Below are 57,671 nucleotides of genomic sequence, written 5' to 3'. Positions count from 1 at the left end.
CATCGCGTCGTCGATATCGGCATCTGTTGGCACAGGGTTTGTGGCCAGCAGAGCGGCAGCCTGCATGATCTGTCCAGACTGGCAGTAGCCGCATTGCGCGACCTGATGTTCGACCCACGCCGCTTGAACCGCATGCATCGCATCTGGTGTGCCAAGTCCTTCAATCGTCGTCACATCGCCCCAGACATCGGCGACAGCCGTCTGGCAAGAGCGCACCGCTTCGCCGTCGATATGCACGGTGCAGGCACCGCATTGCGCGACACCGCAGCCATATTTGACGCCCTTGATGTTCAGCTCATCCCGCAGAACCCACAGCAGGGGCATGTCGTCCTCGACATCCACCTCATGCTCTGTCCCGTTGACCGTGAGTTTCATCGTGCGCTCCTGAACAACCTTGGTTTGAACATAAAGCTAGGCGACGGGAGGCGATTGGAAAACCTGCAGATCGCGCCAATGCGGTCACAGATCGCGACGTCACTTGCATTTAGATCGCTTATGTCAGGGACGTTTGCGCACATATCCCAAAGCATTCGGCGATGGCCCGAGGCACTGAAACACCAACAGGGCAAACGCAATAAAGCTGCTGGACACTTGCCCCGCCACTGTGCAGCAGCCGCCTATTAAGGCAGCGGGCTACCACAAAGCGAACCGGCCATACCCACGAGAGTTGCCCACCAAACGTGTGGCGCGGCGTCCGGTCTAAAATTCAACGACGGCGCGGATCGACTTGCCCTCGTGCATCAGGTCAAAACCGTGGTTGATCTCGTCCAATGTCAGCTTGTGGGTGATCATCGGATCAATCTCAATCTTGCCGTCCATGTACCAGTCCACGATTTTCGGCACGTCAGTGCGCCCCTTGGCGCCGCCGAAGGCTGTGCCGCGCCAGACGCGGCCTGTCACGAGTTGGAAAGGGCGGGTCGAGATCTCCGCACCGGCAGGTGCCACGCCGATGATGATGCTTTCGCCCCAACCCTTGTGCGCGGCTTCCAACGCGGTGCGCATCACGTCCACGTTGCCGGTGGCGTCGAAGGTATAGTCGGCGCCGCCCTTAGTCAGTTCCACCAGGTGGGCCACCATGTCGCCCTCAACCTTTGACGGGTTCACGAAATCGGTCATGCCGAAATGCTCACCCATCTCAACCTTGTCGTCGTTCAGATCGACGCCCACGATCTGATCCGCGCCCGCCATCTTGAGGCCCTGGATCACGTTCAGACCGATGCCGCCCAGACCGAAGACGATGCAGCGGCTGCCAATCTCGACCTTGGCTGTATTGATCACGGCACCGATGCCGGTCGTGACCCCGCAGCCGATGTAGCAAATCTTGTCAAAGGGTGCGTCCTTGCGGACCTTGGCGAGCGCGATCTCAGGTACGACAGTATGGTTGGCGAAGGTCGAGCAGCCCATGTAGTGGTGGATCGGCGTGCCATCGAGCATCGAGAACCGGGTGGACCCATCGGGCAGCAGCCCCTGACCCTGCGTGGCCCGAACCTTCTGGCAGAGGTTGGTTTTCGGGTTCAGGCAGTATTCGCATTCGCGACATTCGGGCGTGTAAAGCGGGATGACATGGTCGCCCACTTCGAGGGTCGTCACCCCCTCGCCCACTTCGATGACAACGCCAGCGCCTTCGTGACCAAGAATTGCAGGGAAAATCCCTTCCGGGTCTGCACCCGAACGAGTGAATTCGTCTGTGTGGCATAGGCCGGTTGCCTTGATCTCTACCAGCACCTCGCCCTTGCGGGGGCCTTCGAGGTTCACCTCCATGATTTCGAGTGGTTTGCCAGCTTCAACGGCCACAGCAGCGCGGGTTTTCATCATGGTGTGTCCTCCCAATTCATATTTCTGTCATGTGAGCCAGCGGACGCGCCGTCTGTCAATGCAGAGAATACAGCACACAGCGCTGGAAGGGACAGACAAGAGCGTGCGATGCGATGACGTGTTTACGATACGCTCCATCCCGAGACGTGCATATGGCGGCATCAAGGCAGAACCACCCAGACCATGATCAGATAGGTCCATTGGTGCAGCGCCTGATCCAGGCCGAAGGCGCGCCAGAACCCGCCTTGGCTCGGGTCGTGGCCGGTGTGTTCGGACCACCGCCCCTTGCCCCAGTCGATGTGGAAATGCGCGACCCATTCTGCGATCGCGACGACGAAGCCAAGCCAGACCGGCACCCCCACCAGCACCATGGCGACAAGCGATCCGACGGCATGGAGCCCGGCGTGTTGCAGCCGTCCGAAATGCATGTAGACACCCCGGTTCGCCAGCATCCGCGGTGTCTGAAGGTAGAAGTCGGCGAACAGATGCTTGGCCTGCAGCAGAAACAGCAGGGCCAGGGCAAATGTAACGGGGTCGGTCAAAATGTACCTCTCGCAAGCCTTCCACCCTCACCCTAGGACGGGCCGGGCTGTGTCGCAATCGTCCTGTCGCGCGCCTGACGCACCATTGATTTCAGGCTCGGGCCGTTGATAGGCTACGGTTGGGCGCCTTGCCCGCCCTTTTCAGTACGTGGACCGGCACCATAGAACGCTCCCTCTTTCGATTTATCTGGATCTATTCAAAGCGCGACCAGCTGATCCTGCTGGCGGTGACGCTGATGCTGTTTCCGCTGCTCTATCTGACGCTGGAGCTGCCCAAGCGGATCATCAACGATGCCATCGGCTCCGGTTCCGCGACTGTATCGGCCCATGGTTTCGAGTTCGACCAGATCACCTACCTGATGATCCTGTGCGGCGGGTTCCTGCTGGCGGTGCTGTGTCATGGTCTTCTGAAGATGCGGATCAATACGATGAAAGGCGTGCTGGCCGAGCGACTGCTGCGCCGGTTCCGCTACACCCTGATCGCCCGCATCCTGCGCTTTCCGCAACCCTATTTCGAACGCACGAGCCAAGGTGAATTGGTCAGCATGGTCACTGCTGAAAGTGAGCCTATGGGTGGGTTAATGGGCGATGCGATTGCCCAGCCGGTGCTGCAGGCCGGTCAGATGCTGACGATCCTCGGCTTTCTCTTTTTCCAGTCGGTGGCGTTTGGTCTTGCCGCCATCGCGCTGATCCCGCTGCAAGCGTGGTTGATCCCCAAGCTGCAACGCCAGATCAACCTGCTGAACAAGAGCCGCGTAATCCAGGTCCGCGCGCTGGCGGCGGAGATTGGCGAAGGGGCCGCAGGTGCAGGCACCCTGCGCGTCAATGGCGGTTGGCGCTACCGTATGGCGATGATCGGCAATCGGTTAGGCAACCTCTTTGCCATCCGGTTCGAGATCTACCAGAAGAAATTCTTCATGAAGTTTCTCAACAACTTCATCACACAGCTGACCCCGTTCTTCTTCTTTTCCATCGGTGGTTACCTGGTCATCCAAGGCGAGGTGACGATCGGCGCGCTCGTCGCCGCACTTGCGGCTTACAAGGACCTGTCGAGCCCGTGGAAAGAATTGCTGGCCTACTACAACCAGGTCGCCGACATGTCCCTGCGGTGGGAGACCATCACTGAACGCTTCGCGCCAGCGGGCATGATCGACGACGACCTGTTCTACGGCCCCGCCCCCGAAACGCCGCGCCTGACCGGGGACATCGTGCTGGATCAGGTCACGGTGCGCGATGGCGACGGGAATGCCGTGCTTGAGGACATCTCGCTCACTGTACCTGCAGGGACAAGCATCGGGATCACCGCCCCAAATGACGAGGACCGCCGCGCATTGGCCGAGGTGCTGACGCGCGAGACACTGCCCACCAGCGGCTCCGTCACCCTTGCAGGCCACGATATCCGCACCCTCCACCAGACCGCGATTGCCAAGCGGATCGGTCATGCGACCTCGCGGCCGATCATGTTTCAGGGCAGCTATGGGCAAAACGTGATGATGCCCATGCGGCTTGCCCCGACCGAAGCAGCCGCCGAAAGCGATTTCAGCCGCGAGGCTCTGCGCGCAGGCAACAGTGCCGACATGCTCGACGCTCAATGGCTCGACCCTAGCATCGCGGGCGTGCCGGACAAGGACGCGCTGCGGGCCTGGTGGTATACGCTGATTGCGGGCAGTGGCAGCGGCGACGCCCTGACCCGGCGCACCATGGACCAGACCTTTGATGCGGAGCGCAACGCCGAGCTGGCCGAAACTCTGGTCGCGCTGCGCCCCAAGGTCGCGGCCGCCGTGGCAAAGGCCGGGCTGGACCGCCATGTGCACAGCTTCCATCCCGACAGCTACAACCCGGCGCTGCCGATTGCGCAGAACCTGCTATACGCCACGCCAAAGATCACGATCACGCCCGAGGTGGTCGAAGAGAAGCTGGACTTCCTACGCCTGCTGCACGACCTGTCGCTGGCGTCAAATCTGGAAATGCTCGCGCGGAACATTCTGGAAATGCTGCGCCAGACCTTTGGCCCGAACGGCACCGATCACCCGCTGTTCCAGCGCGTGGGATTGCAGGCCGAAGTCTACAACGCAGCGCTGGAACTGGTGGAGCGCAAGCCGGAAGGCTCCGACATCTCGGACAAGGAACTGGCATTGCTGCTGAGCGTGCCTGCCAACGTCACCGCGGAACAGGTGGCCGCCGCCTTCCCCGAAGAGGTCCGCCAGCGAGTGCTGGATATGCGGGTCGCACATGGGGCGACACTGCGGGCGCAAATGGAGGACATCTTTGTCCCCATCGAAGCTGACAAACACGTGCATGGCCTGTCCGTTCTCGAAAACGCCCTGTTCGGCAAAGTGGCCGACAGTGCAGGCGCACGTGCGGACGATTTGCGCGGCATTGTCGTGGATGTGCTGACCGAGGCAGGCATGAGCCATCTTGTGCTTGAGCTGGTCTTTGACGTGCCAATCGCGCTGGGTGGCGCCAACCTGCCCGCACTTTTTGCGGAACCGCTTGCCATCAGCCGCGCCAGCATCAAGCGCCCCGACATCCTGATCCTTGATGAGCCTATGGCGAGCTATGGGGACGAGATACGCACCTCCCTGATCGAAAAACTGCGTGAGCTTCTGCCGGATGCGACGCTGGTTTTCCTTGGTACATCCTTCGAAGACGACCAGGTCTTTGATACACATGTCGAGGTGGTACAGGGCCGTCTACAAGGCGCAGAAGGAGAACGCGCCGACATCGGCAGCGACGCCAGCGCCGATCTGGCACGCAAGGTCGAGGCGCTGCGGCAAGCACCCATGTTCGCGGGGCTCAAGCGCCGCCAGCTGCGTCTGCTGGCCTTTGGTGCGCGGTGGTACAGCGCACAGCCGGGCGAATACGTCTTTCACAAGAACGACGATCCGACCGATGGCGCGTACATGATCACCGAAGGCGAAGCAGACCTCCTGCTGCCGCAGGACGGGTCAGAACACACCTTGATCGCGACAGTAGGGTCCGGTGCCTTGGTCGGTGAATTAGGCCTGATCCGCAGCGAGCCCCGCGCGCTCGACATGCGTGCCAAATCTGACCTCACGTGCCTGCGCATCGGGGAAGAGGAATTCATGGCCGTGGTCGAGAACGACGCAGCTACAGCCTTCCGCCTGCTGCAAGTGGTGGCGGGTTACGTCACAACCTGATCACGATCCCGCCCAGCACGGTATCTTCACTGGAACCTTCCGCACAAGTTTGGCATTGACTGCGTAAGGGATACCCGCGCGCTGCGCGCGGTGGAGTGCTGCGATGTATCGGACTGTCTGCCAGGTTTTGGCAGTGATCGGCGCCACGTTTGGCGCGGCGGGGGCCGCATTGGCCCTCACAGTTGAGGTACGCGCACCCGATGATCTCGCTGGGGAATTGCGCGCGGCCTCATTGACCGCAGCTTTGCCGGAAGAAGACACAGCCCCCCGCGCCATCGACGTCATCAGCGCAGCACAGGCGGACTATGCCCGGCTGATAGGGTTGCTTTACGACAAAGGCTATTTCGGCCCCACCATTTCGATCACCGTGGATGGGCGCGAGGCTGCCAGCCTGTCGCCGGTTTCGCCACCCGGCGCGGTCCGCTCCGTGGTCGTGACCGTAGATCCGGGCAAGGTTTTTACCTTCGGCACTGTGACTGTCAGCCCCACAGCAAAGGGCACAGAGCCCGTTTTTCAGGCGGCCCGTGGCGAAACTGCCAACGTCTCTGCACTTCGCACCGCGACAGAGGCAGGGATCGAAGGATGGCGGCAGCAGGGCCATGCCAAGGCCGCCGTGTCAGATCAGCAGATCGTTGCAAACCACCCGGCTGGCCAGTTGAACGCCGACATTCGCCTGGACCCGGGCCCGCGCCTGCGCCTCGGGCGTCTTAACATAGAGGGCGAAAGCAACGTCCGCGAGAAGCGCCTGCGCGAGATTGCGGGCTGGCCCAGCGGAGAAGTGTTTGATCCCGACACGCTGGACCAGGTCGAGGGGCGGTTTCGGCGGACCGGTACCTTTGCCAGCGCCAGCCTGACCGAGGCCGATGTGCCCAACCCCGATGGCACGCTCGACATCACCGCCCAAATCACCGACCAACTGCCGCGCCGCTACCGCTTTGGCGCAGAATACGGGACCACTGATGGCGTCAGCGTCAGCGCGCTCTGGCTGCATCGCAACATCTTTGGCGGCGCTGAGCGTTTGCAGATCGACGGTCAGATCTCCGGCGTCGGTGGCGATACGGATGGCGTCGATTTTCGGCTTGGCGCACAACTGTCCCGCCCTGCCACCTGGCGCACGGACCTTGAGGCCGTCTTGCTGGCCGAGATCGAGCAGCGCGATGATCCAAACCTGTTCTCCCGCACCGGTCGGCTTGAGTTCAGTACAGTCTACTTTGCCAGCGAAGACCGCGAATACAGCTACGGCGTGGGCCTGCAACGCGCACGCACGCGCGACGACCTGGGCGAACGGGACTACACCATCCTGACCTTCCCCATCAAAGCCACCTTTGATCGCCGCGACAATGAGCTAAACGCCACCGCCGGATACTATGCCGAGGCCTCGTTGCGCCCGTTCATCAACATCGACGGCACCAGCGACGGCGTTGTGACAACGCTTGACCTACGCACATATCGCAAGTTTGGCGACCGCGTGGTGCTGGCCGTACGCGGGCTGCTTGGATCGGTTGCCGGTCCGTCCATCGAAGAGGCCCCCGCAGACTTTCTGTTCTTCTCCGGCGGCAGCGGGACGGTGCGCGGGCAGGACTATCAATCGCTTGGCGTCGAGCTGAGCCCGGGTGTGACCATCGGCGGGCGGTCATTCTTGGGGCTTTCGGGCGAGATGCGGGTCAAGACCGGCGAGCGGTTCTCGGTCGTAGGGTTCTATGACGCGGGCTATATCGGATCAGAAAGCTTCTTTGACGGCTCGGGCGAATGGCACACCGGATTTGGCGCCGGGGTGCGCTACGACACAGGGATTGGCCCGATCCGATTTGATGTGGCGCTGCCCGGCTCCGGCCCCGGTGACAGTTCCGGGGTCGAGATTTACATCGGCATCGGGCAGGCGTTCTGATGCGGCGACTGTTCTGCATATGGCTGGTCCTGCTTTGGCCGATCGCAGCATCGGCGCAAGAGGGTGAGGATCGCGGGTTTATCGTCGGGCTTCTGGAAAGCAGCCTGGGCGGTGAAGGGCGCACGGTCCGCATCGACGGCTTCGCAGGCGCGCTCAGCAGCCGTGCCACCATCGAACGGATCACCATCGCCGACAGCGAAGGCATCTGGCTGACCCTCGAAGACATTGCGATGCAGTGGAACCGTGCGGCCCTGTTCCGCGCGACAATCGACATTCAGGAACTGCGCGCCGCGCGCATCGACCTGCCGCGCCTGCCGGTCGCGCAGGGCACTGATCTGCCCGCACCCGAGGCGACACCTTTTGCCCTGCCGGACCTGCCGGCAGCCATCCGCATCGCGCAGCTTGATCTCGGTGCCGTATCGCTTGGCGCACCTCTGCTTGGCGAAGCGGCGGTACTGTCGGTGTCCGGCGCGGCGGAGCTGGCCGACGGTGCGGGCAGCACAACGATCAACGCAACACGCACGGACGGCGCGCGCGCCAGCTTCGATGTCACCGCGGCCTATGCCAATGACACCCGCGATCTGACACTGGATCTGGGGCTGAGCGAGGCCGAGAATGGACTGATCTCCGGCCTTCTGAACCTACCGGACCGCCCAAGTGTTGATCTGACGGTCAACGGATCAGGTGCGCTGAGCGACTTCAACGCGACGCTGGACCTCCGCACAGACGACACACCCCGGCTGGCGGGTACGCTTGCACTGCAAAACCAAGCGGACGGGCCAATGGCGTTTGACGCCGCGCTGGATGGCGACATCTCCGCCCTTGTCTTGCAGGAATACCGAGACTTTTTCGGCACTGATGTTGGCCTTGCGGCGCAAGGCAGCACCGATGCAAACGGTGCGCTCACGCTCGAAAGCTTCGCGCTCACAGCCCGCTCGGTCGCGTTGGCGGGCCAGGCCAGCCTGAACAGTGACGGCTGGCCCACGCTGCTCGACATCGAAGGGGCGCTGCGCGACCCCGACGGCACGCCGGTCACCCTGCCCGGCACCGGTGGCACCACCATTGCCGAAGCGGCCCTCGACATCGCCTTTGACGCGGCGCGCAGCGATGCCTTGCAAGCCCGGATCACAGCAACGGATCTCGATCAAAACGACGACGCGGTGAATGAGGTCGCGCTGACCTTTGACGGCACGCTCAGCAGGGATGTGGACGCCATAGGTGCGCTGGAGGGGCGGCTGGATCTGCGCGCCAATGGCATCGCGCTCTCGGACACGGGCCTTGCCCGTGCGGTGGGTGACACGGTCAGCGGTGGGCTCAACATCGCATATGCCGACGACGCGCCGCTGCGTTTGGCGAACCTGGCTCTCACCGGCGCGGCGTGGGCCCTAGGCGGCACAGTCGAGGTCAGCGGGTTCGATGACGGGTTCGAAACCAGCTTTGACACCAACCTGTCCGCGCAGGATTTGTCGGCATTTGCAGACCTTGCCGGGGTGGCGCTGTCGGGCGCGGGCGACCTGTCGGCCTCGGGCACCGCCGCACTGGGTGGGTTTTTCGATGTGACCGTGACCGGCCAGACGCGCGATCTGGCGGTTGGTATCCCGCAGGCTGACCCTGTGCTGGCTGGGCAAACGGACGTGGTGCTTGCGGCGCGGCGCGACACGACCGGGACCGTCCTCGACCGCCTGACGCTGGAAAACGAGGCGCTGGACCTCACGGCATCGGCTGATCTGCGCACCGGCGCGTCGGTCGCGCGGTTCAACGCCTCGCTGGCGGATGCGGGGCTTGTCACCGAAGCGGTCGCGGGTCCGATCACCATGGATGGTACGGCGACGCAGACGGGTGAGGTCTGGGACATCTCCGGCGCCTTGACCGGCCCTCTTGAGACGACTGCGACAGCGACGGCACGCGTTGCGGGCGACCAAACCGACATCTCGCTTGATGCGCGCGTGGCCGACCTGCAAGCGCTCGTCCCACAGATCAACGCGCCAGTGCGCCTGACGGCAACTGCCGCGCAACGGGACGGCGCGTGGCAGTTTGACACCACTATCGACGGTCCGGCCGAGGCACGGGCTGCAGTTACGGGCCTCTTCGACGGAACACGACTGTCGGCCCGCTATGACGTATCCGCCCCGAACCTGTCGGCCTTTGCCCCCGGTGTGCCAGGCGGTGCCGCGCTGAACGGCGATGTGCGCCAGACGGCAGAGGGCTGGGCGTTCGACACCGCGCTGAGCGGTCCCTATGACAGCAGTGGCACGCTTTCGGGCACGTTCGAAGACACGCTTGTCACGGATTTCGACCTGTCTGTGCCCAATGTGGCCGCTGTTGCACCCGGCGTGCGCGGTCCGCTGAACCTGGACGGCACGTTGACGCAAACGGCGACCGGTTGGGACGTGGTGACAGATGTGGCAGGCCCTTACAACAGCACGGGCCGCGTCTCGGCCTCGCTCACTGACGGGGTCGCAGCGGCGCGCTACGCGCTGAGCCTGCCGAATGTTGCACCGCTCGTGCCCGGTTTGAGCGGCGGTGCGTCGGTCAACGGCACGCTGCAACAGGTCGGAGACGCCTTTGACATCGACACGCAGATCGCTGGCCCCTCCGGAACGACGGCTACGGCAACAGGGCGTGTCCAAACCGACGGTACCTTGAACCTGAGCACCCAAGGCCAGCTTCAACTGGGCCTTATCAATCCATTCATCACACCCCGCAGCATCCTTGGCACAGCACGCTTTGACCTGGCCATGAACGGCCCGCCCGCGCTCGGTTCGGTGTCCGGTCAAATCACAACACAAGGTGCGCGGGTGGCCACACCGAACCTGCCGGTGACGATTTCGGATCTGTCCGGCGTCGTGCAGCTTTCAGGTGGACAGGCCGCGCTCGACTTCAACGCAGCCATTGCAGAGGGCGGGTCGGTCGCCATCTCCGGTCCCATCACACTGAACGGTGGGTATTCTGCGCAACTGGCTGTGGCGTTGAACGCTGTCCTGCTGAAAGACCCGACACTCTACTCCACAACTGTAGACGGACGGGTCGATCTGCGCGGGCCGTTGACCGGGGGGGCCGCCATTTCAGGCGCGCTCAACCTTGGTGAAACAAACGTACAAGTTCCCTCGACCGGGATCGCGAGCTTTGGCGCAATCCCCGACATCACCCATATCGGGGCCACGCGCCCCGTCATGCGCACGCAAGCCCGCGCCGGGCTGATCCGGGAAGAAAGCGCAGGGGGCACCGGGGCAGCCTATCCGCTCGACCTGACGATCAACGCCCCCAACCGCATCTTCATCCGCGGTCGGGGCCTTGACGCGGAACTGGGGGGCAGGCTGCGCCTGTCCGGCACCACGGCGGACATCATCTCGACAGGACAATTCGACCTGATCCGGGGGCGGCTCAGCATCCTCGCGCAGCGCTTCACCCTGGACGAGGGGCGTGTCACCCTGCAAGGCCGGTTCGAACCGATCCTGTTGTTCGTCGTTGAGACCGACACCTCGACCGGCACGGCACGCATCATCGTGGACGGACCAGCAGACGATCCCGATGTCCGCTTCGAAGCCACCCCCGAAGCGCCCGAGGATCAGGTCCTGGCCCAGATCATCTTTGGCCGCGACATCAGCCAATTGTCTGCGTTCCAGGCGTTACAACTGGCCAGTGCGGTGGCCAGCCTCGCCGGTGCAGGTGGCGAAGGAGTGGTGTCACAACTGCGGGGCTCGTTCGGCCTCGACGACCTGGATGTGGCGTCGGATGAAGAGGGCAACACGGCCGTGCGCGCAGGGCGCTACCTGTCGGAAAACGTCTATACCGACGTGACGGTGGGCGGCGCGGACGGACCGGAAGTGTCGCTGAACATCGACCTGACCCCCAACATCACCGCGCGTGGATCGGTGGGTGGCGATGGCAATACGGGCATCGGCATCTTTATCGAACGGGACTACTAGGCCCGGGCTGTTCATCCTGACGCCGGTACTGTATCCCTCCGGATACAATTGAAAGGCACAGCATGACAGATCGGGACATGTCGCAGGGCGAAGCCGCCTATGCCCAGCTTCTTCAGGCGATACGCACAGGCGAATTCGCCCCCGGTGATCGTTTGCGCGAAACCGATGTGGCCGACAGGCTGAACCTGTCCCGCACGCCCGTCCGCGAAGCGCTGCGCAGGCTCGAAGCGGACGGCATCGTGGAACACCGACCCCGGCTTGGCGCTGTCATCCGCCAGCTCAGCCACGCGGAACTGGTCGAGCTTTACGAGATGCGGATCGTACTCGAGCGCACAGCCGCCGAGATGGCCGCTAAGCACGCGGCGGCTGCCGAAGTGGACGCCTTGCGTGACCTGAATGCCGCCATCGCCAAGAGCGCCCCCACCGAAGCGCCCGCGCTGAACCAGGACTTCCACCGCGGCATCTACCTTGCGACCCGCAACCGGTTCCTTCTGGACGCCGCGCGGGCCCTGAACAACGCGCTGATGTTGATGGGGCCAACCACTCTGGCCGATCAGGAACGGATCGACGTGGTCACGGCGCAACATGACGACATCCTCAAAGCCATCGCCGCAGGCGACGCCGCCACCGCCGGAGAGGCGGCGGAAGCGCACCTGCAAACCTCGCTGCGCTACAGGCTCAGGGCACTGGCCCGGTGATCCGGATTGCCCTGACTTTTGGCATTGCAGGAACGGGTGTTGCGCTCTTTCATTGGGCGGACCTCCCACTGCCCTGGCTGCTGGGGCCGATCTTTGCCTGCCTGATCAGCGCGTTGCTGGGCGTGCGGATGAAAAGCATCCGGCTGCTCAACGAAGGGATGCGCACAGTTCTGGGTGTCGCGGTGGGCGCGACCTTCACCCCGGTCCTTCTGGCGTCAATGCTGGGCATGTGGCCGACACTGATGCTGATCCCCGTGATGACGGTAGTCATCGGCCTGATCGGTGTGCCCTATTTCCGCAGGCTTTGGGGCTTTGACTTTGCCACCAGCTACTACAGCGCCATGCCGGGCGGTCTACAGGACATGCTGGTCTTCGGAGAGGAAGCCGGGGGCAACCCGCGCAGCCTGTCGCTGATCCACGCGACGCGGGTGATGGTGATCGTTGTCGCCCTGCCCTTTATCCTCCAAGGGGTGTGGGACGCAGACCTCAGCAACCCGCCCGGCGCGCCCGCCGCGTCCCTGGGCCTCGATCAATTGGCACTGATGGTTGCGGCAGCACTCATCGGCTGGCGCGGGGCAAAAGCGATTGGCATGTTCGGTGCCTCGATCCTCGGACCCCTCATCGTCGCCGCCGCCATGGCGCTGACCGGACTGCTGCAACACCGCCCCCCGGCAGAGGCCATCTGGGCGGCGCAGTTTTTCATCGGGATGACCGTTGGCGTGAAATACACCGGCATCACCATGGCAGAGATCCGGCGCGATCTGGCTGCGGGGCTGGGGTTCTGCGTCATCCTGATCGTATTGACTGTGATCTTTGTCGAAGGGGTCTATACGGCCGGTCTCGCCCCGGGGATGGAAACACTCCTCGCCTTTGCCCCCGGCGGGCAGGCGGAACTCACGGTGCTCGCACTGATTGTCGGAGCGGACGTCGCCTTTGTCATTGCACACCACGTCTTGCGCATCTTCGTGGTGATCCTCGGCGCGCCGCTCTTTGCGCGACTGTTCCGCTAGTCGCGCAAGATCCGGCGCGAGATGTCGGCCATCAGCGCCTTCTCCTGTTCGGCGGTCAGCTCCAGCTCGTGCTTGCCGTCGATTTCCAGAAAGGCGTGGCCATGCACGAACATGTGCAGCATAAGGCTGCGCCGCTCAATCTCGGTTTCGGGCGTGTCCTCGGGCATGGCAGTCCGGATCTCGCGTTTGACGATGGCAAGACAGCCATCGCCCCGCGCCTGCATCTCGGCGTCGCGCTCGTGCCCCTCGGCGAGACCAAATATAAGCCGAAACACGCCGGGTTCGGTGCGGGCGAAATCAGCATAGCACAGCCCCAGTGCAGTGACCGGCGCCAGAGGGTCACCTGACGCCGCTTGGGCCACCTGATCCATCCGGTCCCGCATCCGGTCGATTCCCGCAAGCGCAACCTCGCGTACGATCTCGGCCCGGTCACTGAAGTGCTTGTAGGGGGCGGCAGAACTCACTCCGGCGCGCCGCGCGGCCTCGGAAATCGAAAAACCATCAGCGCCCTTCTCTTCGACCAAAACCCTCACAGTTTCAATAAGATGCGCGCGCAAATCACCGTGGTGATACTGCGTGCGAGGGGTGTTTTTCCGGCTCTGCTCCAATTTTTATTGCCTTCTTCCCTTGCCAAAGTAAGTGGCTATTACATATGTCTCGAAACACAAGTAAGCACCCCTTACTTCCTGTCAAGGACGGATACAATGCCCAACGACCGCGTCAAGGATACACCGAAACTACCGCTTTGGAAGCGCACCTTGCGCCGGGTCGTGACCCTCACCGGCACCGCGTCGGTGGTCGCCATCGCAGCTGGCGCAGTCTGGATCGGTAGCGCCACCTTAGCCACTCGTGCTGCCGCCGTAGACGCCCCGCCACCGGCCCCCATTGCCACGGTTGCCGCCATGCGGGTTAGCCCATCCAACGCCTTGACCGTCACCCGCGCCTTTCACGGACAGGTCGAGGCGGCACAGACCGTGTCGCTCGGGTTCGAGCAGAACGGGCGCCTGAACGTTCTCGACGTGAACGAAGGCGACCGCGTCCAGGCTGGCCAGGTGCTCGCCCGGCTCGACACCCGCATCCTGATGGCCGAACGTGCGCGACTGGTTGCCGCGCGCGACGCACTGGAAGCGCAGGCCGAACTCTCCCGCCGCACCACAGACCGGCAAAGAGAACTGCGCAACCGCGGGTTCGCCTCGGATCAGGCCGTGGACAACACGGCCCTAAACCTTGCCGCCCTGCAAGCCCAGATCGCCGAAGTGGACGCAGCCATAACACAGGTCGAGGTACAGCTTAGCCAAACCGAATTGCTCGCCCCATTCGACGGCGTCGTTGGCGCGCGCCACGTGGACCCCGGCGCGATCCTGTCCGTCGGCGCGCCGGTACTCGACATCCGCGAAGACACCGCGCCCCTGTTCCGCGTCGGCATCGACCCAAAGTTGGCAGCGACCGTACGCGAGAAAACCGCCACCATCACCTTGGACGGCGCGGACTACGACGCCACATTTGTTGGCTTCCGCGCGGACCTTGATGCACAGACCCGCACCCGCACCGCCCTATTCGAGATCGACACGACCGATCCCGTCTACCTCTCCTCCGGCACATTGACGCTGCAAGGGCAGTTGGATCAAACCGGTTATGCCGTCCCACTGCGCGCCCTGCGCAATGGCGTCCGCGGCTTGTGGACCGTCATAGTCCTGTCGCCCGAGGAGGGCGCGACTTACACTGCCCAGGCCGCCGCCGTCGAAGTGCTGCAGATTGAGGGCGACACAGCCTTTGTCCGCGGCACGCTACAGGGCGACGCGATGGTCGTGCCCGACGGCACCCACCGTCTGGTCCCGGGTGATCAGGTCCGCGTGACCGGAGCGGAGTGATGGAAACCCTCACCTTCCGCCAGCCCCGCCTCGTCGCCCTTGCCCTGCTGGTCATCATTGCGGCGGGCCTGTCCTCACTGCTGGCCATCGGACGGCAGGAAGACCCGACAATCACCAACCTCTTCGGCACTGTGACAACCATTGTGCCCGGCGCCGACCCCGCGCGAGTCGAGGCGCTGGTGACGCAACCCATCGAAGACATCCTGCGCGAGGTCTCCGAAGTCGATGTGATCGAAAGCACGTCATCGACGGGCATTTCCATCGTGTCAGTCGAGTTGGGCGTGATGGTGCCGGACAATCGTATCGAAGAGGTCTGGGCCCAAATCCGCGATGATCTGGTCGAGCTGTCGCCGACCCTGCCCGCCGACGCGCAAGAGCCAGAGTTCGATACTGAAGGCGGCAGTGCCTTTGCCGCCATCGCGGCCTTTTCCGCCGATCCCGGCGCCCCCACAACGATCCTGGGGCGCTACGCGCGCGATCTGGCCCAGGAACTCCGCAACATCCCCGGCACCGAACTTGTCGAGTTGTTCGGCGCGCCCGAGGATGAGGTGCTGGTCACGCTTGACCCCGTGGCCACCGCCGCCCTCGGCCTGACGGCAAGCGATATCTCCCAAGCCATTGCCCAGGCCGATGCCAAGGGCCCTGCCGGACGGGTACGCCCGGCAGGGTCGGACCTGCTGATCTCCGTCGCGGGCGAGGTACAGGCGCTTGACCGGCTGGGCGAGATCGTCGTGCGCCGGTCTGATGCAGGCGCTGTCACCTACCTGTCTCAAGTGGCCGAGATCACGCGCGGCCCAAGGATGCCCGAAGCAGACCTCGCCATCTACAACGGCAAACCGGCCGTGCTGTTGGGCGCAAAGTTGGAAAGCGGCCTACAGGTCGACAAATGGGCCGCCTTCGTGCGCGAGGAAATCGAGAGCTATCAGGCCAACGTCCCCCTCGGCGTCTCGCTGGATCTCACCTTTGACCAGTCGGGCTACACCGCCGAGCGCTTGCAAGAGGTCGGCCTGAACATGGCCATCGGCGTGGGCCTTGTGGTCGGCGTTCTGCTTCTGACCCTTGGCCTGCGGTCAGCCATGATCGTGGCGCTGATCCTGCCAGTGGTCACGCTGGCCACGCTCTTCACCATGAATTTCATCGGCCTCGCCATCCACCAGATGAGCGTCACGGGCCTGATCGTGGCGCTCGGCCTGCTGGTTGATGCGGGTATCGTGATGACGGACGAGGTGGGGCAAAGGCTGGAAAAAGGCATGAGCCGCCTCAAGGCCGCGGGTCAGTCCGTCAAACGGCTCTTCGCGCCGCTCCTCGCTTCGACAATCACCACGGCGCTGTCCTTCACCCCGCTGATCCTACTGCCCGGTCCGGCTGGGGACTTTGTCGGCTCCATCGCCATTGCCGTGGTGATCATGCTTGGCTGGTCTTTCGTCGTCGCCATCACCCTGACCCCCGCCATCGCCGGGCACCTTCTGCCCGCAAACGGCACACGCGGCGGGATCAAGGGCTGCGCAATCAGCCGCGCCTTTGCCGCCTCCCTACGCTGGTCTGTCAACAACCCGGTCCGCTCCATCGCGCTGGCGCTGATCCTGCCCATCACCGGTTTTCTGTCCATGCCAACACTCACGGCACAATTCTTCCCCGGCGTGGACCGCGACCAGTTCTATATCGAGGTCGATCTCGCCCCCGGCGCAGGCATCGCAGACACGCAGGATGTCGTAGCGCGACTGAACGACCGGCTTTTGGCAGATGACCGAATCCAGCAGGTGATGTGGACAGTTGGCCGCTCGGCACCGGCCTTCTACTACAACATCGTCGGTGCACGCGAAAACGCACCGGGCCACGCGCAGGCCCTGCTGACAACCCAATCGCCCGAAGCGACCGAAGAGGTGCTGCGCGACCTGCAAGCCACCCTATCGCTCACCGCGCCCGAGGCGGAGATCCTTGTCCGTGGCCTCGTCCAAGGCCCCCCGGTCAACGCACCTGTCGAAATACGGCTGGTTGGCAAAGACCTCGCCGACCTGCGCGAAACAGGGGACGAGGTGCGGCGCATCATGTCAGGCGTCGACAGCGTCCTTATCACACGCGGCACCATCGGCAGCGGCGCGCCCAAGGCGGTCGTGACCGTGAACGAAGCCCAGGCACAACTGCTCGGCCTCGACCTGCGCCAGATCGCGGGCCAATTGCAGGCCGGGCTCGAAGGCGTCACCGGCGGCTCCATGGTCGAAGGGGACGAGGAACTGCCCATCCGTGTCCGCCTGGGCGACGACACACGTGGGTCCATGCAGGCCATCCGCGACCTGCCCATCCTGCGGCCTGACGCGGCGCAACTCTCGGCACAAGGGCGCTGGCCTGCCCTGCCCCTCTCCGCCGTGTCCACAATCGAGTTGGAACCTGCCGCCAGCAGCATCACCCGCCGCAACGGCGAACGGGTGAATACGGTCCAAGCCTTCATCTTGCGCGATGTGCTGCCGGAGGAAGCGCTGGTTGAGGTGCAAGCCGCCCTCGACACCAACGGTTTCGCAGTACCGGCAGACATGCGCCTCGAGCTTGGCGGCGACAGCGACGCGCGCGCCGACACGCTCAGCGATCTGCTCGCCTCAATGGGCCTGATCGTGACGCTGTCGATTGCCGCCATCGCACTCACCTTCAACAGCTTCCGGCTCACAGCCGTCGTGCTGGTGGTCTCCGGCCTCTCCGCTGGGCTCAGCCTCCTCGCCCTCGCGGTGTTCCAGTACCCCTTCGGCATCAACGCCATCATCGGCGTCATCGGCTCCATCGGCGTGTCGATCAACGCAGCCATCATCATCCTGACGGGCTTGCAAGAGGACGACCTCGCCGCCAGCGGCGACAAAGACGCCATGGTCGATGTGGTCATGGGCTCCAGCCGCCACATCGTCTCAACCACGATCACCACCTTCGGCGGCTTTCTCCCCCTGATCCTCGCCGGTGGCGGCTTCTGGCCCCCCTTCGCAATGTCGGTGGCGGGCGGTGTGCTGCTGTCCACAGTGGTCAGCTTCTACTTCACGCCCCCCGTCTTTGCCCTGATCCACCGGGTCCGCCGCACGCCCGAGGTCGAAGACCAACCGGCGCACGACAAGGATACCCCCTTCGTCCTGCACCCGCCCTACAGCCAAGCCGCCGAATAGCGGGCGCACAAAAAATCAGTCGGCCCCGCTTCGGCAGGGCCACACCCTCCCCTACCTGCTTGCCAATCTGGCGCGAGTAACGAAAACTCGCGCCAGAACACAAACACGGGGAGATTTCCATGAAACTCACATCCATCCTGTCCACAGCCCTGCTGCTATCAAGCACGGCCATGGTCAGCGCAGAGACGCTGAAATGGGCACGCGCAGGCGATGCCCTCACCCTCGACCCCCACGCCCAGAACGAGGGGCCGACACACACGATTCGGCACCAGATGTACGAACCGCTCATCATCCGCGACGTCACCGGCGCGTTTGAACCGGCACTTGCGACCGAGTGGGCACCCAAAACCGATGACCCGACTGTTTGGGTCTTCAAACTGCGCGAAGGCGTGACCTTCCACGGCGGCGAAGAGTTCACCGCCGAAGATGTTGTCTTCAGCTTCCAACGTGCAAAACAGCCCAACTCGGACATGAAAGAACTGATTGGCTCCATCACCGAAGTACGCGCCGTAGATGACTTCACCATCGAAATGGTCACAGACGGCCCGAACCCCATCCTGCCCTCGAACCTCACCAACCTGTTCATCATGGACAAGGGCTGGACCGAAGCGAACAACACCGTGAACGTGCAGGACTTTGAAGGCGGCGAGATCACCTACGCCACGACCAATGCGAACGGTACGGGCCCGTACATCCTGCAAAGCCGCGAGCCTGACGTCAAAACGGTGATGACAAAGAACGAAAGCTACTGGGGCATCGACCAGTTCCCGCTTGAAATCACCGAAATCGTCTACACCCCGATCCAGAACGCCGCGACGCGAGTGGCTGCGCTCTTGTCGGGTGAGGTGAACTTCCTCCAGGACATGCCCGTACAGGACCTCCAGCGTGTTGAATCCGCCGACGGCCTGACGGTCAAGCAGGCCCCTCAAAACCGCGTGATCTTCTTCGGCATGAACCAGGGTGCGGATGACATCGAGGCCGACAACGTGGACGGCGCCAACCCGCTCGCGGACGTGCGCGTGCGTCAGGCGATGTCCAAGGCCATCAACCGCGACGCCATCCGCCAGGTGGTGATGCGTGGCCAGTCCGAACCGGCAGGCATGATCGCCCCGCCCTTCGTCAACGGCTGGACGGCTGAAATGGACGCCGAAAGCTCCACCGATGTGGACGCGGCCAAGGCGCTGCTGGCCGAGGCCGGGTACGAAGACGGCTTCTCCATCCGTCTCGACTGCCCAAATGATCGCTACATCAACGACGAAGCGATCTGTCAGGCCGCCGTCGGCATGCTGGGCCAGATCGGCATCACCGTGAACCTTGATGCCAAGCCCAAGGCGCAGCACTTCCCGCTGATCACCGATAGCAAGACGGACTTCTACATGCTGGGCTGGGGTGTTCCGACCTACGATTCCGAATACGTCTTCAACTTCCTCGTCCACGGGCGGGAGTCGGACATCGGCACATGGAACGGCACAGGCTTCGACAACGATGATCTGGACGCCAAGATCAAATCACTGGCCTCCAACACCGATCTGGAAGCGCGCAACGCCGACATCGCCGCCATCTGGCGCGTGGTGCAGGACGAACAGCTTTACATCCCCATCCACCACCAGGTGCTGAACTGGGGCATGGCCGATGGCATGGGGATCGAGGTTGATCCCGAAGACCAGCCCAAGGTGAAATACTTCTCCGTCAACTAAGCGTTGGCTTGAAAGACCAAAGGCGCCACCACCGGTGCCGCCTTTTTCTGTCCGGTTAACTGCGCGGGATTGGGGGTATGGCGAACTGCCCCCGACACGCACGACCAGACCGGTCTCTCTCTATTGCAGGTTCAACGAGGTCTATGGCACCCGTTGCGTTGACCGAGACATAGCCCCATCCCGCGCCGCAACCGCCATCAAAGAGCCGCAGGCAGTCGGTCCGGCGCGCCCACTCTGTTTGAAGTTTCGATGGTGGCCTGCAAGCCTCGCCATCCAAACCCCATCCGCGACAGGCGCGAGTGGCTGGCATGTCCGCAGTTTTGTCGCGTCACGGATCGCGCAGACGTCACAAAAAGCGCCCCGGCCCAAAGCCTACCCAGCGCCCAATTTGCCGAATTCCAACAATTCAGGCATCGAGCCCACATGCCAATTCAGGCAAGACATGCGACGCTTGTTGCGGCCACATAGTCAACTTCTGCCTCTGTCATCTCCGGAAAAATTGGCAGCGAAACACAACGCGCAGCGATCCGTTCAGCAACTGGTAGAGACCCGGCGCGACAAGACTGCGCGAAATGCGCATGCCGGTGCAACGGTTTAGGGTAGTAAATCGCAGTGGCGATGCCACGATCGGCCATCTCAACTCTGAACCGATCCCGATCATCCACCAGAATTGTATAGTAACCAAAAACGCTCCGGGCCGCGCCCAAGTCTTCGGCTGGCACCGTCGCGGAACTTCCCGCGAGTACGGCTGAATACCGTGCCGCAATCTCTCGGCGTCGGGTATTCATCTTGTCGATGTGCCCGAGTTTCATGTGAATGACCGCAGCTTGAACTTCGTCCAGACGGCTGTTGAACCCCAAAACCCTGTGTTCGCCGTCTGCACTTGCCCCATGGTTGCGAAGCTCCCGGATGCGGCCCGCGGCAGCAGGATCGTTCGTCGCGATCATGCCGCCGTCGCCAAGCCCCCCCAGTGTCTTCGTCGGATAAAAGCTAAAGGCCCCTGCGTGACCTATACTCCCCACCCTCTGATCCTTGACTGTTGCGCCAAAGGCCTGTGCACAGTCTTCAATGACCACCAGGTTGTGACGCCTTGCAATCTCCAGCAACGAAGACATATCCGCCGGTCGCCCGAACAGGTGAACGGCGATTATCGCGCGTGTCCGCTCTGTGATCGCAGCTTCAAGATGTGCGGGGTCCATGTTGTAAGTCTCTTGATCGATGTCGATCAGAACAGCCGTCGCACCCACATACTCAATCGCTTCAACGGTCGCAGCAAAGGTGAACGGTGTCGTGATGACCTCATCACCCGGAGAGATCCCCATCGCCAAAAGTGCGAGATGCAGCGCATCGGTCCCCGAACCGACCGCAACGGTGTGTTGAACACCAAGGTAATCCGCGACCGCCGCTTCAAGTGCGCGCACGTTCTCGCCCAGAATGTACTGCCCGCTTCTGGCTATGTCAGTGAACGCAGCGGCGGCTTGCGTGCTGACCCCGTCATAGGCCCTGCCAAGATCCACGAAGGGCACCTTCATGTCCCGCACTCCCGCTCGACGAGGGCCGATATCTGTTCCGCGGTCCCAAGGGATTCCATGGCGGTCCGGCCACTCACCAACGGCGGTGGCCCACCCGCAACGGACGCGATAAAGGCGCGTGATTGCGCCAGCATGGAGTCGCTTTCTTCGAAAGTCAGGGACTTCATCTCGACGTCGTCGGGGCTCTTGCATGGCCGACCAGCGACCTTATCGAAGGTCCGCACGGACCTGTTCAGCAGATCCAGCGACGCATAGGACTGCTCTTGGAACACACGAATGGACCGCTCAGTCTTAAGGCTGATCCGCGAACTCGTGACGTTTGCAACGCACCCGTTTTCGAACTGAATACGCGCGTTCGCAACGTCAATACTGTTGGAAAACACCTTTCGCCCAACGGCATCAACACGCACCGTCGGTGACCGAACGAAGCTGTGGATCAGATCAATGTCATGGATCATCAGATCGAAAACGACGCTGTCGTCCAATGATCTGGGGCGATACGGCGCAATACGATTGGATTCGATAAAAAGTGGTTTCTCAATACAGTCGGCAAGCGCAAGGACAGCCGGATTGAACCGTTCCTGGTGCCCGACCTGCAGTATCCTTGATCGACCTTCTGCCAAGGCAACAAGCTGCGATGCCTCATCCATCATCGCAGTAAATGGCTTCTCGATCAGGACATCTATGTCGTTTTCAAGCAGGGTGTGCGCGATTTCGAAATGGCTCGCCGTCGGTGTCGCGATTGCGACGGCATCGACTTCACCATTCAGATCCCGATAATCCGCGACTGCATCGATCCCGTGACCTAATGCAACCTCTGCCGCGCGTTCGGAAACCGGGTCGACGACCGCGACCAACCGGCACTCGTCGAGCGCCGCAAATTTCTGTGCGTGCCGCTTTCCTTGCTCGCCCAACCCAATAACCGCAGTCCTACAGAGTGTCATTCTTCAACCACCTCCGCATCCAAACGCTTTCGACGGGGTCCGCTGTCCAAGACTGTGCTCAGACACCCAACGTCATGGCCGATGTAAGGTCGCATTGGGCGTCAAACTACCCGCATAGATTGTCACACCATGTCCCACCCAGACTTGCGGGCCACAGCACGTCATCTGGAAGGTCAGCCAGTATTTCAAAACCTGTTGGCCAAGCTCGGGATCAATGGTCGGCATCGGCACGATTTTACGGCTTGCGAAAGTTCACGATCCTTGGACGATCGCCACAGCCTGGCTTTGCTCGCCCGTTGTTTTGATCGAATGCGGCTTGTCCACTGCCTGTGGTGTGGCATCACCCTTATCCACTGTCTCCGATTGCACATCGATTGTGACGTCCGACACATTGATTTCCGGAGGCCTCAGTATGTCGCAACAAACAGCGCGCGTCGCCTTACCGCCAGCCGCGTCAGAAAGTCAGATCGTGACCTCATCTTGGGAGGGTTTGGCTATTCTGGACAACACAGCTGCAGAAACGCCGCTTCTTTCATCACTAAGCGAAATTATAATTTTAATTCAGCCATTTAGGATTCGGCGAGCGATCCTTAATCTGGATCTCATTCTGTAAATGGTCTGGACGCAATGCTGCCCGTCAGCAAGGCGGCGCCCACCAAATGTAATAGAAGGGAACGAACGTAACGGGCCTCAACAGCTTATATTCGTTTGCCGCGCAGCATGGATTGTATTGCGCCCAAACGGAGCCGTCCCACATCGACAAAAGAAGACACCCTTCTATTTTGCATCCCGCTCGGGTCTACTCGTCCACACAGGCCCGTCTCGCGCCCCAAGAAAGGATGCCCATGTTTCGCTACACTCTCCCCCTTGCCCTCGCGCTCGCAGCGCCCCCGGTTCTCGCCGAAGAGTTCAACTGGGCCGAAACCACCGACCCGCAAACCATGGACCCGCACGCTGTCAATTCGGCCGCCGTCCTGGGCTTCCTGAACAACGTCTACGAAGGGCTCGTCCGCCGCGGCAAGGACATGACCATCGAACCCGCCCTCGCAACCGCATGGGAACCCATCGGCGCGGGCGAAGGCTGGCGGTTCACCCTCCGGCAGGGCGTCACCTTCCACGACGGGGCTGAGTTCAACGCCGACGACGTGATCTTCTCCTACCAGCGCGCCAGCGATGAAGCGTCTGACACGCGCAGCTGGTTCGCCCCCGTATCCGAGGTCATCAAGGTCGACGACTACACCGTCGACATCATGACCACCGCCCCGAACCCGATCTTCCCCGACAGCATCGCCAACTGGATGATGATGGACAGCGGCTGGGCCGAAGCGAACAACACCGCCCTGCCCGACAAGGAAAGCGGCAACTACGCCACGCTCAACACCAACGGCACCGGCGCGTTCAAAGTCACAGCGCGCGAACCCGGCCTGCGCACGGTGCTGGAACCCAATACCGACTGGTGGGACGAGGCGGAACACAACATCACCCGCGCCGAACTGACCCCCATCCAGAACCCGGCCACCGCCGTCGCGGCGCTCCTGTCCGGTGACGTGGACATGATCAACCCTGTGCCCATCCAGGACGCCCAGCGCCTCGCCGCTGCAGGCAACGTGCAGGTGATCCAAGGGATCGAAGCGCGCGTCATCATGCTCGGCTTCCCGCACGAAGCCGACGCGCTGAAGTTTTCCAACGAAACGACGGATACCAACCCGTTCGCGGACCCAAGGGTCCGCCAAGCGGTGGCCCACGCCATCAACGTGCCCGCCATCCTGCAAACCATCATGCGCGGCAACGCCGAACCCGCCAGCCAACTGGTCAGCCCCGCCATGCGCGGCTACTCGGCGGCCCTCGCCGACCGCCCTGCCTACGACCCGGACCAGGCCAAGGCCCTGCTGGCTGAAGCAGGCTATGAAAACGGCTTCTCCTTCGGCCTCAAATGCCCCAACGACCGCTACCTGAACGATGAAGCCGTCTGCCAGGCCGTCACGGGGATGCTGGCGCAGGTCGGCATCACCGCCGTACTCGACGCCATGCCGGTTCAGAACTACTGGCCCGAACTGCGCGCCGACAATTACGACATGTACCTGCTGGGCTGGTCCCCGGGTACATTCGATGCCGAACACCCCATCCGCTTCCTCGCCTCGACCCCGAACGAGGAAAAGAAGCTGGGCAGCTGGAACTTCGGTGGCTACTCGAACGCCCGCGTGGACGAACTCCTGCCCATGATCCAGTCGGAAATCGACGACACCAAGCGCCAAGCCATGTTGGATGAGGCCACCAAAATCCTGCAGGACGAAGTGGCCTACGTGCCCATGTACGTCCAACCGCTGGTCTGGGGGGCAAAGGCCAATATCGACCTGACCCAACGCCCGGACAACTTCTTTATCCTGCGCTGGGTCACGATCAACTGAACGAACACGGGCGGGGTCTCCCCCGCCCGCCTTCCTTGATCACTGGGCGCGCAGCAACGGGGTGATCTTGCGGATCGCGACACGGCGATTGATGCGCTCCGCTTCATTGGTCCGCACCTTCAGGTTCGACTCGCCATAGCCCTGCACCACAAGGTTTTCCGGCGGAATGGCGAAATACTCCGTCAGCGCAAGCGCCGTCGATTCCGCGCGCCGGTCCGACAGGGCCAGGTTCATGGCCGCCCCGCCCACGGCATCGGTGTGCCCTTCGATCAGGAACACGGCCCCCGGATCAACAGCGATCTCGTCGGCGATCAACTGCCCGATCTCGGCCAAATCACGCGCCTCTTCCGGCGCAATAACGGCAGAGCCGCTGGCAAAGTTCACCGCTTCAACGTCGATCTCGGGCACAAGGTCGCGCACCGCACGAATCTGACGCACCTGCTGCAGCGAATAGGCGCGGTCGGTCGGGTTCTCCAGCGCAGCCAGGGCCGCCCGCAACTCATCGTTGTCAGACGCACGCAGGGCCGGACGAACATCCCCTGTGGGCAATGTCGCTACGTCCACCGGCTGCACGGTCTGCGTGTCATCGAACAGCATGACCTCGCGCCCATCAGGCAGAATGCGCGTGCGCATCAGCGTCTGACCGGTAGCCGAGCGGATCGTCACCACACGCGATCCATCCTCGCGATTGACTATGGTGCGGGTCGATCCGTCATCAAACTGCTCGGTCGATACGCGCGCACCGGGACGGCGCAGCAACTCGTCGTCGTTCTTAAGCACGCGGTACCCGCCCTGCCCGTCCTGCAGAACAACGCGGTCGTCCGACGCCACGACAACATCATCATCCTGGTTGAGAATTGTGGCAACAGCGGCCACGCCCAAAGCGCCCAGCGCGAATTTTTCAAGCTTTGACAGCCCGTCATCGTCCTCGGCCACCGCCTCGGCGCGCGCAAACTCTTCGCTAGAGGACCGCGCAGTCTCTTCGGTGACGGTCTCAACCTCCGCACCCTCGCTCGCCTCGGCGGCAACAGGGGCCGCAGCGGCCTCGGTTTCGACCTGCGCATTGGCCGCGGCAGTCGTATCGGCGGTATCGTCCTGCACAACCTCCGGCTCGGCCTCCGCGGTCGCGTCTTCGGCGGGTGCCTCATCCGCCGGAGTCTCGACCACCTCGTCCGTGGGTGCGCCTTCGGCAGGCGTCTCAACAACCTCCTCCGCCGGAGCCTCCTCAGCAGGCGTTTCAACAACCTCTTCAGCCGGGGCGTCTTCCGAAGGCGTTTCAGCGACATCGTCAGCAGGCGCGCCTTCTGTCGGTGTTTCCGCAGTCTCTTCTACCGGCGCGTCTTCAGCAGGTGCTTCGGTCACACCTTCTGCCGGGGCCTCCTCCGATGGCGTCTCTACCACCTCCTCGGCTGGAGCCTCCTCGGCCGGCGTTTCAGCGACGTCATCGGCAGGCGCCTCTTCCGCAGGCGTCTCCACAACCTCTTCCGCCGGTGCATCCTCCGCAGGCGTTTCGACTGTTTCTTCAGCAGGGGCGTCCTCTACGGGGGCATCCGCCACACCCTCGGTCGGGGCCTCTTCGGCAGGTGTTTCAACCATCTCCTCGGCAGGCGCTTCAACACCCACTTCAGCGTCCGCAGCAACGCCCTCCTCAGCTTCAATCAAGGGTACGCAGGATGCCACACCTTCCGTCACCACCTGCGTTTCACCTTCGGCACAGGCGGCTGCATCCTGTGCAAAAACCGGCGGCGTACCAAGCATAAGGGCGGTGATGGACACCGTCTGCATCAATCGGGAAAGCATCATAAGACCTCCTGTGCTGTCCGCCTACCCAACCCCGCACCGTGCAAGAGGGTTCCCGCACCATCACCCGAAGCCCACCGCAATCGGCTTGACCCCGCTCATAGGTGCGCGGATAACCGATGGATCATCCGAACTCAGGATCCTTGATGCTCTCCTTTGTCATCCAGCGCGTTGCGCAATCCTTTCTCGTTCTTCTGGTCGTGGGCCTCGTCGCCTTTTCCATGTTCCGCTTCGTGGGCGACCCCATCGACAACCTGCTCGGGCAGGAACGGACCATCGAAGATGTCGAACGGCTGCGCGCGCAGCTCGGCCTCGATCAGCCCTTTGTCGTGCAGTACTACCGCTTCCTCGAAGGGGCCGTGCAGGGCAATTTCGGCGTCAGCTACAGGCAAGGCCGCCCCGTGGCCGAAATCCTGCTGGAACGCGCCCCTGCCACGCTGGAATTGGCCGCCGTCTCGGGCATCCTCGCTATCGGCCTTGGCATCGCCCTCGGCGTCTTCACCGCAATCCGACGAAACGGGCTATGGGCGAACGTGATCATGTCCGCCTCTCTCATAGGCGTATCCCTCCCCACCTTCCTCATCGGCATCCTGCTCATCTACCTGTTCTCAGTCGAACTCGGCTGGCTGCCCAGTTTCGGGCGGGGCGAGACTGTGAGGATAGGGAACTGGACCACCGGGTTCCTGACAGAAAGCGGGCTCAAGGCCCTGATCCTGCCCGCCATCACCCTCGGCCTCTACCAGATGACGCTGATCATGCGGCTCGTCCGATCCGAGATGCTGGAAGTGCTTAGACAAGACTACATCCGCTTCGCCCGCGCCCGAGGGCTCAAGGAACGCGCGATCAACTTCCGCCACGCCCTGAAAAACACCCTTGTCCCGGTGATCACGGTCACCGGCCTGCAACTGGGCAGCATCATCGCCTTCGCCATCATCACCGAAACAGTGTTCCAGTGGCCAGGCGTAGGCCTTCTTTTCATCAACGCGATCCAGTTCGTCGACATCCCCGTGATGGCCGCATACCTCATGCTGATCTCGGTCATGTTCGTCGGAATCAACCTGATCGTGGACCTACTCTACTTTGCCATCGACCCGCGCTTGCGCTTGGACCGGGCCGGAGGACACTAAGATGACCGACGCCACCCAAACCCAGACACAGTCCAAAGCACCCACGCACCTGCAACGCTGGGCCGACAGCGACTTCTACTACCAGTTCAAGCGCTCGCCGGTGGCCATCGTCAGCTTCACCGTCGCGATGCTCCTGATCCTCGGCGCAGTCTTCGCCCCGCTCATCGCCCCCTACAACCCGTTCGATCCGGCCTCACTGAACCTGATGAACGGCTTTTCCAAACCGATGGAGCCCAACGCCTTCACCGGCGACACCTTCTGGCTGGGCACCGACGACCAGGGGCGCGACGTCTTCTCAACCATCCTCTACGGCATGCGCATCTCGCTCTTCGTGGGCGTCGCCGCCGTGCTCTTCGCCATGGTGCTCGGCATCACGCTCGGCCTCGTCGCAGGCTATGTCGGCGGCTGGACCGAAACCATCATCATGCGCATCGCCGACGTACAACTGACGTTTCCTAGCATCCTCGTCGCCATGCTGATCTTCGGCATCGCCAAGGGCGTCACGCCCGTCGAATACCGCGATCAAATGGCCATCTGGGTCCTGATCATTGCCATCGGCTTGTCCGACTGGGTCCAATTCGCCCGCGTCGTCCGCGGCGCGACCCTGGTTGAAAAAAGCAAGGAATACGTCCAGGCCGCCCGCCTGATCGGACGCTCAGGCCCCGCGATCATGGTCCAGCACATCCTGCCCAACGTCCTGTCGCCGGTCCTCGTGATCGCCACAATCTCGCTGGCCCTCGCCATCATCGCCGAAGCCACGCTCAGCTTCCTCGGCGTCGGCGCCCCACCCACACAGCCATCGCTGGGCACCCTGATCCGCATTGGCCAAGGCTTCCTCTTCTCCGGCGAATGGTGGATCCTCTTCTTCCCCGCCTGCACCCTCCTGGCACTGGCACTCAGCGTCAACCTGCTGGGCGACTGGCTGCGTGATGCGCTGAACCCGAGGCTCAGATGACCCGCTCCGCTCCCGCATCCAAAGCATACTCGCCGGCCCCCGTGCACCACTCGGCCCCCACGGCCAACCAATGCACGTCACCATCGGGCAAGTGCACAACCACACGCCCCTCCTCGACCGTCAGGTTGTTCATAGACACGAGGCTCAAAAGCAGTCCAAAGGATTGGGCCGTCAAACACATCTCAAATACTCCAGTGTCAGCGGCCCGTCTCGGGGCCGTACTGCGGATCAATCTGCGCAAGAAAAGACGCGGGCGTGGCGTGCGGCGCACCTGTGCACCATTCGTTGACCACGTAATGCCACTCCACATCACCGGCGGTGGCATGCACCGTAATCGTATGGGCGTCGCCCGTGACATAAGCCATCCCGAGAATGTTCAGAAAGGCGGCCAAAGCTTCAGTTGTCAGGCACATGGGCGTTCTCCTCGCGCTGCGCGGTTGCCCTCCCTGTCGTGCTATGCCGTGAACGTGCCAAGTCGCGAAAAGGTTGCCCAGACAATTCACGCCGCATCGCAGCAAAAATGCTGCGCATGCGAAATAACGCCTAATTCCTGTGCAAATCCAGCGATGGAGCGCCTGCACCCATGACCACCCCCCTCCTCAACATCTCTGACCTCTCCGTCCACTACCCGACGCGCAAGGGCACCTTCGTCGCCGTCAACGGCGCGGATCTCACGGTCGCACCAGGCGAAATCCACGGCCTCGTCGGCGAATCCGGCGCGGGCAAATCCACCATCGGCGCCGCGGTCATGGGCCTGATTGACCCGCCGGGGCACATCGCGGGCGGCACAGTCAACTTCCGGAACGAAGAAATCTCCGGCCGCGACGCCTCGGCCATGCGCGCGCTGCGCGGCGCCAAGATCTCCATGATCTTCCAGGACCCGCTGACCTCCCTCAACCCGCTCCTCACGGTCGAAGAACAGCTGACTGAAACCATCGAAGCGCACCTGAAACTCGGCGACAAAGCGGCCAAGGCCCGCGCCGTGGAGCTGCTCGACCGCGTCGGCATCCCGGACCCAGCCGAGCGCGTCAAACAGTACCCCCACCAGTTCTCCGGCGGCATGCGCCAGCGCGTGGTCATCGCCCTCGCCCTCTGCTCGGAACCCGATGTCATCATCGCGGACGAACCCACAACCGCGCTCGACGTCTCGATACAGGCCCAAATCCTCGACCTGATCAAGGAACTCGCGCGCGAACGGCAAGTCGGCGTCATCCTCATCACTCACGACATGGGTGTCATCGCCGACACCACCGACCGCGTCACGGTCATGTATCAGGGCGAAGTGGTGGAAACGGGCACGACCAAACAGGTCATGGGCGCGCCAAAACACGAATATACCAAGTCCCTCATCGCCGCCGTCCCCCGCGCCACACTCAAGGTTCACCGCTTCCCGCAGCTTTCCTATGGCGGTCGAAGCACCCGCTTCGCGATCGAAGACCTCGCGCGTAACTGGCCGACGCCCCCCAAATCCAAAACCGGCACGCTGGTGCAGGTGGACGGGATCACCAAGGAATTCACCCAACGCGCCTCCATAATACCCGCATGGCGCAAGATGTTCACAGCCGTGGACAAGGTCAGCTTCGACATCCGCGAGGGCGAAGTGTTCGGCCTCGTCGGCGAATCCGGCTCCGGCAAATCCACCGTCGCCCGCATGATCGCCACGCTCTACGACACCGATGGCGGGCACATCTACTTCGACGACACCGACATCACGCAACTGGCCTCACGCGCCGAACGCGATGCCTACCGCCGCCAAATCCAGATGATTTTCCAGGACCCATTCAGCAGCCTCAACCCGCGCATGCGCGTTGACGCCATCGTCGCTGAACCGGTCCTCCACCACAAACTCCTCACCGGCAGCGCCGTCCAAACCCGCGTCGACGAACTCCTCGACCGCGTGGGCTTGGGCGCCGAAGCAGGCCGCAAATACCCCCACGAATTTTCAGGCGGCCAGCGCCAACGCATCTCCATCGCCCGCGCGCTCGCCACCCAACCGCGCTTCCTCATTTGTGATGAGCCCACCTCCGCCCTCGACGTCTCGATTCAGGCGCAGGTGCTCAACATCCTCAAGGACCTGCAGGAACATCTCGGCCTCACCATGCTCTTCATCAGCCACGACCTGCCCGTGGTGCGCCAAATGTGCGACCGCGTCGGCGTCATGCGCCAGGGCCAAATGGTCGAGGTGGCGGATACCGAACAACTCTTCGCAAACCCCAATGCAGAGTACACCAAGGAACTCCTGCACCTCATGCCAAAACTCGAAGGCCTCTCCACCGAAGGGCTCGAAAACGCCTAACCCTTTCTTCTGGCCAAAAATACCTTCGGGGGAGCTCGAGGGGGCAGACAGCCCCCTCGTCAGCAAAAATAGATCGCGCGCGCGCAAGCGCACATTCAAAAAAGGCGGAAAAGCCAGCCAAACACCACGGTTAAAAAGCGGTTAACGCGCCCTCCAACTCATTGAGAACACAAGCTTTCACCTTTTTGTCCCCGCGGGGACACATCACCCCCGCCGTGCTTTCAGCTCCACCACATTCGCCCCGTGCGGCGCGCCGAAGTCATCAAACATCTCACGCAGATCCAGCGTGCTTTCCTGTTCGATCTTGTCGAAATGCGTCCTCAACCAACGGTCCGCATAATCCCGCCCCATATCGCGCAGATGGATCAAAAACGCCCATTCCGAATTCAGCTTGGAGGACGCATCAAGCGCCAGCATGTCCTCGCACCCATCGATCATGTGCATGTTCATCACCCGGTAGTCCTTGTCCGACAGCGCCCCTTCCTCGATCAGGCGGTGGATCAGGTCGATGGTCCGCAAATCCCGCAAAAGCGAGGCGTTGAACGTGATCTCATTCACCCGGTTCTGAATATCCCGCGCCTGCCGCGGCGTGCCCGGACGCTTCAGCGGGTTGATCTGCACGATCACAATGTCCGAGGACGGCGAATGGTCGATAAAGGGAAACAGCACCGGGTTCCCCATGAACCCACCATCCCAATAGGGCACCCCGTCAATCTCGACCGCCTTGAACATGTTGGGCAAACAGGCCGAGGCCATGACCACATCCAGCGTCACCTCGTGCCGGTGAAAGACCCGCGCGCGCCCCGTCTCAACATTCGTGGCCGAGATATAGAGACCCATGTCATCGCATTTCGCGACCTTGTCGAAGTCGACGAACCGCTCAACCACATCGCGCAGCGGATTAAAGCCCATCGGGTTCAAATCATAGGGCGAGGCCATCCGGCTCATCATATCCATCATCAGGTAACCGGGTGAGGCATCCAGCGACCAGGACCCCAGCATCCTATCAAGTGGCGTCCGCTGGATCGGACTGCCCTGCCCCGCCACGCTCACCGCGCGCCAGAAATCTTCCAGCGCCTGCCGCGCACCCGCCGCACCTGCGTCATACATGCCTTGCGTGGCGACCACGGCGTTCATGGCCCCGGCAGAGGTGCCGCTAATGGCCTCGATCCACAGCCGGTCCTCCTCGAACATCCGGTCGAGGACGCCCCAGGTGAAGGCCCCATGCGAGCCGCCGCCCTGCAGAGCGAGGTTGATGGACTTTTCGTGCCGTTTGGCACGGCCATTTGTGCCTGACATGCGGGCGCTCCCTTTCACGCGGAACCTCGGGTTCCCCACAGGTAAGAACGACCGGCGCACGCAACAACTCCACGACGGCGTTCTCGCACTGACGTGACAAAACGCGCAGTTTGCGGGGGCAATTTGCGTGTTTTCGCCTGTTTCGCGAGCGGTTTTGCTACAGCGTCGGGTCGGTCAGCGGGCCCATGTCCAGCCGGGTGATATGCTCGGCCATCCCCGCGGGGAAATGCTGACGCACCAGCGGGTCATGCCCCGGCACCACCAGTTTTGGCGCACTGGCGAGCCGCTGGATGGCCGCGAACCCGTCCAGCATGTCCTGCATGTCGACCACAATGGGGAACGGCACGCCTTGCAGGAAGTTCCCGTAGAAATGCGCGGCATCTGACGCCAGCACCAGCCACCCGGCTTGCGTACGGACACGCACCGCCTGCATCCCCTTTGTGTGCCCGCCAACCCGGTGGACGGTGATGCCTTCGGCAATCTCGCTGTCGCCGTCGTGGAAGGTGACCTTGCCGGAATAAAGCCGCTGCACAGCCTCGACCACGTGGCCCACGGTGAAGGGAAAGCGCAGGGCCGCGTGGCACATGCAGGGGCCGGTGGCATAGGCCATCTCGGCCGTTTGCAGGTGCAGCTGCGCGTTGGGGAAGAGGTGCAGACCGCCAGCGTGATCGAAGTGGAGGTGGGTGACGATGATCTCGGTGACGTCCTCGGGTTGCAGGCCGAAGGGCTTCAAAGCCTCGCCCGGATCGAGGCGGATGGGGCGGCCGCGCGCCTGCCCTTCGGCGGCGTCAAAGCCGGTGTCGACGAGGATCACGCGCCCCTCGCCCCGGATCAGCCACATGTAGAAGTCGATGGGGTCCGGCGCGTCGTGGTTGTCGTCAAACATGTAGTTGTCGCCACGCACCCGCGCCGTTTGCTCGGCGTATTTGATGGCGTAGACCTCGTAGGTCATCTGTTGACCTTTTCGAATGTTTTCAGTGTCTTGTCGGCGATCATGTCACTGATCTTGGGTCCTGTTTCGAGGTAGTGCGGCATCTGTTGATGCGCCTCGAACGCCGCCAGATCGTCGTAGAGTTCATAGAGGAACACCGTGTCGGGCTGCGTGGGGTCGGTGCAGACGTCGAATTGCTGGCAGCCGGGTTCATCCCGCACTGAACAGCGCGCGTTGTTGAGGATCAGCGGCATGAACGCCTCTTGCGTGCCCGGTTTGAGGTCGAAGATGACGGTGACGGCGTAGGGCATGGGGTGGTCCTTGTGCTGATCCTTCGCAGTGGATGCGGAAGGGTATTTGATAAATTATGCGTTAATGTATACACAAGCGCATACGAGAAGCGAGTCGCTTTTCATCAGCTTATGCCGAAAGGGACCCGTGCCATGACCAAAACATTCAACATCGCCGTTTTTGAAGGGGATGGAATCGGGCCGGAGATCATGGCGCCGACGGTCGAGTTGTTGGCACGCATGGCGGCGGGGTCCGGCTATGAGTTGGGGTGGACGCACCTGCCTGCCGGGGCAGCGCATTATGCCAAGACGGGCGAGAGCCTGCCCGCGGCGTCAATGGACGGTGCGCGTGCGGCAGACGCTATCCTGCTTTCGGCGATGGGCCTGCCGAGTATTCGCTATGAGGACGGGACCGAGATTGCACCGCAGATCGAGTTGCGCAAGGCGCTGACGCTGTTTGCCGGGGTCCGGCCCGTGACAATCCGGCCCGGGCAGCCGACGCCGCTCGCCACTGACAGGCCGGTGGACTTCGTGCTGATACGCGAGAGCACGGAGGGGCTTTTCTATACCCAGGGCCGAGGAGAGGTGGAACCCGACGAGGCGCGCGAGACCTTGCGCATCACCCGAGAGATTTCGGAGCCGTTGTTCCGCTTTGCCTTTGACATGGCGCAGGCGCGCAAGGCGTCCGGTCAGGGGCCGGGCAAGGTGACTTGCGTGGACAAGGCCAACGTGTTCCGCGCCTTCGCCTTCTTTCGCGAGATGTTTGATGCGGAAGCCGCGAAGCATCCGGAGATCGAGGCGGATCACGCCTATGTCGATGCGACCGCGCTGTGGATGGTGGAACGGCCATGGTCGTTCGACGTGATGGTCACTGAGAACATGTTTGGCGACATTCTGTCGGATCTGGGGGCCGGGTTGATGGGTGGCCTTGGGTTGGCACCGTCGGCGGATATTGGGACGGATCATGCGGTGTTTCAGCCGTGCCATGGCTCTGCCCCGGACATCGCGGGCCAAGGGGTGGCGAACCCGATGGCGATGATCCTGTCCGGCGCGATGATGCTGGATTGGCTGGCGGGGCGGCATGACGTGCCTGCCATGGCTGCGGATGCGAAGCGGTTGCGAGATGCTGTCGATGCGGTGGTGTCAGAGGGCCGCGTGCTGACCCGCGATCTGGGCGGGTCAGCAGATACCGCGCAGGTGGTCGCCGCGATTCAGGGGGCGCTGGCATGATACGGGTCGCCGGTGTCGGGGCGGGCTATTTCAGCCAGTTCCACTATGGCAGTTGGGCGCGGATGGAGGGCGTTGAAGTTGTTGGCGCCTGCGATCTGGATCGCGAGAAGGCGGCGGCGACGGGTGCGCCTGCCTTTGACGATCTGGGGGCGATGTTGACCGAGGCGGCGCCTGATCTGCTGGATGTCATTCTGCCGCCGCCCGCGCATGCAGCGACCATCCGGGCCGCACTGACGGCGGGGGTGAAGTGGATCATCTGCCAGAAGCCGTTTTGCATGGATCTGGAGGAAGCGCGCAGGATCGTAGCCGAGGCGGAGGCTGCGGGAGCGCGTTTGATTGTGCATGAGAATTTTCGGTTTCAGCCGTGGTATCGCGCCATCAAGGCGGAGCTGGAGGCAGGGTCGATTGGCGAGGTGCTGAACGCGACCTTTCGCTTGCGGCCCGGTGACGGCCAGGGGCCGGAGGCCTATCTGGATCGCCAGCCGTATTTTCAGGAGATGCCCCGCTTTCTCGTGCATGAGACGGCGGTGCATTGGGTGGATACGTTTGCCTACCTGTTTGGGCCTGCTGAGGCTGTCTATGCCGACCTGCGGCGCATTAATCCTGTGATTGCGGGCGAGGATGCGGGGCATGTGATCTTTGATCACGGGCCGGTGCGGGCACTCTTTGATGGGAACCGGCATCTGGATCATGTGGCGGATAATTTGCGCCGGACGATGGGGGAGGCGCTGATCGAGGGGACATGCGGTGTGTTGGCGTTGTCGGGGGATGGGGCGGTGACGCGGCGCGGGTTCGGGTCGGATATGGTTCAGACGGTGCTTGGTCCCGATACGTGGGACGGGTTTGGTGGCGATTGCGTGCATGCGCTGCAGTCTCATGTGGTTGGCGCGATGAAGGGTTGCACCACCTTGGAGAACGAGGCGCGGGACTATCTGCGGGTGATTGCGGTGAAGGATGCGATCTATGCCTCGGCTGACGCGGGGCGGAAGATCGTATTGGAGGAGGCGTGATGGGGGCCATGAGCAATGTGGAACGGGCCGTGTCGGCGCTGCGCCAGATGATCTTTGCCGGGGAGTTGCCGCCAGGGTCGGATCATCTGGAGACGGAACTGGCCGAGAAGCTGGGCATGTCCCGGACGCCGGTGCGCGAGGCGGCGTTGATGTTGCAGGCGCAGGGGTTGGTTGAAATGCGGCCGCGGCGGGGCATTCGTATCACGCCGGTGTCGGCAGACGACATGGCTGAGATTTACGACATTCTGACGGAGTTGGAGAGTTTGGCGGCGGCTCGTGCGGCAGAGGCGCAGTATTCAAAAGCGGATCTGGCCAATCTGGCGACGGCCATTCGGGATATGGATGCGGCCTTGGCTGTGGATGATCTGCGCGCTTGGGCAGAGGCGGATGACCGGTTTCACCGGGAGTTGGTGCGGCTGGGTCGCAATGCGCGGTTGAGCATGGTGGTGTCCGTCATGCGCGATCAGGTGCGCCGCGCGCGGGCGACGACGTTGTTCATGCGGCCCAAGCCGAAGCAGTCGAACGAGGATCATCGGGTGGTCTATCAGGCCATCGCGCGAGGGGATGCGCAGGTGGCGCATGATACGCACCATGCGCATCGGCAGGCAGCGCGGGATATGTTGGTGGCTCTACTCGAAAAGCACCAGTTTCACGGGCTTTAGGACGTGTGCAGCTTGGTCAGCTCTTCGGACCCGCGGCGGAGGGCGGGCAGAAAGTCGATCAGGTCCACGAGGCTACGGCGCTGGATGGGTGCGTGGGCAGAGATGGTCGCGAGCAGCTTGCCCTGCCCGTCCCAGATCGGGACAGCGACGGCGGCCATGCCGGGCATGAACTCTTCATTGTCGGTGGAGTAGCCGCGCAGGCGGGTAGCCTCCAGCTCGGCCTTGATCTTGTCGAGGTCGGTCAGCGTGCCTTCGGTATGTGCCTCAAGCGGGCGGGCGGTGAGGACCGTGCGCAGGATGTGGGGGCGCAGGGTCGAGAGGTACATCTTGCCCGACGCGGTGCAGTGGAATGGCACCTGGCTGCCGATGGGCAGTTGGATGCGGAGCGGCCATTGGGTTTCGACGCGGTCGAGATAGGTCATGCCTTCACGATCCGCTGTCGCGAGGTTGCAGGTCTCGCCCACCTCTTCCGCCACACTGCGCAGGATCGTGAGGCGCGCGGTGCGCAGGTGTTCGGACGATACGGTGCTGATGGCCAAGGCCCGCAGACGGGGCCCGGGGCCGTAGCTGCGCCCGTCGAGGTCGCGTTGCAGGAACCCCTCGCTCTCGGCCGTTTGCAAGAGCCGGTGGACGGTGGGTTTCGGCAGACCCAATGCGTCGATCAGGTCTGTCGGTTTGACGGCCACTCCGCGCTTGGCAACCTCTTCCATCACCATCAGCAGGCGCAGATTGGTGGGGATTTGGGTGTCCTTGCGGGAGCGGTGATCGTCAGGCATGGCGCGTGCGGCTTATCTTTCCGGCAGCAGGATCAGGGCGAGGTCAGGAACCAGCGACACCAGGATCCACACTGAAATCAGGGCAAACAGATAGGGCACCGTATAGCGCAACAGCTTGAAGTAGGGAACGCCTGTCACGCCTGACGCGACGTATAGGTTCAAGCCATAGGGCGGCGTGATGAAGCCGATGGAGGCCCCGACCAGGAAGATCACCGCAAAGTGGACCGGATCGACACCGATATTGGCCGCGATAGGCGCCAAGATCGGTGCAAGGATGATCGTCACCGGCAGCGATTCCAGCACCATGCCGAAGATGAACACGATGGCCATTGCGGTGAAGAGCACTGGATAGAACCCGCCCATCGACGTCACGAAGTTGCCGATGACCTCCTGCGCGCCCAAGAGCGACAGGATTTGCTGCATCACCACTGAAATCGCGATCAGCGGTGCGAGGATGCCCGTGATCTGAGCGGAACGCATCACGATGCCCGGGATTTGCGGAATGGTGAACCCTTCGACCACCAGCATGGAGACGGCGGATTTCTCAGACCAATCCTTGGTCTGGTCCATCTTGAGCGTCTTGGAAATCACCCAGCTGGCAAGGCCCGCGATGATCCCGAAGCCGACGGTCACGCCCGCCGCCTCGGTGGGCGAGAACTTGCCGGTGTAGATGCCCCAGAGCACGAGGCCGATGGCGAAGAAGCCAAGCCACGCACCGAGGCCCGTTTTGAAGACCCGGAAGGGCGACAGAGCGATCAGATAGCCCCAGCCGTTGCGCCAGCAGATGATGAAGCAGGCGAGCATCATGCCCAGAACCATGAGCGAGCCCGGGATGATACCGGCAACGAACAGGTCCGAGATCGGCAGGTTCATCAGGAAGCCGTAGACGATGAAGATGATCGACGGCGGGATGATGATGCCGACGGTGCCGCCCGCAGCCGCTGTGGCGGCAGAGAAGCGTTCGTCATAGCCGCCCTTGACCATTTCAGGGTGCAGCATCGAACCGATGGTGGCCGTGGTGGCCGAGTTCGAGCCGGAGATCGCAGCGAAAAGGCCGCACGCGCCGAGCGACGCCATGGCGAGGCCGCCCCTGATCCAGCCGAGGCAGGCATAGGCGAAGTCAGACAGACGCCGCGCGATGCCGGAGCGGTTGATCAGGTCACCCGTCAGGATGAAGAGCGGCATGGCCAGAAGCGCGAAGCCGTCGGTGAACACGTCCTGCAGGGCCGCGCCCATGTTCAGAAGTTGCAGGTCCAGCACGTAGGACATGCCGATGACCCAATAGGCGATGACGAGGAAGACGGGCACGCCCATCATGAAGAACAGGGTAACGCCGATGGAGATCAGCGTGATGAGGGTTGGATCGCTCATGCGTCACCTCCGATCACGGCGGCTTCGATCATCTCGTTACCGTTTTTGTATTTGTTGATGTCTTTTGCCAGGTTTTCGAACACGCGGGCTGTCAGCAGGATGAAGGCGATGGGCACGGTGCCCAGGAACCACCACTGCATAACATTGTCGGTGCCGAGCATGATGGCGAAGTTGGCGGCAGCGCGGACGGTCTCTTGCGAGGTGGTCACCACCACGATCCAGGCAAAGCAGAACCACAGGATCGCGTCGAGGATCAGAAGGGCAAACTGCACGGCGCGCGGCGCGCTGCGGCGGAATTCGGCAAAGGCGAGGTGCGTGCGCAGCTTGACGTTATAGCTGCACCCGACCCACGTCATGACGAGGAACAGGAAGGGCGGCAGGGTCGTGGACCACGCGGGCTGGCCGCTGAGGTAGAAGCGCTGGATCACGCCCGCGAAGATGATGTAGCCGATGGCGAGGTAGGCCACGACCATCACCGCCGGTTCGAGGTTGCGTTCAATGAACGGCACCGCGCGGTAGAGCAATGCGACCAAGACGCCGCCAATCAGCGTGGCGATAAAGCCCAGAGGCCACATCCCGGAATTGCCACGCAGGGCGGTTTGCAGCTCGAACGAGTCGGCCGTCATTAGGGCGGAGATAATCTCTCCCATGCCCGTGATCATGTCCATGATGCACCTCCCTCGTGCCTGGCAAAGCCGCTCCGACATCTCGCCCGTGTCAGGATACGGAAATCCACGCCAGCGTGAACCGGCATGGATGGTGCTTGGGCGGACTTGCGCCCAAGCGTTTGATTTTGTGAAAAATCCGGCTGCGGATTAGCCGCGCCACCAGCGACGGGGCTCGACGTTTTCGGCCAGGGTATGCGTGTTCTGACGCACGCTGTCGTAGATTTCCTGGTACGTGTCGATGCCACCGGCCCAGCCGTTGATCCGCTCGCGCCACTGCTCCCACAGTTGCGGTTGGAACTCGGGCGAGCACTGCTCTTCCGCTTTCTTGATCTCTGCATCGGACAGTGCGGCGACGCGCACGTTGTTCTTGGCAAAGATGGTGTCCGGACCCTGGTGCGGGTGCGAGAAACCAACGGTGTTGACCAGAGCGGCTTCGTTTGCGGCCTGGACGTGCACCTGTGTCAGATACGACGCTTCCATGACGGCATCCTGCAGCTCACCGCCGAGGTTGTCGAAGCTTTGGGCGTTCATCGCCGTGTGCTCGGTCCCGCAGAAGAAGCGCAGGTCCACACATTGGCTGACAACGGGCGACATGTTGGCGTAGGCCACGGCCGATGCCCATGTTTCGGCGCCGTCGATCAGGCCCTGCTTCAGACCGTCGAGCGTTTCTTCCCATGCAACGGGCACGGGGTTCAGGCCCAGAGCGTTCATGGCAATACGGCCAAGCTGCGTGCCCGTCACGCGGTTCTTCGTGCCGCGCAATACGTCGATGTTGTCGACCGTGGGCTTGTCTTCCCAAGCGAGACCCAGCTGGATCCCGCGCAATTCGGCGTGGGTGAAGAGGAACTTCAGGCCGTGACGCTTTTCGAACGGATCACGCAGGATGCGTTGGCTGTCCGGGCTGTACATGAAGTGGTACTGGTCGGCCCGGTTGCGGAACATGTAGGCGTAGTCGAGCACGTTCAGATAGGGCGCGCCACCGGCGGAGTTCTGGGTCGAGGCCGCGTAGATGTCGACGATCCCCTGCTGGGCTTTCTCCACGCAGGACAGCTGGCCGCAGATCTGGTTGTTCCCGATGAACTCGACACGAATCTCCCCGTCCGTGCGCTCTTCGAGGTCGCGGGCAAACTCAAGGCAGCCGGCACGCTCGATCAGCAGGTTCTGCTGGTTGAAGCCAGCCGCGCCGAACTTCAGCGTGTGCTTGGGCTCTTTCGAGAAGCGTTTCTCGTAGGTTGATTCCGCGGCTGCTGCCAGATTGGCAAGGCTCATCGCGCCACCAAAGCTGCCCGCTGCAAGCAGCGTGGAGCTCAGGCCATAGCGACCAGCCACACGGAAAAGATCGCGGCGCGAAATGCCCGCGAGGTTTTTCTCAAGTTTCATGCAATCCTCCCTGATACGCATTATTGAGACGTTTTATCTCAGAAAAGGCTAGCGCAGCTTAAACAATCTGCCTAGTCTTTTTTTCATCTTAAAGACGGGAGGGGTCATTTTGGAAGCCGATTATGTCATCGTGGGAGCCGGAAGTGCGGGCTGCGTGATCGCAAACCGGCTAAGTGCGGACCCAAATACCAAGGTTGTATTGCTTGAAGCGGGCGGCCGGGACTGGAATCCGTGGATTCACATTCCCGTGGGGTACTTCAAGACAATCCACAATCCGAATGTCGACTGGTGCTACAAGACCGAACCAGATCCGGGCCTGAATGGCCGGTCCATCGAGTGGCCGCGCGGCAAGGTGCTGGGCGGGTCGTCGTCGCTGAACGGGTTGCTCTATGTTCGCGGGCAACCGCAGGATTATGACCGCTGGGCACAGATGGGCAATCGCGGCTGGGCGTGGGACGATGTGCTGCCCCTGTTCAAGCGGTCCGAGAAGAATGAGCGCGGTGCGGATGAGTTTCATGGCGATCAGGGCAACCTGTCGGTGTCCAACATGCGCATCCAGCGCCCGATCACCGATGCGTGGGTCGCGGCGGCGCAGGCAGCGGGCTACAAGTTCAACCCCGATTACAACGGCGCCGATCAGGAAGGTGTTGGTTTCTTTCAATTAACCGCCCGCAATGGACGGCGCTGTTCGTCTGCCGTGGCGTTCCTGAACCCGGCCCGCAGCCGGGACAATCTGAACATCGTCACCCATGCCCAGGTCGAGAAGATCGAGCTGGAGGGCAAGAAGGTGACCGGTGTTTCCTACCGCGACAAGGCTGGTGCCTGGCAGACCGTAAAGGCCCGCAAGGAGGTGATCCTGTCGGGCGGTTCGATTAACTCGCCACAGCTTCTGATGCTGTCGGGGATCGGAGAGGCAGCGCAGCTTCAGGAACACGGCATTGATGTGGTCGCCGACCTGCCGGGTGTGGGTAAAAACCTGCAGGATCACCTGCAGGCGCGGCTGGTCTACAAGTGCAACGAACCGACCCTGAATGACGAGGTTTCGAGCCTGTTCGGGCAGGCCAAGATCGGCCTCAAATACATGATGTTCCGGGCCGGTCCGATGACCATGGCGGCAAGCCTTGCCACCGGGTTCATGAAGACGCGCGAAGAGCTTGAGACGCCGGACATTCAGTTCCATGTCCAGCCACTTTCGGCAGAAAACCCCGGCAAAGGTGCTGACCCGTTCTCGGCCTTCACCATGTCCGTGTGCCAGTTGCGCCCCGAATCAAAGGGCGAGATTCGTCTCGCCAGCAAGGACGGGCGCACCTATCCGAAGATCATCGCGAACTACCTGAGCACCGAAACCGATTGCCGGACGGTAGTGGATGGCGTGAATATTGCGCGGAAAATCGCGCGCCACGCGCCGCTGACATCGAAAATCTCGGAAGAGTATCGGCCCCATGCGGACCTTCCCATGGACGACTACGAAGCCACGCTGGACTGGGCACGCAACAACACCGCGTCGATCTATCACCCGACAGGCACCTGCAAGATGGGGTCGGACAAGAGCGCAGTGGTGGACGATCAGTTGCGGGTGCACGGCATCGAAGGCCTGCGCGTCGCGGACTGTTCAATCATGCCCGAGATCGTGAGCGGCAACACAAACGCCCCGGCGATCATGATTGGCGAGAAAGCGTCGGACCTGATTCGGGGCGTGGCCTAGCCGCTGCGCCAGAGCGGTTCTGGTTCGTGCAGGGTCTGCAACTGATCCACGGGCACGCCTGAGACGCGATCAATCAGCAGACGGGCCAATTCGCGGCCCGTCGCGACCAGATTTTCGGCCACGGTGTCGATCTGCGGATAGAGCGTGGGCAGAATCTGGGTCGTCTGGCGGCAAATCAGGTCGTAGTCGCGACCCAGCGCCTGCCCCTTGTCCGCCATCCCGCCCATCAGGGCGAGCGTCGCCAGTTCATTGTTGCTGATGATCGCATCGAACGGGTCGGCACGCTGCGCCAGTGATTGTCCAAAGGCGCGAGCCGTCTCGGTCGAGATCAGGATGCCGGTTTCGGTCGCCACCTCCCCCGTCATGCCGTGACGCGCAAGCGTGCGGTGAAAGCCACCGGTGATCTTGGCAAAGTTGGTGGTCGCGTCATCCTCGGCCACCAGCACGAACCGCTTGCGCCCGCGGGCAATCAGCCGTTCAACGGCCATCTCAACATACCGCTCGGCGTGAAAGTCGTGAAAGGCGTGGGCGGCATAGAACTCTGTCCGCCCGTGCGACACGAAAGGAAAGTCTGCGTCGATCAGCATCTGGACCCTTGGATCACGCGCGCTGGTGTGGGTCAGGATGATGCCGTCCGAAGTGCGGTTTTGCAGAACATAGCGCACCGATTCCTCGGGCGTGGCCCCTTGGAGATCGGGAATCACGTTCAGGTGATACTTGGTGCCTGACAAGTGCGCGCCGATCCCTTCGATCATCTGGCGGGTGTAGTCGATGGTGTTCTTGGCTGGTGACAGAACCAGCGTCAGGACATTGGTCTGCCCCGTGCGCAAGCGTACGCCCGCGCGGTTGGGCACATAGCCCACCTGCTCTGCCGCGCGCGCGATCTTGTCCCGCGTTTCCTTTTTCAACCGCGAACCATCGCGCAGGGACAGCGACACGGTCGACAGGCTGAGGCCGGTAATCTCGGCAATTGTCTTGAGCGTCGGCGGTTTGCGGGTCGGGTCGGCCATGGCCTGCCTTGGGAAATGGGGATTGGCTTTGTGTCACAACAGAACAGGCCGGGGGCCGTCGATCAACAACGAATCAAGTGTATCGTTGCAATTTTAAGCTCATGCGAATTGCCGCAATGCGGCAAAACAATGATTTTTATTCGGTTTTTCAAAAAGCACTGCAGCAAAGAATTTTATTGCATCGTTGCAATTATCTGCGACCATTTATGGCAGGTTCCGTTCGGGTGCCGCGCAGGTGGCCGGACCAAGGACGATCAAAGGGAGGACACCACATGACCGCAACCAAAGGTCTGATGACCGGCACGGCGATGGCCCTGGTGCTGGGCGCCGGCGCCGCGATGGCCGAGGACATCCGGTTCTGGACCACAGAAGAACAGCCCGAGCGGCTGGCCAAACAGCAGGAGATGGCGGCCCAATTCGAAGCGGCGACCGGCAATTCTGTCGAAGTGATTCCGGTCAGCGAGACAGAGCTTGGCACCCGGACGACCGCCGCCTTTGCCGCCGGTGATCTGCCCGACGTGATTTACCATTCGCTGCAATACGCCCTGCCCTGGGCCGAAGCGGGCATTCTGGACACTGAAGCGGCAACTGAGGTTGTCGATGGTCTGGGTCGCGACACATTTGCCGAGGGTCCGTTGTCGATGGCGGCTTATGATGGCGACATCGCCTCTGTTCCGGTCGATGGCTGGACGCAGATGGTGGTCTACCGTGCCGATCTGTTCGCAGAGAAGGGGCTGGAGCCGCCGAACACCTTTGCAAACGTACAGGCTGCACTTGAGGCGCTGCACAATCCGCCGGAGATGTATGGCTTTGTCGCCGCCACTAAGGTGGACGAGAATTTCATGTCCCAGGTGCTGGAGCACGTGTTCCTCGCCAATGGTGTGAGCCCGGTCGGTGACGGTGGGTTCCAGGAGCTGGATGTGGCTGCGACGACCGAGGTGCTAGAGTTCTACAAGTCGATCGCCGAGGCCTCGCCTCCCGGTGAACTCTACTGGAAGCAGTCGCGCGAGATTTACTTTGCGGGCGATGCGGCGATGATCATCTGGTCGCCGTTTATTCTGGACGAGTTGGCGGGTCTGCGGGACAGTGCCGCGCCCACCATCAACGATGACCCGACGACCAAGGAGCTGGCGGCAGCGACGGGTATCGTGACCAACTTTGCAGGGCCGTCGAACCCCGATGGCGCGGCTTGGGGCGATGTGCGGTACTTTGGGATCACAACCGATGCGGATACGGAAGTGGCGCAGGCCTTTGTCGAGTTTTCGATGAATGACGGCTACATGCAGACGCTGTCCATCGCGGCAGAGGGCAAGTTCCCTGTGCGCACAGGCACGGCGGATGAGCCGGGCAAGTTCTCGGCCACTTGGTCGGAGATCCCGGTGGGTGTGGACCGCAAGGCACCGATGAAGGATTTGTATGCCGCCGAGATGCTGGATGAGATCGTGGGTGGTTTGAAGGTTGCCCAGCGCTGGGGTGTCGAGGAAGGACAGTTGGCGCTGGCGTCGAAGATGATCAACAGCCAGGCGATCAACCGGATTGTGCGTCAGTACATTGACGGTGAAGTGGATGCCGCAGGTGCCGTGGCCGCGATGAACAGCGAGCTGTCGGCGATCAACTAGGCCCTGCGCGGTCATCGAGAGGGCGGGCTGCGCCTGCCCTCTCTCTTCCCCCGCAATCTCGAGACATCCCATGACGGTCCCTACCCCACCGACCACCCGTGGTGCGCTTGAGCGCCGCGAAGCACGGCTGGCCTGGTCACTGCTGCTGCCCACGATCACCATCGTGAGCCTGGTGATCATCCTGCCGCTGCTGGCGATCTTCTGGATCAGCTTCAAGCCTGTGGGCCTCGCTGATTTGCGCCCCGTGGCACCGGTAATCCGCGAGAGCCTGCGCGAGCGGTCAGGCGAGATAGTGATCGAATACCGGGTGCGCAATTCGTCCCAGCAGAAAGAAATTGTCGGGATGGGGTTCACCGACACGCTGCACGACGGTGTGACGCTGGGCACTTTGCCTGAGCCTTGTTCGGTGGACGGTAGGCTCTTGCGGTGCGCGTTTGGCGATGTGGAGGGCGGGTTCAACGAGCGTATTCGCATTCCGGTCACGCTGGACGGTGACCCCGATGTGCTGGAGGAGATTGTCGAGGGGACAGAGCCCGCGGGCTTCGGGTCAGGCGACAACATCCTGACCAATTCCGAGTTCACGCTCGATAATTTCGCCCGCATCTTTGACGGGGACGAGTTCTGGGCCGTGCTGTGGGCGACCACGTTCTACACGGTCTTCGGCACGATCGGGGCGCTGGTCGTGGGGCTGTTTGCGGCACTGCTGCTCAACAAGTCGTTTCGGGGCAAGGGCGTGTTGCGGGGGCTGTATCTGTTTCCCTATGTCTCGCCGATCATTGCGGTGGCCTTTACCTGGGTAACGCTGCTTGATCCGTTTTCCGGGTCATTGAACGCGCTGCTCATCCAGATGGGCGTGACCGACAGCCCGATTAACTTCTTCGGTCAGCGGCCGCTGGCCCTGATCATGGTCACGGTGTTCGAGATCTGGCGGTATTTCCCGCTGTCCTTCCTGTTCATCCTGGCCCGGATGCAGTCCATCGACACAGACATGTACGAAGCCGCCGATATGGATGGTGCGTCGCCCTTCCAGAAGTTCTGGTATCTGTCGCTGCCCATGCTGCTGGGCATCCTGTCGGTCCTTTTCCTGTTGCGCTTTATCTGGACGTTCAACAAGTTCGACGACATTTTCCTGCTGACGGGCGGCAATGCGGGCACGCGGACGCTGACCGTGAATGTGTATGAACAGGCCTTTGCCATTTCCAACATTGGGGCGGGGGCAGCTGCGGCGGTGGTGATCTTTGCCACGCTTCTGCTCTTCAGCTTTTTCTTCTTCAAATACATCAGCCAGGAGGAAGGGCTGTGATCGGAACCACAAAACAAGTTTGTGGCACGCCTGCGGCGGGCGGGGGAGCGCGCTGCGCGCGCAGGGGCTTTGCCCCTCGGCCTGCGGCCTCACCCCACCGTATTTTTCAAAGAGAAGAAGGGGGCATGGTGTGAACCTTCTGCGTCAAGGTGCCGTGACCGGGGCGGTGATCGGGTTGTTTTGGGCATTTGTCATGGCGATCACAGTATCCGTCACCCTGTCTTTCGCCTCGGGTCTTGGGTTTCGCCCCGGATCCCTTGGGTGTCTGATCCTTGGGATCGGTGGCGGGTTGGCGGCGATCTACGTACGCGACGCGCGACTGGTGATCGGTGGGTTTGTTCTGCTCTGTGTTGCGCTGATGTTCACGCCACTGTCGCCAATCCTGTTTGGTGAGGGCGTGCCGGTGTTGTGGCAGGTGATGGCGGCGCTGTCCTTTGGCGTGTTTACCATCTGGCCGCTGAAGGTCATGCTGGTCGAGGCGCATCCCGGTGCGCTGTCACGCCATGCGTTTGAAGACGCCGTCATCCGGTTTCTGACGGGCTTTGGCTACATCGTGTTCACCGCCGTTGTCCTGATCCCCTTCTACGTCATGGTGATGACCAGCCTGAAGTCGCAGCAGGCGCTTCTGCGCAATCCGTTGGACTTTTCGATTGAGCTGAGTCGCGGGTGGGACCTGTTTCGCAGCTATTCCGAGCTGTTCGGGCAGTTCAATTTCGGCAGCTACCTCTGGACCAGCTTCTACGTCTCGGTGCTGACCGTGCTGATCACGCTGCTGTTCTCGGTCCCCGGCGCCTATGCCGTAGCGCGCCTGCGGTTCCGGGGGCGGGCGGCGTTTTCGCGGTCGATCCTTCTGATCTACATGGTGCCGATGATTGTACTGGCGCTGCCTATCTACATCGCCTTTTCCATGACGGGCCTGCGCAACACCATTCCGGGTCTTCTGATGATCTACCCCGTCACCACGATCCCGGTCGCGCTCTATATGCTGCAGGGCTACTTCCGTGGTCTGCCGGGCGAGGTTGAGGAAGCCGGCCTCATGGACGGTCTGTCACGCCTGCAGGTAATCTGGAAGATCACCCTGCCCCTGTCTCTGCCCGCGATGGTGTCGGTGTCACTTTACGTCTTCATGATCGCCTGGAACGAGTTCCTGCTCGCCTTCATGCTGCTGGACGATCCGTCGAAATTCACGCTGACCCGCGGGGTCGCGATGCTCAACTCCTCTGAAATTCCGCGCCAGCACCTGATGGCGGGTGCCGTGATCGCGACGATTCCGATCATGGCCCTGTTCCTCGGGCTGGAGCGGTTCATGACGAAAGGGCTGACCGCCGGGTCGGTGAAAGGATGATGCGAGACATGACTTCCGCAGACATGCGCGATGATGAGGCGCGTGCGATCCTGCAGCGCAATGATCGGGGTGGATACACCATCCCGACTTCGGGACTTTATCCCTACCAGTGGAATTGGGACAGCGCCTTTGCCGCCGTGGGCTTTGCCGAGTTCGACATCGACCGCGCGTGGGCCGAGATTGAGACGCTGTTTTCAGGTCAATGGCACAATGGGATGGTGCCGCACATCCTATTTCACGTTCCAGATGACGGGTATTTTCCGAACCATGATGTCTGGCAGGGCACCGGGCCGATCCCGTCCTCGGGGATCAGCCAGCCCCCTGTGGCCGCGACCATGGCGCGGATGGTTTTGGACAAGGAGCCCGAGGCCGGGCATGCGCGGGTGGCGGCGCTGTTTCCCAAGATGGTCGCCTGGCACCGCTGGTTCATGGACTGGCGGCTGGACCAAGGGGCTGTCTGCATCACCCACCCATGGGAGGCGGGCCGCGACAATGCCCCCGACTGGGACGCGGCCATGGCCGCGATCATGCCAGAAGGTGTGGGGGATTACACCCGTCGCGACACCGCACATGTGGACAGTTCGATGCGGCCGACAAAGTATGATTATGACCGCTACATTTGGCTGGTCCAGCGCGGGGCACAGCTGAAATGGGACGAGGCGGCGATGCTGCAGGATACGCCATTCCGCGTGGCCGATCCGACCATGACCTTTATCCTGCTGCGCGCAACCCGCGATCTGATCGCCCTTGGCCAGATGCTGGGGGAGGACGTGGCCGAGATGAAGGCGTGGGTGGCGACGCTGGAAGCGGGTGCGCAGACCCTGTGGAACCCGATCCTGGGCTGCTTTGACAGCCGTGATGTCGTAGGCGGCAGTTGGGCCGGGTCCGTCTCGAACGCCTCCTTCCTGTGCTGGTATGCCGGTATTGACGCCCCTGACATGCACACGCGGCTGGCCGAGGTGCGCGCCCTGACCAAGTATGGCGTACCCTCGCTCAGCCCGGATGATCATCGCTTTGACGGCAAGCGCTACTGGCGCGGGCCGGTCTGGGGCATGATGAACATGATGATCGGGATGGGATTGTCCGAGATGGGCCTGCCCCAGGGAGAGGACCTGCGCCGCAGCACAGCCGACCTGATCGCAGAGCACGGGTTTGCCGAATATTTCGATCCAAGAGACGGCTCGCCGGCTGGTGGCGGCACCTTTACCTGGACGGCTGCCGTGTGGCTGGCTTGGGCCTCTCCCTCACGTCAAGGAGCCTGAAGAGATGGGTGCGATTACTCTGAATGCCGTCGAGAAATGGTATGGCGAGGTGCAGGTCATCAAGGGCGTGGACCTTGCCATCAACGATGGCGAGTTCATCGTGTTCGTGGGACCGTCAGGCTGCGGCAAGTCCACGCTGTTGCGCATGATCGGTGGGCTGGAGGACATCAGCCGCGGGTCGCTGGATATTGACGGGCAGGACGTGACCGACCAGCCGCCCAGCAAACGCGGGTTATCGATGGTGTTCCAGTCCTATGCGCTCTACCCCCACATGTCGGTGCGCGACAATATGGGGTTTTCGCTGAAGACAGCGGGCGCACCGAAGGCCGAGATTGTCGAGAAGGTGGACGCTGCCGCTGCGACCCTGAAACTGGACCAGTATCTGGATCGTCGCCCCAAGGACCTTTCGGGCGGCCAGCGCCAGCGCGTGGCCATTGGCCGGTCCATCGTGCGGGACCCCACGGCGTTCCTCTTTGACGAGCCGCTGTCGAATCTGGACGCCGCACTGCGGGTCGAGATGCGGTACGAGATTTCCAAGCTGCACCAGGCGCTGTCAGCCACCATGATCTACGTGACCCACGACCAGGTCGAAGCGATGACCCTAGCCGACCGGATCGTGGTGCTGGATGCGGGCCGGATCATTCAGGTTGGCACGCCGCGCGAGCTTTACAACCATCCCGGCAACGTTTTCGTGGCGCAATTCATCGGCAGCCCGAAGATGAACGTCTTTGGCTGTTCGACCCTCAACGGCAGCTACACCGTACCCGGCGGGCGGGGTGGGCCCTTCACCTTGAGCAGCGACGCCACGCAGATGGGTATCCGACCAGAGCACATCACGGTTGGCGCGGCGGGGACGGGGCAGTGTGACGGGACGGTCGATGTGATCGAGTATCTGGGGGCCGACACGTTTGTGCTGCTCGATTGCGGGGCTGCTGGCCAGATCAACGTGCGGGTTTCGGGGGATGCGGATTTGACAGTCGGCGATACGGTTGGCCTCAGCTTTGACGCAGAGCGCACGCATTTCTTTGACGCGGACGGCAATACAATCAAAGGCTAGTCCTCCTGCGGTAAACCAGATCTGCATGTTTTGAGGAACGATGAAATACGGGCGCGTCACCTGAGACTTCATTTTTCCCCAAATATGCACCATTGATCCTGTGCAAATGGCTCCACGGTGGACTGACACCCAATCCGTCGTCCCACTCGACATCGAACTTTGTGACAACAGCGCTTAACTGATCTTCCGTCAGCCCCTGCGCGCGCATTCCGCGCGTCATCAGGGCAAGCCAGGAGTGGCAAACAGTCGATCAAAACGACGAAATTTCGACATGTCTCGCTTTGTTACAGGCTTGAAACCTTGGCATTTACCCCACGGCGCCCCCCCTTGCGGACCCATGCGCGCGCCCTGTAGGTTCGCGCAAACATCGACAAGCCTGAAAGGGGCGCGCCGTGGCTTTCACTCCAGCGATCACCGGCACGGGCGTGTTCACGCCAGAGCAATCCATTTCCAATGCCGAACTGGTCGAGGCGTTCAATGCCTATGCCGACCTCTACAATGCCGAACATGCCGATGCGATTGCGGCTGGTGAGGTAACGGCGAAGGAGCATTCGTCGGAAGAGTTCATCGTCAAAGCCTCCGGCATCGAACGGCGCTATGTCATGGATAAGTCGGGCGTGCTGGACCCCAAGGTCATGCACCCCCTGCTCCGCCAGCGCAGCGATGATGAGCCGTCGATCATGGCCGAAATGGCCGTGAATGCGGCCAAGACAGCGCTGGAGCACGCGGGCAAGACGGCGGCGGATGTGGATGCGGTGATCTGTGCGGCATCGAACCTCGAACGTGCCTACCCGGCGGTCGCCATCGAAATCCAGGAACTCTTGGGCATTGAGGGCTTCGCTTTCGACATGAACGTAGCCTGTTCCTCAGCCACCTTCGGCATCCAGGCGGCGGCGGACATGGTCCGCTCTGGCTCCATCCGCTCGGCCCTCGTCGTGAACCCGGAGATTTGCTCGGCCCACCTCGAATGGCGCGACAGGGACTGTCACTTCATCTTTGGCGATGTGGCCACCGCCACCCTGATCGAACGGGTCGAAGACGCCAAGGGAGCATATTTCGAGATCAAGTCGACCCGCTGCGGCACCGCATTTTCCAACAACATCCGCAACAACAACGGCTATCTGCGCCGCTCCCGCCCCGACGGCATGAAAGACCGCCGCGATATGCAGTTCATGCAGAACGGGCGCAAGGTGTTCAAGGAAGTGCTGCCCATGGTCAGCAAGCACATCTCTGACCACATGGGAGATGAAGGCGTCGAGGCCACCGACTTGAAAAGGCTCTGGCTGCACCAAGCCAACAAGACCATGAACGATTTCATCGGGAAAAAGGTGCTGGGCCGCACGCCAGAACCGGGCGAGCAACCCAACATCCTGCAGGACTACGCCAACACATCCTCCGCCGGGTCGATCATCGCGTTTTCCAAGTATTCCGATGATTTGAAGGACGGTGACAAGGGCATCATCTGTTCCTTTGGTGCCGGCTATTCCGTCGGATCGGTGTTGGTCGAAAGACACGGCTGACCCGCGTTCGCGCGCCCACCACTTGCTCGCTGCGCGTGCGCAGCATAGATGACATGCAGCACAAGGCACATGCCTGCTGCATCGGAGATTTTATGTCAGAGCCCCGGGGCTAACACGTTCCCTGCACCACGGCATCGGGAACACGTCACTCAAAGGACACTCACGCGACCGCTGAGTGATCCCTTTTTGTTGCCCCTATGACATCAAGGCACTCCGTTGAATATATCAAAACACGAACAACGTGTTTTGCACGAACTCGCCCTGGGTGGAGCCATCCACTACGTGCGCGGCGAGAACGGCAAGATACGTGACATCACCTGCTACACCCGCAACGGCCACGTCCTGTCGGACTGCACGATGGCGGTTTTCACACGTCTCAAGAAGCGGCGTTTCATCCACTCCCGGAACGGGCGACCTTACCGGGCGTCTCACGCCGGGATCAAGGCCGTGCGCGCCGAATTGAACCAGCGATGACGCGGCATAGAAAGGAACATAGTATGGATTTCACAACCCAGCACAGCGGTCACGAGGCCGAAATCATTGCACTGTTCACAGACACCTTCACCGCGTCCGAGGGCGCGGCGGAGGGACAGCTGATCGGAAAGCTGGCTGCGGACATGTTCGCGACAGTGGACAGTCGCGACATGATCGTGGTGTGTGGGCGGGATGGTGAGGACCTGATCGGGTCCATCATCTTCACCCGCATGACCTATGCCGAGGATGATCGCACCGTCTTTATCCTGTCACCCGTGGCCGTGGCGCCGGACCACCAGCGCAAGGGCGTTGGTCAAAGCCTGTTGCGCCACGGGCTGGGCGTGCTGCGCGAAACGGGCGTTGACGTGGTGCTGACCTATGGCGACCCGACCTACTATTCCAAGGTCGGGTTCGAACAGATCACGGAACAGACGGCGCAAGCACCCGCGCCCCTGTCCTACCCTCACGGATGGCTGGGGCAATCGCTGATAGGCAAAGCTCTGGAACCGCTCAAAGGGCCGGGGCGCTGCGTCGCGGCCCTGAGCGATCCGTCCTATTGGTGAGCAAAGAGAACCGCAGATCCCGGAGACGGGGTCTGCGCCTAGACTTTCTTGAGTGAGACGCGCTTATGCACGTCCTCAACGCTTTCCACGCGCTCGGAATAGCGATCGACAAGGTAGTCCTTCCGCCCGCGCACCATCCACGTGAATTTCACCAGCTCTTCCACTACATCCACGACGCGGCGGTAGAACGGGCCCTCGGGCAGCCGACCGTCCTGAAACTCCAGCCACGCCTTGGCAATGCTCGACTGGTTCGGGATCGTGACCATCCGCATCCAACGCCCCAGAATGCGCATCTGGTTGACGGCGTTGAAGCTTTGCGAGCCACCGGACACCTGCATGACGGCCAGCGTCTTGCCCTGCGTGGGCCGGATGCCGCCCTTGAGCGACAGGGGCAGCCAGTCAATCTGTGTCTTCATCAGGCCGGTCATGGCGCCGTGGCGTTCGGGGCTGGACCAGACCATGCCCTCCGCCCAGGTGGCCAACTCGCGCAGCTCAACCACTTTTGGATGGTCCGCATCGGCGTCATCCACCAACGGTAGGCCGGAAGGGTCGTACATCCGCGTCTCGCATCCCAGATGGCGCAGGATACGCGCGCTCTCTTCCGCAGCAAGGCGGGAATAGCTGACGTCGCGCAGTGAACCATAGAGCAACAGGATGCGCGGAGGGTGGCCGGGATCGTCAGGTGCTTTCAGCGCCTCCACATCGATCTGCGGCAGCGCTTCGATCACTAGGGCGGGCAGGTCCTCAGCCACTTTCGTCTTCCAGATGCAGCTTCATGTCGATGAGCACCTGTTGGAGCAATGTCGTCTCTTTCAACAGACGCTTGGCCTCGTTCACGGTGATCACACCGTCTTCGATGGATTGCTGATACTCGGTCATCAGCATGGCAAAGCGCTGGCTCAACGCGATGACATCGGAATTTACCCCACCCGAGCGCTCGTTGTTCGGACGCCGGTCATCATGGCTGAGGGTGATGCCCTGCAACTCGGCCAGCGCACTGGTCACATGCGGATAGCTCGCCGCTTCTTCCAGAGCGATGACCGCGTCGATGGGCATGAAGCGATCGGCATGTTCGGGGTTGTCCGAATAGTAGCGGCCCAGCGTCGCCTTGGACTTGCCGGTCAGCGCACAGGCGGGTTCGATCCCCACATCCTTGACCAGCGACTCGGTATGCTTTTTCAGATAGCTGCTCACACTCATTCACCACCCCCGGTTGCGCAGGCCCGCGCCCCATACATGCGGGGAAACGGGTCTGTCTTTTCCCATTAATCACCTACCCCGCAAATGTCATTTTTAAAAGCGTCCCAACGGTTTTCGGGACGTAACAAGTGCCCGGTGGCCCCAACCACCGGGTCCGGGTGGGGTCCGCTGCATCCTCTGTCCCGTGGGGGCGACAGGCCGGGTGACCGGCAGCAGGGGCGGCGGATCCGTCGGAGGTTTTGAGTACCGGGGCAGGCACCATCCCCAGGCCGGGCGCGCAAGCACCCACCGCCTGCCCCCCGTTCACCAAGTGCCGAAGCGGTGCGAAGGCAGACAAGCGACGCGGGCGACAAGACCACGCGCGCGCCTTCGCACCCGCCCGGCAATCGCGCTTGCCCCCCGTTCCAGCCCGCACTAATCACGCGCCATGGCCAAGCTCTACTTTCACTATTCCACCATGAACGCGGGCAAATCGACCGTGCTGTTGCAGGCGGCGCACAACTACCGTGAACGGGGCATGGTGCCATACCTGCTGACCGCCTCCTTCGACGACCGGGCGGGCCACGGACGCATCGCCTCGCGCATCGGCATCGGTGCAGACGCCGACACGTTCACGGCACGCGACGACCTGCTGGCCAAGATCATCGACCGCCAGGCAGAGGGCGAAATCGTCTGCGTGTTCGTGGACGAAGCGCAGTTCCTGACCGAAGAACAAGTCTGGCAACTTGCTCGCGTCGTTGATGACCTGCAGGTGCCGGTCATGTGCTACGGCCTGCGGGTGGATTTCCGGGGCAAGCTCTTTCCCGGCTCCGCCACGCTCCTGGCCCTCGCCGACGAGATGCGCGAAGTGCGCACCATCTGCCATTGCGGACGCAAGGCGACGATGGTCATCCGGCAGGATGCCGACGGCAACGCCATCACCGATGGCGCACAAGTGCAGATTGGGGGCAACGAAACCTATGTTTCGCTCTGCCGCAAGCATTGGCGTGAAACCGTGGGCGACCTCTAGCAGCGCCTAGGACAGAACGCGCCGCACTGCTGCATCCAGCCGGTCAGCCAGCAGTTCCACATCGCTCTCTTTCAGAATGAACGGCGGTGCCAGCAGCACGTGATCGCCGCGCGTGCCATCGACGGTCCCGCCCATGGGGTAGCAGATCAGCCCCTCCTCCAGCGCCGCCGCCTTGAGCCGCGCATGCACCTTCGCCGACGGATCAAACGGGTCTTTCGTCTCGCGCGACTGCACCAGTTCGATGGCACGAAACAGACCCACACCGCGAATATCGCCCACATGGGGGTGCTGCCCGAACCGGTCGGTCAGGGCCTGATGCAGCGAATCACCCAGCGGCGTCACGCGGCCCAAAACATCATCATCCAGCAACCGCTCAACCACGGCCAGCGCCGCCGCACAGGCGACAGGATGGCCAAGATAGGTATGCCCGTGCTGGAAAAAACCGGACCCGTCCCGGATCGTGTCGTGGATATGCGCACTGCACAGCATCGCACCGATGGGCTGATACCCTGCCCCCAGCCCCTTGGCGATGGCACAGATGTCGGGCGATACCCCATGCTGCTCACACGCAAACAGCGTGCCCGTCCGGCCCATCCCGCACATCACCTCGTCAAAGATCAGCAAGATACCGTGGCGATCACAGAGCGCGCGGACCTTGGCGAAATAGTCGCCGACAGCGGGCACTGCCCCCAGGGTCGCGCCCACCACCGGCTCGGCGACAAAGGCCATGACCTTGTCCGGGCCCACGGCCTGCACCTCGTCCTCCAACTCGCCGATCAGGCGGTCGACATATTGCGTCTCTGTCTCGCCCTCCGCCTGCCCGCGATAGGCATAGCAGGGCGACACATGGCTCACCTTCATCAACAAGGGATCAAAGGGCGCGCGCCGCGCCGCATTGCCGCCCGTGGCCAGCGCCCCCAGCGTATTGCCATGATAGCTTTGCCGACGCGCAATCACATGCGACCGCTCCGGCTGTCCCACCTCAATGAAATACTGTCGCGCCAGCTTCAGCGCCGCCTCCATCGCCTCGGACCCGCCGGACACGAAGTATACCCGGTCCAGCCCCTCGGGCGCCGCTGCCACCAAACGATCTGCCAATTGCTCGGCAGGGGCGGATGTAAAGTACCCGGTATGGGCAAAAGCCACCTCATCCAACTGCGCCTTGATCGCCGCGGTCACATGAGCGTCGCCATGGCCCAGGCAGGACACAGCCGCGTCCCCGCAATTGAGATAGGATTTGCCCGCCGCGTCAAAGAGGTATGGGCCAGCGCCGCGCGACACCATCGGTGGCGGTGCCTTGGAGTTTCGGGGAAAAACGTGGCTCATATGCAAGGTTCCGAAGCTGCCGCCCACGGCCCCGTCCAAACGAACGGCACGCCGTCCGGACCGCGCCCAATCTATGCGCACAGGATGTCTCGAAACAGGCAGGCTGAAAAGCCCAATACCGGTCCGCACGCCCTACATTTATAGGCGTATTGCGCACCGCACAGTTGTTTTGCCGCAGATCATGGCCCGGCCGAGCCCTCAGTGCGCCCACGAATTCATTGTCGCAAAGGTTGACCTTACGGCGTCTATCCGCAGGGTAGAGAGATCAGCCGTGCGCCATGCTTCGGCGCGCAACACGGCCAAACATAAGGGAGACAATTGATAATGTTTGCGAAACTTAAACTGGGGGCCGCCGTCGTCGCCGGCGCATTGATGACCGCGCCCGTCGCCATGGCGCAGGAGTTTATCTCGATCGGCACCGGCGGCGTGACCGGCGTCTACTACCCCACGGGCGGCGCGATCTGCCGTCTGGTGAACCGGGACCGGAAAGAACACGGCATCCGCTGCGCCGTGGAATCGACCGGCGGCTCCGTCTACAACATCAACACGATCAAGGCGGGTGAGCTTGAGTTTGGCGTGGCCCAGTCCGACTGGCAGCACCATGCGTTCAACGGCACATCCAAGTTCGAAGGAGACGCGGCCTTCCCTGACATCCGCGCCGTGATGTCGGTCCACCCTGAACCCTTCACGCTTGTCGTGCGCGGTGACAGCGGCATCGACAGCTTCGAAGGGCTGAAGGGTAAGCGCGTCAACGTGGGCAACGCAGGCTCCGGCCAGCGCGCCACGATGGAAGTGGTGATGGACGCCTTTGGCATGAGCATGGACGACTTCGCGCTCGCGACCGAGTTCAAAGGCTCCGAGATGGCCAAGGAGATCTGCGACGGCAATATCGACGCGATGATCTACACCATCGGTCACCCGGCTGCTGCGATCAAGGAAGCCTCGACAACATGCGACGTGAAACTGGTGAGCGTGACCGGCGCGCCCATCGACCAACTGGTCGCCGACAACCCGTTCTACCGCGTGGCGACCATTCCGGGCGGCATGTATGCGGGCACCGACGCAGAGACGACCACGTTCGGTGTGGGCGCAACCTTCGTCACCTCGGCCAGCGTGCCCGAGGACGTGGTCTATGTCGTGGCCAAGGCCGTGATGGAGAACATCGACGACTTCAAGGGCCTGCACCCGGCCTTTGCCAACCTTGATCCGGCCGAAATGGTCAAGGACGGCCTGTCGGCACCGCTGCACCCCGGTGCAGAGAAAGCCTACAAAGAACTGGGCCTGATGAACTAAGTTCACGCCCCGAGACGCCCGGAGCCACCGCTTCGGGCGTTTCACATTTCAAGGACCATAGCCAGCAGACGGGCGCATAACGCCCGCAAAGTGCCTGCACGGGGGACATTTCCATGACCGATCAGAACACAGTGACGCAATCCGCCGATGACCTCGTGGCCGAGGCCGACACCGGCGCGCGCAACCCCTCTGCCGCCTGGCAGGCCAAGCTGATCATCGGCACCTGCATCGCCTGGTCCATCTTCCAACTCTACATCGCATCCCGCGTGCCGGGCATCCTCGCGCAAGCCACCGGCATGGGCATCTTCGCCAACATCGTGGCCCAGGCCCGCTTCGTGCACCTGGCCTTTGCCATCATGCTGGCCACGCTCGCCTTTCCGCTGTTCAAATCCTCCCCCCGCGACCGCATCCCGCTTTATGACTGGGTGCTAATCGTCCTGGGCGTCAGTTCCTGCCTCTACCTCGTCGTCTTCCGGTTCGAGATCGCGGACCGCCCCGGCCTCTGGAGCCCCACCGACATCACCATGTCGTCCATCGGCATGATTGTCCTGA

At 62.2% G+C, this 57,671-nt stretch carries 47 protein-coding genes (2 of these 47 only partly in view); 27 read left to right on the top strand and 20 right to left on the bottom strand.

Annotated features, from left to right (window positions below):
• The 3 genes from RA29_RS06930 to RA29_RS06920 form a co-directional block, all read right to left on the bottom strand.
• Positions 1-375, bottom strand: the 5' portion of a protein-coding gene (locus RA29_RS06930; protein WP_039684358.1) for a (2Fe-2S)-binding protein. 84 nt of this gene lie to the left of the window's left edge; the window shows 375 of its 459 coding nt (coding positions 1-375); it begins with the start codon at positions 373-375; the stop codon falls past the left edge of the window.
• Positions 376-699: 324 nt separating this feature from the next.
• Entirely contained in the window at positions 700-1,812 is a 1,113-nt protein-coding gene (locus RA29_RS06925; RefSeq protein ID WP_039684551.1) for an S-(hydroxymethyl)glutathione dehydrogenase/class III alcohol dehydrogenase, read from the bottom strand.
• Positions 1,813-1,976: 164 nt separating this feature from the next.
• Entirely contained in the window at positions 1,977-2,357 is a 381-nt protein-coding gene (locus RA29_RS06920; RefSeq protein ID WP_039684356.1) for a DUF3307 domain-containing protein, read from the bottom strand.
• Between the two features lie 236 nt (positions 2,358-2,593).
• Here RA29_RS06920 and RA29_RS06915 point away from each other — a divergent pair, with 236 nt between their 5' ends.
• The 5 genes from RA29_RS06915 (at position 2,594) to RA29_RS06895 (ending at position 13,043) form a co-directional block, all read left to right on the top strand.
• Positions 2,594-5,518 (top strand): ABC transporter transmembrane domain-containing protein, encoded by a 2,925-nt coding sequence (locus RA29_RS06915; RefSeq protein ID WP_193743490.1) that lies wholly within the window; start codon positions 2,594-2,596, stop codon positions 5,516-5,518.
• Between the two features lie 103 nt (positions 5,519-5,621).
• Positions 5,622-7,406, top strand: coding sequence for a BamA/TamA family outer membrane protein (locus RA29_RS06910; RefSeq protein WP_039684354.1), 1,785 nt, complete (start codon positions 5,622-5,624; stop codon positions 7,404-7,406).
• Entirely contained in the window at positions 7,406-11,335 is a 3,930-nt protein-coding gene (locus RA29_RS06905; RefSeq protein ID WP_039684352.1) for a translocation/assembly module TamB domain-containing protein, read from the top strand. The genes RA29_RS06910 and RA29_RS06905 overlap by 1 nt, the downstream gene beginning before the upstream one ends.
• Before the next feature lie 62 nt (positions 11,336-11,397).
• Positions 11,398-12,033 carry a GntR family transcriptional regulator gene (locus RA29_RS06900; RefSeq protein ID WP_039684350.1) on the top strand — a complete coding sequence of 212 codons (636 nt, stop codon included), beginning with the start codon at positions 11,398-11,400 and terminating at the stop codon, positions 12,031-12,033.
• Positions 12,030-13,043 (top strand): AbrB family transcriptional regulator, encoded by a 1,014-nt coding sequence (locus RA29_RS06895; RefSeq protein WP_039684348.1) that lies wholly within the window; start codon positions 12,030-12,032, stop codon positions 13,041-13,043. The genes RA29_RS06900 and RA29_RS06895 overlap by 4 nt, the downstream gene beginning before the upstream one ends.
• Here RA29_RS06895 and RA29_RS06890 read toward each other — a convergent pair.
• The gene (locus RA29_RS06890) at positions 13,040-13,576 is read right to left on the bottom strand and encodes a TetR/AcrR family transcriptional regulator (RefSeq protein ID WP_193743484.1); all 537 of its coding nucleotides are present in this window, start codon (positions 13,574-13,576) and stop codon (positions 13,040-13,042) included. The two genes, RA29_RS06895 and RA29_RS06890, sit on opposite strands and share 4 nt — an antisense overlap.
• A gap of 171 nt (positions 13,577-13,747) precedes the next feature.
• Between RA29_RS06890 and RA29_RS06885 the strand changes: the two genes are divergently transcribed.
• From RA29_RS06885 to RA29_RS06875, 3 genes are all read left to right on the top strand, one after another.
• Positions 13,748-14,914 carry an efflux RND transporter periplasmic adaptor subunit gene (locus RA29_RS06885; RefSeq protein ID WP_052249515.1) on the top strand — a complete coding sequence of 389 codons (1,167 nt, stop codon included), beginning with the start codon at positions 13,748-13,750 and terminating at the stop codon, positions 14,912-14,914.
• On the top strand, positions 14,914-18,057 hold the full coding sequence (locus RA29_RS06880; protein ID WP_039684343.1) for an efflux RND transporter permease subunit: 3,144 nt from the start codon (positions 14,914-14,916) through the stop codon (positions 18,055-18,057). Before RA29_RS06885 ends, RA29_RS06880 begins: the two co-directional genes overlap by 1 nt.
• Positions 18,058-18,176: 119 nt before the next feature.
• Positions 18,177-19,754, top strand: coding sequence for an ABC transporter substrate-binding protein (locus tag RA29_RS06875; protein WP_039684341.1), 1,578 nt, complete (start codon positions 18,177-18,179; stop codon positions 19,752-19,754).
• A 431-nt stretch (positions 19,755-20,185) separates the two neighbouring features.
• On the opposite strand, the gene RA29_RS06870 is transcribed toward RA29_RS06875, so the two are convergent.
• Complete coding sequence (locus RA29_RS06870; RefSeq protein WP_039684339.1) at positions 20,186-21,286, bottom strand: DegT/DnrJ/EryC1/StrS family aminotransferase; 1,101 nt, start codon at positions 21,284-21,286, stop codon at positions 20,186-20,188.
• The gene (locus RA29_RS06865) at positions 21,283-22,230 is read right to left on the bottom strand and encodes a Gfo/Idh/MocA family oxidoreductase (protein WP_039684337.1); all 948 of its coding nucleotides are present in this window, start codon (positions 22,228-22,230) and stop codon (positions 21,283-21,285) included. The genes RA29_RS06870 and RA29_RS06865 overlap by 4 nt, the downstream gene beginning before the upstream one ends.
• A gap of 845 nt (positions 22,231-23,075) precedes the next feature.
• Between RA29_RS06865 and RA29_RS06860 the strand changes: the two genes are divergently transcribed.
• On the top strand, positions 23,076-24,638 hold the full coding sequence (locus tag RA29_RS06860) for an ABC transporter substrate-binding protein (RefSeq protein ID WP_039684336.1): 1,563 nt from the start codon (positions 23,076-23,078) through the stop codon (positions 24,636-24,638).
• Positions 24,639-24,677: 39 nt separating this feature from the next.
• On the opposite strand, the gene RA29_RS06855 is transcribed toward RA29_RS06860, so the two are convergent.
• On the bottom strand, positions 24,678-26,441 hold the full coding sequence (locus tag RA29_RS06855) for an OmpA family protein (RefSeq protein WP_082029462.1): 1,764 nt from the start codon (positions 26,439-26,441) through the stop codon (positions 24,678-24,680).
• 143 nt (positions 26,442-26,584) lie between these two features.
• On the opposite strand from RA29_RS06855, the gene RA29_RS06850 reads away from it, so the two are divergent.
• Positions 26,585-27,565, top strand: a complete 981-nt coding sequence (locus tag RA29_RS06850) for an ABC transporter permease (RefSeq protein WP_039684543.1) — start codon at positions 26,585-26,587, stop codon at positions 27,563-27,565.
• Position 27,566: 1 nt separating this feature from the next.
• Positions 27,567-28,520 (top strand): ABC transporter permease, encoded by a 954-nt coding sequence (locus RA29_RS06845; RefSeq protein WP_039684334.1) that lies wholly within the window; start codon positions 27,567-27,569, stop codon positions 28,518-28,520.
• On the opposite strand, the gene RA29_RS06840 is transcribed toward RA29_RS06845, so the two are convergent.
• Positions 28,513-28,701, bottom strand: a complete 189-nt coding sequence (locus RA29_RS06840; RefSeq protein ID WP_039684332.1) for a hypothetical protein — start codon at positions 28,699-28,701, stop codon at positions 28,513-28,515. The genes RA29_RS06845 and RA29_RS06840 overlap by 8 nt on opposite strands.
• A 16-nt stretch (positions 28,702-28,717) precedes the next feature.
• Complete coding sequence (locus tag RA29_RS06835) at positions 28,718-28,933, bottom strand: hypothetical protein (RefSeq protein WP_152612954.1); 216 nt, start codon at positions 28,931-28,933, stop codon at positions 28,718-28,720.
• A gap of 170 nt (positions 28,934-29,103) precedes the next feature.
• Here RA29_RS06835 and RA29_RS06830 point away from each other — a divergent pair, with 170 nt between their 5' ends.
• On the top strand, positions 29,104-30,816 hold the full coding sequence (locus RA29_RS06830; protein WP_039684328.1) for an ABC transporter ATP-binding protein: 1,713 nt from the start codon (positions 29,104-29,106) through the stop codon (positions 30,814-30,816).
• A gap of 204 nt (positions 30,817-31,020) precedes the next feature.
• Here the strand turns inward: RA29_RS06830 and RA29_RS06825 are convergent, their stop codons facing one another.
• From RA29_RS06825 to RA29_RS06815, 3 genes are all read right to left on the bottom strand, one after another.
• Positions 31,021-32,115, bottom strand: a complete 1,095-nt coding sequence (locus tag RA29_RS06825) for a patatin-like phospholipase family protein (protein ID WP_052249513.1) — start codon at positions 32,113-32,115, stop codon at positions 31,021-31,023.
• 157 nt (positions 32,116-32,272) lie between these two features.
• Entirely contained in the window at positions 32,273-33,067 is a 795-nt protein-coding gene (locus tag RA29_RS06820; RefSeq protein WP_039684326.1) for an N-acyl homoserine lactonase family protein, read from the bottom strand.
• The gene (locus tag RA29_RS06815) at positions 33,064-33,357 is read right to left on the bottom strand and encodes a putative quinol monooxygenase (protein WP_039684324.1); all 294 of its coding nucleotides are present in this window, start codon (positions 33,355-33,357) and stop codon (positions 33,064-33,066) included. Before RA29_RS06815 ends, RA29_RS06820 begins: the two co-directional genes overlap by 4 nt.
• 132 nt (positions 33,358-33,489) lie before the next feature.
• Between RA29_RS06815 and RA29_RS06810 the strand changes: the two genes are divergently transcribed.
• From RA29_RS06810 to RA29_RS06800, 3 genes are read left to right on the top strand one after another with little or no spacing between them, the layout of a single operon-like run.
• On the top strand, positions 33,490-34,566 hold the full coding sequence (locus RA29_RS06810; protein WP_039684322.1) for an isocitrate/isopropylmalate family dehydrogenase: 1,077 nt from the start codon (positions 33,490-33,492) through the stop codon (positions 34,564-34,566).
• Positions 34,563-35,576, top strand: coding sequence for a Gfo/Idh/MocA family oxidoreductase (locus RA29_RS06805; RefSeq protein WP_039684320.1), 1,014 nt, complete (start codon positions 34,563-34,565; stop codon positions 35,574-35,576). The genes RA29_RS06810 and RA29_RS06805 overlap by 4 nt, the downstream gene beginning before the upstream one ends.
• The gene (locus tag RA29_RS06800) at positions 35,576-36,238 is read left to right on the top strand and encodes a GntR family transcriptional regulator (RefSeq protein WP_039684319.1); all 663 of its coding nucleotides are present in this window, start codon (positions 35,576-35,578) and stop codon (positions 36,236-36,238) included. The genes RA29_RS06805 and RA29_RS06800 overlap by 1 nt, the downstream gene beginning before the upstream one ends.
• Here the strand turns inward: RA29_RS06800 and RA29_RS06795 are convergent.
• From RA29_RS06795 to RA29_RS06780, 4 genes are all read right to left on the bottom strand, one after another.
• The gene (locus tag RA29_RS06795) at positions 36,235-37,014 is read right to left on the bottom strand and encodes an IclR family transcriptional regulator (protein WP_039684317.1); all 780 of its coding nucleotides are present in this window, start codon (positions 37,012-37,014) and stop codon (positions 36,235-36,237) included. The two genes, RA29_RS06800 and RA29_RS06795, sit on opposite strands and share 4 nt — an antisense overlap.
• Positions 37,015-37,026: 12 nt before the next feature.
• Entirely contained in the window at positions 37,027-38,385 is a 1,359-nt protein-coding gene (locus RA29_RS06790; protein WP_039684315.1) for a TRAP transporter large permease, read from the bottom strand.
• Positions 38,382-39,053: a TRAP transporter small permease subunit gene (locus RA29_RS06785; RefSeq protein ID WP_039684314.1), complete on the bottom strand. Its 672-nt coding sequence runs from the start codon at positions 39,051-39,053 to the stop codon at positions 38,382-38,384. The genes RA29_RS06790 and RA29_RS06785 overlap by 4 nt, the downstream gene beginning before the upstream one ends.
• Before the next feature lie 147 nt (positions 39,054-39,200).
• Positions 39,201-40,433 carry a TRAP transporter substrate-binding protein gene (locus RA29_RS06780; protein WP_039684539.1) on the bottom strand — a complete coding sequence of 411 codons (1,233 nt, stop codon included), beginning with the start codon at positions 40,431-40,433 and terminating at the stop codon, positions 39,201-39,203.
• A gap of 109 nt (positions 40,434-40,542) precedes the next feature.
• On the opposite strand from RA29_RS06780, the gene RA29_RS06775 reads away from it, so the two are divergent.
• Complete coding sequence (locus RA29_RS06775) at positions 40,543-42,138, top strand: choline dehydrogenase (RefSeq protein ID WP_039684312.1); 1,596 nt, start codon at positions 40,543-40,545, stop codon at positions 42,136-42,138.
• Here RA29_RS06775 and RA29_RS06770 read toward each other — a convergent pair.
• Entirely contained in the window at positions 42,135-43,148 is a 1,014-nt protein-coding gene (locus tag RA29_RS06770; protein ID WP_039684310.1) for a LacI family transcriptional regulator, read from the bottom strand. The two genes, RA29_RS06775 and RA29_RS06770, sit on opposite strands and share 4 nt — an antisense overlap.
• A gap of 272 nt (positions 43,149-43,420) precedes the next feature.
• Here RA29_RS06770 and RA29_RS06765 point away from each other — a divergent pair, with 272 nt between their 5' ends.
• The 8 genes from RA29_RS06765 to RA29_RS06730 all read left to right on the top strand — a co-directional run bounded on the left by RA29_RS06765 (position 43,421) and on the right by RA29_RS06730 (position 52,291).
• On the top strand, positions 43,421-44,767 hold the full coding sequence (locus RA29_RS06765; RefSeq protein WP_039684308.1) for an extracellular solute-binding protein: 1,347 nt from the start codon (positions 43,421-43,423) through the stop codon (positions 44,765-44,767).
• A gap of 70 nt (positions 44,768-44,837) precedes the next feature.
• On the top strand, positions 44,838-46,070 hold the full coding sequence (locus RA29_RS06760) for a sugar ABC transporter permease (protein ID WP_039684306.1): 1,233 nt from the start codon (positions 44,838-44,840) through the stop codon (positions 46,068-46,070).
• Between the two features lie 130 nt (positions 46,071-46,200).
• Positions 46,201-47,415, top strand: coding sequence for a carbohydrate ABC transporter permease (locus RA29_RS06755; RefSeq protein WP_039684304.1), 1,215 nt, complete (start codon positions 46,201-46,203; stop codon positions 47,413-47,415).
• A gap of 8 nt (positions 47,416-47,423) precedes the next feature.
• Positions 47,424-48,677: a hypothetical protein gene (locus RA29_RS06750; RefSeq protein ID WP_082029469.1), complete on the top strand. Its 1,254-nt coding sequence runs from the start codon at positions 47,424-47,426 to the stop codon at positions 48,675-48,677.
• Positions 48,678-48,681: 4 nt separating this feature from the next.
• The gene (gene ugpC / locus RA29_RS06745) at positions 48,682-49,734 is read left to right on the top strand and encodes a sn-glycerol-3-phosphate ABC transporter ATP-binding protein UgpC (RefSeq protein WP_039684302.1); all 1,053 of its coding nucleotides are present in this window, start codon (positions 48,682-48,684) and stop codon (positions 49,732-49,734) included.
• A 392-nt stretch (positions 49,735-50,126) separates the two neighbouring features.
• Entirely contained in the window at positions 50,127-51,254 is a 1,128-nt protein-coding gene (locus RA29_RS06740) for a beta-ketoacyl-ACP synthase III (protein ID WP_039684300.1), read from the top strand.
• Positions 51,255-51,470: 216 nt separating this feature from the next.
• Entirely contained in the window at positions 51,471-51,728 is a 258-nt protein-coding gene (locus RA29_RS06735; RefSeq protein ID WP_039684298.1) for a YjhX family toxin, read from the top strand.
• 23 nt (positions 51,729-51,751) lie between these two features.
• Complete coding sequence (locus RA29_RS06730; protein WP_039684296.1) at positions 51,752-52,291, top strand: N-acetyltransferase; 540 nt, start codon at positions 51,752-51,754, stop codon at positions 52,289-52,291.
• A gap of 38 nt (positions 52,292-52,329) precedes the next feature.
• Here RA29_RS06730 and arsH read toward each other — a convergent pair whose 3' ends face one another.
• Positions 52,330-53,043 (bottom strand): arsenical resistance protein ArsH, encoded by a 714-nt coding sequence (arsH, locus tag RA29_RS06725; protein WP_275041504.1) that lies wholly within the window; start codon positions 53,041-53,043, stop codon positions 52,330-52,332.
• Positions 53,036-53,491, bottom strand: coding sequence for a hypothetical protein (locus tag RA29_RS06720; protein WP_039684292.1), 456 nt, complete (start codon positions 53,489-53,491; stop codon positions 53,036-53,038). Before RA29_RS06720 ends, arsH begins: the two co-directional genes overlap by 8 nt.
• Before the next feature lie 427 nt (positions 53,492-53,918).
• Here RA29_RS06720 and RA29_RS06715 point away from each other — a divergent pair, with 427 nt between their 5' ends.
• The gene (locus tag RA29_RS06715) at positions 53,919-54,500 is read left to right on the top strand and encodes a thymidine kinase (protein WP_039684290.1); all 582 of its coding nucleotides are present in this window, start codon (positions 53,919-53,921) and stop codon (positions 54,498-54,500) included.
• Between the two features lie 6 nt (positions 54,501-54,506).
• On the opposite strand, the gene RA29_RS06710 is transcribed toward RA29_RS06715, so the two are convergent.
• On the bottom strand, positions 54,507-55,826 hold the full coding sequence (locus RA29_RS06710) for an aspartate aminotransferase family protein (protein ID WP_039684536.1): 1,320 nt from the start codon (positions 55,824-55,826) through the stop codon (positions 54,507-54,509).
• Between the two features lie 324 nt (positions 55,827-56,150).
• Here RA29_RS06710 and RA29_RS06705 point away from each other — a divergent pair, with 324 nt between their 5' ends.
• Both RA29_RS06705 and RA29_RS06700 read left to right on the top strand, forming a co-directional pair.
• On the top strand, positions 56,151-57,119 hold the full coding sequence (locus RA29_RS06705; RefSeq protein WP_039684288.1) for a TAXI family TRAP transporter solute-binding subunit: 969 nt from the start codon (positions 56,151-56,153) through the stop codon (positions 57,117-57,119).
• A 113-nt stretch (positions 57,120-57,232) separates the two neighbouring features.
• Positions 57,233-57,671, top strand: the 5' portion of a protein-coding gene (locus RA29_RS06700) for a TRAP transporter permease (RefSeq protein WP_039684286.1). 2,189 nt of this gene lie beyond the right edge of the window; 439 of the gene's 2,628 nt are visible here — the first part of the coding sequence; it begins with the start codon at positions 57,233-57,235; the stop codon falls past the right edge of the window.

It is taken from the genome of Tateyamaria sp. ANG-S1 (assembly GCF_000814025.1).
GTDB lineage: Bacteria > Pseudomonadota > Alphaproteobacteria > Rhodobacterales > Rhodobacteraceae > Tateyamaria.
The sequence above is the reverse complement of the archived record's forward strand: the minus strand, read 5'-3'. Positions and strand labels throughout refer to the sequence as shown.

Excerpts from the sequence above, each read along its gene's own strand:
- RA29_RS06880 (WP_039684343.1), top strand. The coding sequence starts at position 14,914 with ATGGAAACCCTCACCTTCCGCCAGCCCCGCCTCGTCGCCCTTGCCCTG.
- RA29_RS06850 (WP_039684543.1), top strand. The coding sequence starts at position 26,585 with ATGCTCTCCTTTGTCATCCAGCGCGTTGCGCAATCCTTTCTCGTTCTT.
- RA29_RS06825 (WP_052249513.1), bottom strand. The coding sequence starts at position 32,115 with ATGTCAGGCACAAATGGCCGTGCCAAACGGCACGAAAAGTCCATCAAC.
- RA29_RS06720 (WP_039684292.1), bottom strand. The coding sequence starts at position 53,491 with ATGAGTGTGAGCAGCTATCTGAAAAAGCATACCGAGTCGCTGGTCAAG.
- RA29_RS06875 (WP_039684341.1), top strand. The coding sequence starts at position 18,177 with ATGAAACTCACATCCATCCTGTCCACAGCCCTGCTGCTATCAAGCACG.
- RA29_RS06870 (WP_039684339.1), bottom strand. The coding sequence starts at position 21,286 with ATGAAGGTGCCCTTCGTGGATCTTGGCAGGGCCTATGACGGGGTCAGC.
- RA29_RS06815 (WP_039684324.1), bottom strand. The coding sequence starts at position 33,357 with ATGCCCTACGCCGTCACCGTCATCTTCGACCTCAAACCGGGCACGCAA.
- RA29_RS06865 (WP_039684337.1), bottom strand. The coding sequence starts at position 22,230 with ATGACACTCTGTAGGACTGCGGTTATTGGGTTGGGCGAGCAAGGAAAG.
- RA29_RS06760 (WP_039684306.1), top strand. The coding sequence starts at position 44,838 with ATGACGGTCCCTACCCCACCGACCACCCGTGGTGCGCTTGAGCGCCGC.
- RA29_RS06770 (WP_039684310.1), bottom strand. The coding sequence starts at position 43,148 with ATGGCCGACCCGACCCGCAAACCGCCGACGCTCAAGACAATTGCCGAG.
- RA29_RS06910 (WP_039684354.1), top strand. The coding sequence starts at position 5,622 with ATGTATCGGACTGTCTGCCAGGTTTTGGCAGTGATCGGCGCCACGTTT.
- RA29_RS06790 (WP_039684315.1), bottom strand. The coding sequence starts at position 38,385 with ATGAGCGATCCAACCCTCATCACGCTGATCTCCATCGGCGTTACCCTG.
- RA29_RS06800 (WP_039684319.1), top strand. The coding sequence starts at position 35,576 with ATGGGGGCCATGAGCAATGTGGAACGGGCCGTGTCGGCGCTGCGCCAG.
- ugpC (WP_039684302.1), top strand. The coding sequence starts at position 48,682 with ATGGGTGCGATTACTCTGAATGCCGTCGAGAAATGGTATGGCGAGGTG.
- RA29_RS06905 (WP_039684352.1), top strand. The coding sequence starts at position 7,406 with ATGCGGCGACTGTTCTGCATATGGCTGGTCCTGCTTTGGCCGATCGCA.
- RA29_RS06805 (WP_039684320.1), top strand. The coding sequence starts at position 34,563 with ATGATACGGGTCGCCGGTGTCGGGGCGGGCTATTTCAGCCAGTTCCAC.
- RA29_RS06750 (WP_082029469.1), top strand. The coding sequence starts at position 47,424 with ATGACTTCCGCAGACATGCGCGATGATGAGGCGCGTGCGATCCTGCAG.
- RA29_RS06780 (WP_039684539.1), bottom strand. The coding sequence starts at position 40,433 with ATGAAACTTGAGAAAAACCTCGCGGGCATTTCGCGCCGCGATCTTTTC.
- RA29_RS06845 (WP_039684334.1), top strand. The coding sequence starts at position 27,567 with ATGACCGACGCCACCCAAACCCAGACACAGTCCAAAGCACCCACGCAC.
- RA29_RS06730 (WP_039684296.1), top strand. The coding sequence starts at position 51,752 with ATGGATTTCACAACCCAGCACAGCGGTCACGAGGCCGAAATCATTGCA.
- RA29_RS06915 (WP_193743490.1), top strand. The coding sequence starts at position 2,594 with ATGCTGTTTCCGCTGCTCTATCTGACGCTGGAGCTGCCCAAGCGGATC.
- RA29_RS06840 (WP_039684332.1), bottom strand. The coding sequence starts at position 28,701 with ATGTGTTTGACGGCCCAATCCTTTGGACTGCTTTTGAGCCTCGTGTCT.
- RA29_RS06900 (WP_039684350.1), top strand. The coding sequence starts at position 11,398 with ATGACAGATCGGGACATGTCGCAGGGCGAAGCCGCCTATGCCCAGCTT.
- RA29_RS06860 (WP_039684336.1), top strand. The coding sequence starts at position 23,076 with ATGTTTCGCTACACTCTCCCCCTTGCCCTCGCGCTCGCAGCGCCCCCG.
- RA29_RS06710 (WP_039684536.1), bottom strand. The coding sequence starts at position 55,826 with ATGAGCCACGTTTTTCCCCGAAACTCCAAGGCACCGCCACCGATGGTG.
- RA29_RS06795 (WP_039684317.1), bottom strand. The coding sequence starts at position 37,014 with ATGCCTGACGATCACCGCTCCCGCAAGGACACCCAAATCCCCACCAAT.
- RA29_RS06705 (WP_039684288.1), top strand. The coding sequence starts at position 56,151 with ATGTTTGCGAAACTTAAACTGGGGGCCGCCGTCGTCGCCGGCGCATTG.
- RA29_RS06785 (WP_039684314.1), bottom strand. The coding sequence starts at position 39,053 with ATGGACATGATCACGGGCATGGGAGAGATTATCTCCGCCCTAATGACG.
- RA29_RS06855 (WP_082029462.1), bottom strand. The coding sequence starts at position 26,441 with ATGATGCTTTCCCGATTGATGCAGACGGTGTCCATCACCGCCCTTATG.
- RA29_RS06810 (WP_039684322.1), top strand. The coding sequence starts at position 33,490 with ATGACCAAAACATTCAACATCGCCGTTTTTGAAGGGGATGGAATCGGG.
- RA29_RS06835 (WP_152612954.1), bottom strand. The coding sequence starts at position 28,933 with ATGTGCCTGACAACTGAAGCTTTGGCCGCCTTTCTGAACATTCTCGGG.
- RA29_RS06820 (WP_039684326.1), bottom strand. The coding sequence starts at position 33,067 with ATGACCTACGAGGTCTACGCCATCAAATACGCCGAGCAAACGGCGCGG.
- RA29_RS06925 (WP_039684551.1), bottom strand. The coding sequence starts at position 1,812 with ATGAAAACCCGCGCTGCTGTGGCCGTTGAAGCTGGCAAACCACTCGAA.
- RA29_RS06765 (WP_039684308.1), top strand. The coding sequence starts at position 43,421 with ATGACCGCAACCAAAGGTCTGATGACCGGCACGGCGATGGCCCTGGTG.
- RA29_RS06715 (WP_039684290.1), top strand. The coding sequence starts at position 53,919 with ATGGCCAAGCTCTACTTTCACTATTCCACCATGAACGCGGGCAAATCG.
- RA29_RS06885 (WP_052249515.1), top strand. The coding sequence starts at position 13,748 with ATGCCCAACGACCGCGTCAAGGATACACCGAAACTACCGCTTTGGAAG.
- RA29_RS06830 (WP_039684328.1), top strand. The coding sequence starts at position 29,104 with ATGACCACCCCCCTCCTCAACATCTCTGACCTCTCCGTCCACTACCCG.